Below are 54,465 nucleotides of genomic sequence, written 5' to 3'. Positions count from 1 at the left end.
AAGGGGGGAAGGGGGGAAGCGGCGGCGGGCGAACGCGGGTGCGGGCATCGGTGCATGCCCGCGTGCGGCCGGAAAGACCGACCTGACTGGCCGCGACCGCGTTCAGATCACACGTTCGCGCAGCCAGGCGGAGAAGAGGTCGATGACCGTGACCACGGCGATCACCATGATGAGCACCGTGCAGGTCTGTGCATAGTCGAACGAACGGATTTTCTCGTACAGCACGACGCCGATGCCGCCCGCGCCGACCATGCCCACCACCATCGCCGAGCGCACGTTCGATTCGAAGCGGTAGAGCGCGTACGAGATCCACAGCGGCGTCACCTGCGGCAGCACGCCGTAGATGATTTCGTCGAGCGGATTCGCGCCCGTCGCGCGCACGCCTTCGACCGGACGCGAGTCGCTGGCTTCGACGGCCTCCGCGAAGAGCTTGGCCAGCACGCCGGTCGTGTGGACCCACAGCGCCAGCACGCCCGCGAACGGGCCGAGCCCCACCGCGACGATGAACAGCATCGCGAACACCATCTCGTTGATCGCGCGGCTTGCGTCCATCGCGCGGCGCACCGGATGGCGGATCCACCCGGGCGCAATATTTCGCGCCGACATGAGCCCGAACGGCACCGCGCAGACGACTGCGAGCACCGTGCCCCACAGCGCAATCGCGAGCGTCACGCACATCTCGTGGACATAGAAACGCCACTCGGAGAAGTTCGGCGGGAAGAAGTCGCGGGCGAACTCGCCCATGCTCGCGGTGTCGCTGAACAGGTCCAGCGGGCGCATGTCCGCGCCGCGCCAGGTTGCGCCGAGCAGCACGAACACGAGCGCCCAGCCGATGAGCGAGCGCCAGCTGCGCTTCTCGGACTGCGCTGCCAGGGCGTACCGCGCCCGCACGGCAGCAGGCACGGCGCCTGCCGTGGCTGCTGCGCGCGCACCGTCGGGGTGCGCGAAGCTCATTGCTTCGATTCAGCGGCGAGCGCGCTGATCTTCGCGTCGATGGCGGCGATCTGGCTCTTGCGGTCGTCGTCGGCCAGGGTCGCGTTGGACTCGATCTTCCGTTTCTCCTGGAACAGCGAGATCTGGCGGACCGGGATCAGCTGCGCGTCCGTCGACGGTGCGAAGCCCGCAAAGCCCGTGATGGCGGCCATGATCTTTTTCTCGTTCGGATCGGTCTTCGCATAGCCGTAGAAGAAGTCGCGCAGTTTCTGCTTCGTCGCTTCAGGCAGATCCTTGCGGTACACGAGCGGGTCCGACGGGATAACCGGCGAGGTCCACAGCACGCGCACCTTCTTGAAGCGATCCGGATGCGTCTGCTCCAGCGTGTCCAGCGTGATCGTATTGTTGGTGGCGATATCGATCTTGTTGTTGACCACGGCGAGCAGGTTCGACTCGTGGTTCGCCGGCAGCACGGCCTTGAAGGTCTTCGCGTTGACCGCCACGTTGCGCTGCGCGAACAGGTAGTAACCCGGGACCAGCGTGCCCGAGGTCGAGTTCGGATCGCCGTAGCCGAGCGTCACGTCCTTCGTATTCTTGAAGACATCGTCAATCGTCTTGAACCGGCTGTTGACGTTGGTGATCACGACCGACTTATAGCCCGCGTCGCCGTTGGCGGAGCGCAACTTCGCGAAGACTTCGCCATTCGAGCGGTCGACGGCCTGCATCGCCGATGCGTTGCCGAAGTAGCCGAGCTGGACTTTGTTGAAGCGCATCGCTTCGATGATGCCGGCGTAGTCGGTGGCGAAGAACGGCTTGACCTGCAGGCCGGTCTTGCGGTTGAGGTCGTCGATGAACGGCTGCCAGGCCTTCTTGAGCACCGCCGACGAATCCGTCGAAATGATGCCGAAGTTCAGGTCTTCGGCGTGCGCTGCGGTGCCGGTAAAGGCGAGACACGCGGCGCTCGCCGCGAGCAGGGAGCGGAACAGTTTCATGGCTTGAAGTCCACGTTGAGGGAAATCGGTTCAGGCTGCTTCGGATTGTTCCGATCGTTCGGGCTGTTTGCCGAAGCGGTGCGCGCCCACGGGGGCTGCGGGAGCGGGGGGCGCGGCAGGATCGACAGGGTCCAGCAGTTCGCGCGCGGCGCTGCCGTAAAGCTGTTGCAGCAGTGCGGGCGTGAGCGCCGCGCTCGGGCCGTCGTAGACGACGCGGCCGTCGCGCAGCGCGACCGTGCGCGTGCAGTAATGCATGGCGATATCGACCTGATGCAGCGAGACGACCACGGTCAGCCGGTGCTGGCGGTTGAGCATCGTGAGCAGGTCCATGACGCGGCGCGACGATTCGGGGTCGAGCGAGGCGATCGGTTCGTCGGCGAGGATGAGGCGCGCGTGCTGCACGAGCACGCGCGCGATTGCCGCGCGCTGCTGCTGGCCGCCGGAGAGATCCGCGGCGCGTTCGTGCGCCTTGTCGCTGATGCCGACTTCCTCGAGCGCGGCGAACGCCCGCTCGCGCTCGCCGCGCGGAAAGCATCCGGTCAAGCGGCACCACAGCGGCAGCCGCGCGAGTGCGCCGATCAGCACGTTCTTTTCCACCGTGAGCCGGTGCACGAGATTGAACTGCTGGAACACGAAGCCGACGTCGCGGCGGATGTTGCGCACCTCGCGCACGATGCGGCCGTTTTTCTGAATGGGGCGGCCGAATATTTCGATATGCGAAGGTTGCTGGTCGGCGGCGATGAAACCGGAGACATGCCGCAGGAGCGTGGATTTGCCCGATCCCGAAGCGCCGATCAGGGCCACCATTTCGCCGGTGCCGATACGCAGGTCGATATCGTCGAGCGCTTTGCGGCCGTTCGCAAAGGTCTTTGAGAGTCGTTCGATTCGTATGGCGTCCATATTAATCAGGAGAGTCGCGTGTGAGTCGCTGAGTCGGGCCATTCTAGAAAAGGACTATGACGGCTGGGTGAAAGATTTGTAATGTCTAGACGACTTCATGAACCTGACGGAGGCTGCGCGCGTCGCAGTGATGTCGCGTGCGTGTCGTGCGCTTTCCGCTTTTCGCGACACTCGACCCGCGACCCGCGACCGGTCGCCGAAAGCGCAGGGTCGGCGACTCCGGACGCATAGTCGGATCCCGGTGCACCAGCCAGCATTTCCGATGCACGACAGTCATATGGAGGGACTATATTGGCGGGAAGCGTGGCCCACTGTCACCGCAAACGCGGCCCTTCCTTTGACCGAGCAACGTTCCATGCAGGCTCTTGGTTTTCTGCCCGATAGCTTCGAGGAATACGAGGACCTGAAGACGCTACTTGACGAAGGGGCGAGGTGGTTCGACACGCGCAGCCTGGCCACGGTCGAGGTGCGCGGGCGCAGGTTCGAGATCCTCGTTGCATCGGTCGGCTCGACCGACCCGCAGGCCCCCGCGGTTGCGTTATTCGGCGGCATTCACGGACTGGAGCGTATCGGCTCGCAGCTTGTGCTCGACTACATGCGGGCGCTCATCGAGCGGCTCGCATGGGACGAGGTTCTCGCCTACACCCTTGAATCAATCCGGATTTACTGCTGCCCGATCGTCAACCCCGGCGGCATGTGGCTTGCCACGCGGGCGAATCCGAACGGCATCGACCTGATGCGCAACGCGCCGCAGAACGCCGACGGACACGTGCCGTTTCTCGCGGGCGGCCAGCGCGTCGGCCCGTGGCTGCCGTGGTATCGCGGGCGGCGCGGCGCGCCGCTGGAGATCGAGGCGGCGGCGCTGCTGAAGATCGTCGAAGAGGAACTGGCGAGCCGCCCGCTCAGCTTCGCACTCGACTGCCATTCGGGCTACGGGTGGCGGGACAGCATCTGGTTTCCCTACGCGCGCACGCGCCAGCTCATGCGTAATTTGCCGGAGATGTACGTGCTCAAGCGGATGTTCGAGCACGCGCATCCGCACCACGGCTACACGTTCGAGCCGCAGAGCCATCAATATCTGCTGCATGGCGATCTGTGGGACTTCGCTTACGATCACGCGCCCGAGCAAAACGTGTTCTTGCCGCTCACGCTCGAACTCGGCTCGTGGCTGTGGATCAAGAAGAATCCGAGGCAGATTTTTTCGCGCCAGGGCATGTTCAATCCCGTGAAGGCGCACCGCACCGCGCGCGTGCTGCGGCGTCATGCAAACCTGATGGAGTTCCTCACGCGCGCCGCGTATTCCGCGCAGCGCTGGCTACCGCAGGGGCACGACCGACAGCAGTTGCTGCACCGTGCAATCGAACACTGGTATCACCGGGACAGGGGCCAGGCCCGCGTATGAGCACTTGGATCCTGCTGCGCGGGCTGACACGGGAAAGCCGGCACTGGGGGCGCTTGCCGGAATTGCTAGGCGACGCGGTGCCCGCAGGGCGGATGCTGACGCTCGACCTGCCGGGCAACGGTGTTTATGCAACGTTGCACGCGCCGCTTTCGGCGGAGGAGATGGTGACGTTCGTGCGGGCCGCAGCCCTGCAACAGGGGGCGCCGCCGCCGTACCGCATCCTGGCCATGTCGCTCGGCGGCATGGTGGCGACGGCCTGGGCGCAGACGTATCCGCGTGAGGTCGCACAGCTTGTGTTGATCAATACGAGCATGCGGCCTTTCAGTTACGCGTGGGAGCGGCTGCGCCCGCAGCGCTGGCCCGATCTGATCCGGCTGGCCGCGTGCTGGCGCGATGCGCGTGCCGCGGAAACCGTGATTCACCGCATCACCTGCAACCGCCGCACGTCGCTCGATGCCGATCTCGCCGCCTGGACGGCAATCCGCGAAAGCGCGCCGGTCAGCCGTGGCAATGCGCTTCGCCAACTCGTTGCGGCGGCACGATTTCGCGCGGCGCCGCGCGCGCCCGCGTGCCCGTTGCTGTTGTTGTCGTCGCAACAGGACCGGCTCGTGAACCCCGCATGCTCGGCGAGCCTTGCCGCCGCGTGGCAGGCGCGCCACCACCAGCATCCGTCGGCCGGACACGATCTGCCGCATGACGATCCGCACTGGACCAGCACCATGGTCGGCAACTGGCAGGCCGAACTGGCGGGCGAGCGCCAGCGCCACGTTCGATAACCGCTTTTCTCCGATACCAAGATTAATCGCGCAACTGGTTATTAAACATTTCCTCGTAATTATATTTGCAATTATTGTGTGCGTACGTACGTAATGAATTGACGTTAGCTGTCACGTTTGTGTTAAATTTAATAGCATGAAGAATGAGCTGGAATCGAGGTTTGGTTACGTACTTTCTTCAGTCGGATTATGGATTCTCGATGGATGGCAGAAATCGCAGGAGATACGTTTTAGGCTCGCCCGCCTGGTCGGCTGGACGGCCCTGTTTATGTGACTTCCGGGCTGTATTGCCTGTTGCGTAAAGGGCATTCTGTTATATAACAATTATAATCAGACAAGATTGACGCGGAATTGCCTGGGCGAATGATAAAAAAGCGAAACGTTTTTTATGAAGCTATTTTCACTTCATATGAAAAAGATAATTAATTGAATTTAAAGAATTTTGTGAATGCACACCTACTGCGCAGCAGTGCGGCATTGATATATTTGTTTCAGTCCTGAAACATAAAGGCCTGTAAGGCATCCCGCGCGCTTTCCGGAATCCGCCGGAAACGCCGCTTTCCTTTGTAAATTCAAGTACGTAAGTGCATGGCATGTCCTGTGCGTGAAGCGAGCCGGATTGGCGCAATCTGGCCAAGCCGCCCCTTCATCAACAGGAGGATCCCATGCGAATGACAATACTGGCGACCGCTGCAGCCCTGGCCCTGGGGTTCAGTGGGTACGCAATGGCAAATCCATGCAGTGACAACTCCAAGGCTTGTGATCAGTCGTCTACGTCGGGGGCGAACTCCCTGACTAGCTCGGCAACCTCCACCCAGACGGCAGGCGGCAGCAACGCCAATGAAATCGCGTCGGGTGCGAGCGTCTGGCAAGACTCCAACAACAGTACGAGGGTCGTGGCGTTGAGCAAGCTCGACGGCTACGTCGCCAACGTTGGTGTTTCCGGTATCGGCAATTACGCGACCAACTACGGTAGCGCGAGAGGCGGTAGGGGTGGCGCTGGCGGTGCGGGCTATGGCGGCATCGGCATCGGCGGTGACGGCGGCAATGGCGGCGCTGGTGGTGCGGGCGGTTCGGGCGGCAACGCGACGAACGGCAGCGCGAGGGCTGGCAACTCCACCAATGGCAGCGCGACGGCCGGTTCGGGTTACGCGGGCAACGGCGGAAGCGGCGGCGACGCGCATGCAGGCGGCACGCAGGGCGGCAACGGCAGCGGTCACGGCGGATGGGCCGCGGGTGTTGGCGTAGCGCTGGGCGGCTTCGCTGCTGCGGGTGGCGGCCACAACGGCGGCAACGGCGGCAGCGGCGGAGCAGGTGGAGCCGGTGGCGCAGGCGGCGGCGCGAGTGCCGGCAACAGCTCGATTGCAACGTCGACTTCGGCTGGCGGCGCGGGCGGCGCAGGCAATGCCGGCGCGGCCGGTGGCGGTGCGGGTGGCGCGGCCAGCGGTACGGGCGGCGCGGCGACGACCGGTTCGACTTCCGGCACGGGCGGCACGGGCACGGGCAGCGGCGGTGCAGGCGGCGCGGCGACGGCCTTGGCCGGCGGCGGCGGGGCTGGCGGCACGGGCACGGGCGGCAGCGCGACCAACGGCGGCGCGGCGAGCATGGCCTCGAACGGCAGCGCGACGGCAGGTGTCGGTGCTGGCGGTGCAGTGGGCGGTGCAGGCGGCGCGGGCGGCGTGGGCAACGGTGGCGTGGGCAACGGCGCGGTCGGTGGCGCTGGCGGCGCTGGCGGAACCAACTCGGTCAACGCGGGCACGTTCGACATGGCCAACGCCATGACGGGCGCTGCGCAGTCGGCAGCGGGCATCGTCGTCATGAGCCAGAACAGCGGCGCGGCTTCGCTCGTGCAACAGGCCGTTACGGTGCAGGCGAACCTGACTGTGGGTCACTAGTCATCAGGAGGTCTTATGCAACGAACTCTAATGGCGGCCGCTGCGGTGCTGGCATTAGGCTTCAGCAGCATGGCGATGGCTAACCCCTGCAGCGACAACAAGGGTTCCTGCGACCAGAACTCGAAGAGCGGGGCCAATTCGCTCACGGCCAGCGCGTCGAATACCCAGACCGCTACTTCCGGCAGCAATGCCAACGAAGTGGCCTCGTGGGCGACTCTGGAACAGGACTCCTTCAATCACAGCAAGGCTGTCGCATTGAGCACGCTGAACGGCTCGGTCAGTCACCTTGGCGTGACGAACATCGGCAACGTCGCGACGAACTTCGGTAGTGCTTCAGGCGGTTCGGCTGGCGCGGCCGGTGCTGGCTACGGTGGCGCTGGTGTCGGTGGCAACGGCGGCAACGCCGGTGCCAGCGGCAACGGCGGCAACGGCGGTAACGCCACGAACGGCAACGCTTCGGCCGGTAGCGTCAAGAACGGCAGCGCCACGGCTGGCAACGGCTTTGGTGGTGCCGGTGGCGACGGCGGCACCGCATCTGCAGGCGGTACGCAGGGCGGTAACGGTCATGGCTCTGGCGGCGTGGCAGTGGCGGGCAACGGGGCTGCAGGCGGCCTCGCGATCGGCTTCGGCGGCAACAACAGCGGCAACGGCGGAGGCGGCGGCAACGGCGGGCACGGCGGTAATGGTGGCGGCGCATTGGCCGGCGCATCGTCCAATGTGTCCGCAACCTCTGCTGGCGGCGCGGGCGGTGGCGGCGGGGCAGGCGGCTCGGGTGCCGGGGCAGGCGGTGCTGCCACGGCAGCGGGCGGCGCGGCGACGACCGGCACGACCACGGCCGCTGGCGGTAACGGTAGCGGCACGGGCGGCGCGGGCGGCACAGCCATCGCCACGGGCGGCGCTGGCGGTGCTGGCGGATCGGGCACCGGCGGCAGCGGCGGCAACGGCAGCGCAACGACGACTGCGACAAACGGCAACGCAACCGGAAACACGGGTGGAGCTGGGGCAGCAGGCGTAGCGGGCGCGGCAGGTGCAACTGGCAATGGCGGTACGGGCACGGGCGGAGTCGGTGGCGCTGGCGGAGCAGGCGGCACCAACACGGTGAACGCTGGCACGTTCGATATGAGCAACACGATGACGGCTGCGGCGCAGTCGGCAGCGGGCATCTCGATCATGAGCCAGAACAGCGGTGCAGCTTCGCTTGCGCAACAGGCCGTCACCGTTCAGGCCAACCTGACCGTAGGCCACTGAGTCGGATTTGTCATGCATGAATGCCGGGGGATCCACCGCGGGGCGTACGCCAGTGCGCCTCGCGGCTACCGCACCGAGGTCCGGTGGACAGTGACGTTTCAGCCATCCACTTCCGCGAGACCGAGGTCCTGAACGTGCCTTTTTTGCGCCCCGACGACCCGTGGCGCACTCAGGCAAAGGAGAGGCCCATGCAAGCGCGAAGGAGAATTTCGCTGCTCCTGGTTTCAACCGCGTTGGCACTGCCCGGTGTCTGCGCGCATGCGGACGATGCGGTGCAGGCGCCGTCCGCGCAGGTTGGTTCGCAGGCTGGTGCGCTGGTTGGTGTGCAGGCTGCCGCGCCCCTGTTCACGCTGCCGTCGGTCGTGCCTGCGGGCGCGCCTGCGGGTATGCCTGAAACGAGCGCCGCGGCAACGCCGCCCGCGAGCGGGACAACAGCCGCAGCGCCGCCGAAGCAAGACGCGTTCGGCGTGGCGATGACGACGGATCAACTCGACGAGCACCGCGGCGGCGACGTATTGATCGGCCAGAATTATCTGACCGGCGCGGTCGTGAACAACTCCGCGACGCGAGTCGAGACCGGTTCCAACACGATCTCCGAAGGCTCGTTCGCGAGTTCGAGCGGCCTGCCGACCGTGATCCAGAATACCGGCGCCAATGTGCTGATCCAGAACGCGACTGTGCTCAACGTACGCTTCGGGAACTGAAGCCATGAAGCGATTCGCCGTGGCTGCTGCACTTGCGTGCGGTCTCGCGTGCGCTCTCGCCGCGTCGGCGGCGCGGGCCGATCCCATCGACGTGACCGATCCGGCCGGCGGGTACTACGCCCTGCACGTGACGAGCCTGAAAGAAGCCCGCTTCAAGTGGACCGTCAAGCAGCAGTACGACTTCAGCTGCGGCTCGGCGGCGGTGGCGACGCTGCTCACTTTTCAGTACGACTATCCAGTCACCGAGCAGCAGGCGTTCGTCACGATGTTCCAGAACGGCGATCAGGAAAAGATCCGCCGCGAAGGGTTTTCGCTGCTCGATATCCGCAACTTTCTGGCGTCGCGCGGCTTTCAGGCGGATGGCTACGAAGTGCCGCTCGACAAGCTCGAGCAGACCCATACTCCGGCGATCGTCCTGATCGTCGAGCATGGCTATCACCACTTCGTGGTCGTCAAGGGCGTGCGCGCCGGACGCGTGCTGATCGGCGATCCGGCGACGGGAACCCGGGCCATGTCGCGCGCGGACTTCGAGCAGAAGTGGCTGGACCGTGTGGTATTCGTCATTCATAACAAGCCCGCACAGGCCAGGTTCAACGATGAGCGCGACTGGCACGTCGCGCCCGATGCGCCGCTTTACACCGCGATACCCCGCGAGGGGCTGTTCAGCGTCGTGGTGCCGAAGCTGGGGCCCGGAGAATTCTGAGGATGACGATGAAACCTCGACCTCTAAGACTTGCTGGAATCGCTGCCGTGCTGTTTGGCCAGATGACGTCGTTCGGCGTGGGCGCGATCGAGCAGGATACGCCCACCGTGACCGAGGGGCGCGTGATGACGGCAGGCGACGCGCCTGCCTCACGGCTGCAAGGCGATCCGATCGCCGCGCCGCAAACCGATGCCGCATATAGCGATCCCAACTGGGCGCCGCTCGCGGCGTCGGCCTTGACGCCCCGGCAACTCGACGACATGCGTGGCGGCTTCGATCTGCCGTCGGGGTTGCAGGTGTCGTTCGGCATCGAGCGTGTCGCGTTCGTCAACGGCAACATGGTGTCGGCGACCAACTTCAACATCCCCAATATCGCCACGATGACGGCGCAGCAGGCGCAGGCGCTCGCGTCGGCCAGCACGGGCGGACTCGTGCAGGTCGGCAGCGGCAATGCGGTGCAAACGGGCGCATTGCCGGGATTGACGGGCGGCGTGATCCAGAACACGCTCAGCAACCAGCTGATCCAGGCGCTCACGACGATCAATACGTCGGTGAACTCGCTTGGTCCGTTCAAGGCGCAGAACGTGGGCGCGACGATCAACAGCGCCCTGCTCAACGCGGTGCGCCCGCGCTAGGTTCAAGACGCGGGCGTGGGTGCGAGGCGCGCTGCCGGTCAGAACGAGATCGGCACGCGCAGTGTGACCGTGAGGTCCGGCGTATCGCGCGTGAGGCCCGCGCCGAGCGAGAAGTTGAGCGTCGTCGAGGGCGACAGCCGGTACGAATAGCCGATCAGCAGCGTGCCGAGTATCGCGCGCACGGACCCGGGCACCCTCTGTCCGTCCTGCGAAGTCGGCAAGACGATGCTCTGGTCGTAGCCGATGCTGACCGAGGCCTTCTCGTTCAGTGCAAGACCCATACCGATGTTGAAGCCCCAGATGTCGCCCGGCTGAACTTTGCCGAGGTTCTCGGTCGCGCCGTTGAGCAGCGTCAGGCTTTCCTTCTTGCCGAAGCTGTGCAGATAGCTGAAGTTGCCGAAGAACACGACGGGGTCGGTCGGGAACAACCAGGTGAGGCCCGGCTGGATCGCGTAAAAGCCAGATCCGGTCGGTTGCTGCAACGGCAGGCCGGTGCCGGTCGTGTTCGAGACGCAGGTCGTCACGCAATCGGTGACGACGTCGAACGGGCTCTTGCCCGTTGCGCTCTTGAAGCGCAGCCAGCCGACGTAGTAGAACTTTTCCGGACCGCCCTGATTGAACTGATAGCGCAACGTCATTTCGACGTCGCCGATGCCATGGCCGTTGCTGCTGATCACGCTGTTGGCCGCCGCGCCGGTGAAGACCTGCCGCTCCACCGTATCGTTGGTCTGATAGACGTACGGCACGCGTACTTCGAGTTCCATCCGGTTCGTGATCCCGTAGCGCACTGCGACGCCGCCCGTGAGCGTGGTGGTTTTCACCTCGCTCACGTTGATGAGGCCGATCAGGAGCGCCGGGATGATCGTGTAGCCGACGAGCGAAAGCTGGTTCTCGGACGAGTACGCGAACTGGAAATACGGTTCGATGACGAACTTGTGTCTTGGCGTGAGCACGCCGGGCTGCTCGAAGATCGGCGCGACTGCGGGCGGACGCGTGTCGACGACGGGCGCCTGGCCCACCGGCGCATTCTGACCGTTTGCCGCTTGGCCGTTTTCCACGGGCGCCGACGTGACGCCGCCGGGCGACGTGCCTTGCACGGGCACGTTCTGATCAGCCGGCGCGTTCGTGGCGGGCGTCGTGGCCTGCGCGCTGGCTGCCTGGTCGGTTGTCGCGGCCTGTGCCGCCGCCGCGTCGCCGGTCGCAGTCGTGCCCACCGGCAAGCCGTTCATATCCGTGCCGCCCGTGCCGCGCTGCAGTTCGAGCTGCTTGCTGTCGAGCGCGTGGCTCAGCCGGCCGATATTCGTCTCCTCTTCGGCGAGCTTGTGCTTGAGCGCTTCGAGTTCCTTGATGCGGGTGTTGAGTTCCTGCCGCAGGGTGGTGATGTTGTCCTGGGCCGCCTGGTTCTCCAGCGACTGAGCCTTGGCGGCGGTGCTAAAGAGCAGGAGTGTCGCGTAACTGATTGCTTGAATCCGACGAAGTGGCACGCGCTTCACGGTGTCTCTCCATGATTGAGCTTGCTGGTTCTCCCCCGAGAGCATCGGCTTATGCGCAGACATCAGCGAGACGACGCATCAGCGAGACAAGACTGTGCGTTGATCGAAACTGCCGTGCTGCACTTTGGGAAGCAATTTATCGAGCGTTCCGTTGTTTGCGAGACCAACAGCGGACTCCAGAAAGACTAGTGCATGTGCCGTTGCCTGCCAAGCTGATGAACCCTGGCTTGTGATCGCTACATAACAGAAAAGCACTGTTTTTCAGGCACATTTCACAGGCTTACGACAATTCGTCCTGCTTGCGCCGCTGCTTGTTTCGATACATGCCGGGATCGCGTTTTTCTTCCGGATGACGTATGTCAAGACCGATCGACGGATGCGCGGTCAATCGTTGTGGAAGAAATCATGTAAGTGAAGAATGAAGACGCGGTCGTGCATTGACTGGACGCGTCGGTCGAATACGCGCAATGGAATTCGCATTGGCTGAGCGGCGATGGTGTGGTCATCGTGCCGACATGGCGCCGACATGGTGACGACATGCCCGCGTCATGTCGAATGGGTAGGCGGCGTTCCGCATCGCGCCAGTCGTGAAACGGCGGGCGCGTGCGGCACGCGTGCAGGGGCTGCCGGAACTGGCCATAATATCGGCTCGAACTATTTCGCCTCGCGCCCATCATGACCGATCCAATCGTTGCTCCTTCTGCCGCTCCGCGTCTCACCAGCCTTTCGCATGGCGGCGGCTGCGGCTGCAAGATCGCCCCTGGCGTGCTTTCCGCGCTGCTCGCGCGCAGCACGCCGATTACTGCAGCCTTTCCGAATCTGCTGGTCGGCACCGAAACCGCCGACGATGCCGCCGTCTACAAGCTCAACGACGAGCAGGCAATTGTCGCGACCACCGACTTCTTCATGCCGATCGTCGACGATCCTTACGACTTCGGCCGCATCGCCGCCACGAATGCGCTTTCGGACATCTATGCGATGGGCGGCAAGCCGCTCCTCGCGCTCGCGCTGGTCGGCATGCCGATCAACGTGCTGCCGCACGACGTGATCGCCGCGGTGCTGCGCGGCGGCGAGGATGTCTGCGCGGCGGCGGGCATTCCGGTCGCGGGCGGCCATTCGATCGACTCGGTCGAGCCGATTTACGGGCTCGCCGCAATCGGCGTCGTGCACCCGGACCGCGTGAAGCGCAACGCATCGGCGCGCGCGGGCGACGTGCTCGTGCTCGGCAAGCCGCTCGGCGTCGGCGTGCTCTCGGCGGCGCTCAAGAAGGAGCGCCTCGACGCCGCCGGCTACCAGGCGATGATCGCCGCCGCCACGAAGCTCAACACGCCGGGCGCGAAGCTCGCTGCCTTCGACGGCGTGCACGCGATGACCGACGTGACCGGCTTCGGCCTGCTCGGCCACACGCTCGAAATCGCGCGCGGCGCGGGTTTGACCGCGCGCGTGCGCTACGCCGACCTGCCGTTCTTGCCCGGCGTCGAGGCGCTGGCCGCGGACGGCGTGTTGACGGGCGCATCGGGCCGCAACTGGGCCTCGTACGGCGACGGTGTGAAGCTTGGCGCGGACCTGCCGGTCGTCGCGCAGGCGCTGCTCACCGACCCGCAAACGTCGGGCGGCTTGTTGGTCGCCTGCGCGCCCGACTGTGTCGCCGACGTGCTCGCGATCATGCATGAGGACGGCTTTGCCGATGCCCGCATCATCGGCGAACTGGACGCGGGCCCGGCACGCGTCGAGGTCGCATGAGCGCGGAGTCGTCGAAGGCCATTTTTTACGCACTCGCCGCGAACGCCGGCATCGCGATCATCAAGTTCGCGGCGACGGCGCTCACCGGCTCCGGCGCGATGTTCGCCGAGGCGATCCATTCGAGCGCCGACTGCGGCAATCAACTGTTGCTGCTGTTCGGCCTGCGCCAGTCGCGCAAGCCGCCTTCGCCGCTGCACCCGATGGGTTCGGGCCGCGCGATCAATTTCTATTCGCTGCTCGTGGCGCTGCTGCTGTTTTTCGTGGGCGGCGCATTTTCGGTGTACGAGGGCATTCACCGGTTGATCGCGCGCGAGCCGCTGCAGCATGCATACGTGGCGATTGCGGTGCTCGGCATTTCGGTGGTGCTGGAGACGCTCTCGCTCATCGGCGCGCTGCGGGCGATCCGTGCGGGTGCGCCGACGAAGTCGCTGTGGCGGTGGTTTCGCGAGACGCGCGAATCGGATCTGCTCGTCGTGGCCGGAGAGGACATCGCGGCGCTGGCCGGTCTTGCCATCGCGTTCGCAGCCGTGCTGCTGACCGTCGTTACCGGCAATCCGGTATGGGACGCGTTAGGCTCGATCGGCGTCGGGCTGCTGCTGATGACGATCGCGGGGCTGATTGCGCGCGAGGTGAAGTCGATGATCGTCGGCGAATCGGCGAGCCCCGAGATGCGCGGCGAAATAGAGACGTTCTTGCGCGCGCGCGGCGAGATCCGCAGCATCATCAATCTGATCACGCTGCAATGGGGCAAGGAGATCGTCGTGGCCGTGCAGGCCGAGATGATCTATTACGCCGAAAGCCGCGCGATGGTTGCCGCGATCAACGTGATCGAAGCGGACCTTCAGGCGAAATTCCCGCAAGTGCGCTGGGTGTTTTTCGAGCCGGATTTCGTGGTCCGCTGAGGATGGCCGAGCGACAATTCAAAGCCCGGTAATCGCACGATTGCCGGGCTTTTTGCGTCTTGCGATCAATGCCGGAACGGCGTCCAGACGGGAGTCGTCCTGTCCCATTGATCGAGTTCGGAAGGTTCTGCGAAATTCATTTTGGATCCTCGATGATTCGTTATCCGGAATAACCGCCGTGGCGACGCGTCATCGCCATGAACCGGCGGGACGCGAATGCCGCGTAACGACATGAGGACTATAGGCGTGCGCGCGCCGGGGATCAACGCGCTGGCCGTGAATTGAATTGTTGAAATTCCGGAATAATCCGCTTTGTCATTGCGGTCCGCAGTTGCGCGCGCCGCGTATCAGCCCCGTGCGGCGCGCATGCCGCGCATCATGCGACCCACTCGGTAACGACCGGCGTTTCGAAGGTCGTGCCCGATTCGCGCTCTTCGGGGGTACGCTTCGTGCAGGTTTTGTCGAGCGACCCGCGTCCGCTCAAGAGCGGGCAGCGGTCGAATACCTCGGCGATCCAGTCGACGAACACGCGCACTTTAGGCGACAGATGGCGGCTGTGCGGATAGACCGCCGAAATCGGCATCGGCAGCGGCTTGAAGTCGGGCAGCACTTCGACGAGTTCGCCCGATTTCAGATACGGCAGCACCTGGTAGCGGGCGGGCTGGATCAGGCCGAAGCCTTCGACGCCGCAGGTGACATAGGCATCGGCGTCGTTCACCGAAACGATGCTGCTGAGCTTGATTTCCACTTCCTTGCCGCCGACGAGGAAGGCCCAGTCGATCACGCGCCCGGTGCGGTTCGAAAAGTAGTTCACGGCGCGGTGGTTTTCGAGGTCTTCGAGCGTCTGCGGCGTGCCGTGCCGCTCAAGATAGGCCGGCGACGCGCACGAGACGCCTTCGAAAAGGCCGATGCGGCGCGCCACGAGTGACGAATCCTGCAGCGCGCCGACGCGCACGACGCAATCGACGCCTTCCTGCAAGAGATCCACAGGCCGGTCGGTGAGTCCGAGCTGCAAATCGATATCCGGGTAGCGCGAGTGAAATTCGCACAGCGACGGGATCACGATGGCGCGGCCGATCGAGCCCGGCATGTCGATGCGCAGCTTGCCGTGCGGCTTGCGGTTGCGGTCCTGGAACGTCATCTCGGTTTCTTCGACGTCCGCGAGGATGCGCACGCAGCGCTCGTAATACGCGGCGCCGTCGGGTGTGAGCGACAGGCGGCGCGTCGTGCGATGCATGAGGCGCACGCCGAGAAACGCTTCGAGATTCTGGATGATCGTCGTGACCGAAGCCCGCGGCATGTCGAGCGTTTCGGCTGCGCGCGTAAAGCTGTTGGTGTCGACGACACGCGTGAACACTTGCATGGCTTGCAGGCGGTCCATTGCCATTCTCCGTAAGAATTCGGCTGCCCTGCGCGTAAAACGAGCGACAGATTGTTCGGGTGCGCTGAATTGTGTTGCCGGATTATAGGCATTTATTTGCAGGTCTGCCGAATTCACAATGCGCTCCATTCGAATCTAATTTCGCGCACTGCGCCGTTTCGACATGGATGCATTCAAGCCTTCGACCTCGCCGGCCTGCGCCGAGGACACGCTTCAGAAAGACCCGGCGTCCGGCGCGCCTCGCCCTGTCGCGCCTGCGGGTTCAGGCGCGACTCCGGCGGGTGTGGCGAGTGTGGCGAGTGCGGCAACAGCGGCGGCGGCAACGGACGACCTGCTGGTGACGGACGTCGAAATCGATGGCTACGCGCAAAAAATCGGCTTGCGCCTTTACCGGCCTGCCGGTGCGAGCGGGCTGCCGATCCTGCTTTATTTTCACGGCGGCGGTTTCGTGCGCGGCACGATCGACGACGGCAGCGAAGCGTCGCGCTATTTCGCGAAGCACCTGCCCGCGCTCGTCGTTTCGGTGGACTATTCGCTCGCACCCCGGTTTCCGTTTCCGGCCGCGCCCGAAGACGCGCATCGCGCCGCGCAGTGGATCATCACACGTGCCCGCGCGTTCGGCGGCAACCCGAAGCGCGTGATGGCAGCCGGTCACGACGCGGGCGGACAGATTGCGAATGTGCTCGCATTCATCGGACGTGATCGCGGCGACGTGCGGCTCGTCGCACAGGCGCTCTTTGCGCCGATGCTCGATCCGAGCCTCACGCGCCTCGGCGACGAACACCGGCTCGGCTCGGACATTACCGCAGGCGAATGCGCCGCGTGCTATCGCGCCTATCTGCCCGAGGCGGCGCAGCGCATGCATCCGTACGCGGCGCCGCTCGAATCGTCGCGGCTGGCGGGTTTGCCGTCGACGCTGATCGTCACCGCACAAAACGACGTACTGCATATCGAGGCCGAAAAGTACGCGAGCCGCCTGATCGAGGCGGGCGTTCGCACGCAGGTGGTGCGCTATCCGAGCATCTCGCACGCGCAGCTTGTCGCGTATGAAGCCGCGCTCAGCGAAGCCGTGGGCTTCTTCAAGTGCTGCTTCGAGGCCTGCGCAAAAAGATAAAGAACATTCAATCAACTCTCGTGGAGCCGGACATGTCACTCAAATCGTTTTCCCGTACGCGTATCGCAATGGCGGCGCTGGCCGTCGTTGCGGTTGCCGGGTTCGGCGCGCTCGTTGCCATGCGCCTCGAAACCCATCCGGCCGCCGCCGCTGAAGCGCCGCGCGCGCCCGAAGTAGACGTCGCCGCCGTGATCCAGCGCACCGTCACCGACTGGCAGAGCTACTCGGGCCGCCTGGAGGCTGTCGAGAAAGTCGATATCCGGCCGCAGGTTTCGGGCACGATCGTTTCCGTGAATTTCCGCGACGGCGCACTCGTCAAGAAGGGCGATACGCTGTTCGTGATCGACCCGCGTCCGTATCAGGCGGCCGTCGATCAGGCCGCTGCGCAGCTCGCCGCCGCGCAGGCGCGCACGGGCTACGCACAGAGCGACTGGGAGCGCGCGCAGCGTCTGATCGGCGACAACGCCATCGCGAAGCGCGACTACGACGAGAAGCAGAACGCCGCCCGCGAAGCGAGCGCGAACCTGAAGGCCGCGCAGGCCGCGCTCGAAGCGGCGCAGATCAACCTGGGCTACACGCGCATCGTCGCGCCGGTGTCGGGGCGCGTGTCGCGCGCGGAGATTACCGTGGGCAACGTGGTGTCGGCGGGGGCGGGCGCGGCGTCCCTTACCACGCTGGTTTCGGTTTCGCCGATTTACGCCGGGTTCGACGCCGACGAGCAGACCTACCTCGACTACATCAGCCACATGAAGGACGGTTCGGCTATGCCGGTGGAGCTTGGGCTCGCGAATGAGTCGGGCTATTCGCGCAAGGGCACGATCGAATCGGTGGACAACCGGCTCAACACGTCGTCGGGCACGATCCGCGTGCGCGCGCGTTTCGACAACGCGGACGGCACGCTCGTGCCGGGCCTCTACGCGCGCATCAAGGTGAGCGGCAGCGCCCCGCATCCGGCGCTGCTCGTGGACGACACCGCTATCGGCACCGACCAGGACAAGAAGTTCGTCTACGTGCTCGACAAGGGCGACCACGTCACGTATCGCCCCGTGCAGATCGGCGGACAGCAGGGCAATTTGCGCGTGATCGTGGGCGGGCTGCAGCAGGGCGAGCGCGTCGTGGTGAACGGCGCGCAGCGTGTGCGGCCCGGCGAGGCCGTGCGCGCGCGCACGGTGCCGATGAATGGCGATCCCGAAGGCGACGCCGCCTCGTCGCTTGCCAGGACGCACGACGCCGATCCGCTCGCCGCCGCGGCGAAAGAAACACCCGCGCAAACACCGGCCCGGACGAAGGACGGCAAGACCTCCTGAGGCATGCGTCCTGGCATCGTGTGTGTTTTACCCTGAACCGATTAGTGGAACCAAGCGTTAACTTAACGAGCAACCCATGAACATATCGAAATTCTTCATCGACCGGCCGATCTTCGCGGGCGTGCTGTCCGTGGTGATCCTGCTGGCCGGTGTGATCGCACTGTTCCAGTTGCCGATCTCCGAATACCCCGAGGTCGTGCCGCCTTCGGTGGTCGTGCATGCGCAGTATCCGGGCGCGAACCCGAAGGTGATTGCCGAAACCGTGGCCGCGCCGCTCGAAGAGCAGATCAACGGCGTCGAGAACATGTTGTACATGCAATCGCAGGCGAACAGCGACGGCAATCTCACGCTCACGGTCACGTTCCGTCTGGGAACCGACCCGGACAAGGCCACGCAGCTCGTGCAGAACCGCGTCAACCAGGCGCTGCCGCGTTTGCCGGAGGACGTGCAGCGCCTCGGCGTCACGACGATCAAAAGCTCGCCGACGCTCACGATGGTCGTGCACCTGATCTCGCCGAATAACGCGTACGACATGACCTATCTGCGCAACTATGCGCTGCTCAACGTGAAGGACCGCCTCGCGCGCATCCAGGGCGTGGGCGAAGTGCAGTTGTGGGGTTCGGGCGACTATGCCATGCGTATCTGGCTCGATCCGCAGAAGGTCGCGCAGCGCAATCTCACGGCCAGCGACGTCGTCAACGCCATTCGCGAGCAGAACGTGCAGGTGGCCGCGGGTGTGATCGGCGCATCGCCGAGCGTGCCGGGCACGCCGCTGCAACTGAACGTGAATGCGCGCGGTCGCCTGCGTACCGAAGGCGAATTCGGCAACATCATCGTCAAGACGAATCCCGATGGTGGCGTGACGTACCTGCGCGATATCGCGCGCATCGAACTCGCGGCATCGGAATACGGCCTGCGTTCCTTGCTCGACAACAAGCCCGCCGTCGCGCTTGCGATCAACCAGGCGCCGGGTGCGAACTCGCTCGCGATTTCCGATCAGGTGCGCGCGGCGATGAAGGAGCTCAAGCAGGATTTTCCTGCCGGTGTGGACTACCGCATCGTCTATGACCCGACGCAGTTCGTGCGTTCGAGCATCGAAGCGGTCGTGCATACGCTGCTCGAAGCGATCGTGCTTGTCGTGATCGTGGTGATCGTGTTCCTGCAGACGTGGCGTGCGTCGATCATTCCGTTGATTGCCGTACCGGTGTCGATTGTCGGGACGTTCTCGCTGCTGCTGGCCTTCGGCTTCTCGATCAACGCGCTATCGCTCTTCGGCATGGTGCTCGCCATCGGGATCGTCGTGGACGATGCGATCGTTGTGGTGGAGAACGTCGAGCGCAACATCGCAAGTGGCCTCTCCGCGCGCGACGCGACCTACAAGGCCATGCAGGAAGTGAGCGGGCCGATCATCGCCATCGCGCTTACGCTCGTCGCCGTGTTCGTGCCGCTCGCGTTCATGAGCGGTCTCACCGGGCAGTTCTACAAGCAGTTCGCCATGACCATCGCCATCTCGACGGTGATCTCGGCCTTCAATTCACTGACGCTTTCGCCCGCGCTTTCCGCGCTGCTGCTGCGCGGTCACGGCGCGAAGGAAGACTGGCTCACGCGCGCGATGAATCGCGTGTTCGGCGGTTTTTTCCGCTGGTTCAACAAGGGGTTTCATCGCGGCTCGGAGGCGTATGGGCGCGGCGTGCACGGCGTGCTGCACCACAAGGGCGCCATGCTGATGATCTATGCCGTGTTGCTTGGCGCAACGGTATTGATGGCGCGCATCGTGCCTGGCGGTTTCGTTCCCGCCCAGGACAAGGAGTATCTGATCGCATTCGCGCAACTGCCTAACGGCGCATCGCTCGATCGCACCGAAAACGTGATCCGCGACATGAGCGCGATTGCGCTGAAGCAGCCTGGTGTCGAAAGCGCGGTGGCATTCCCGGGTCTTTCGGTCAACGGCTTCACGAACAGTTCGAGCGCGGGCATCGTGTTCGTCACGCTCAAGCCGTTCAAGGAGCGCGGCGGCAAGGCGCTTTCGGCCGGGGCGATTGCGGGTGCGCTGAACCAGCAGTACGCGCAGATCAAGGACTCGTTCATCGCCGTGTTTCCACCGCCGCCGGTGCTCGGTCTCGGTACGCTCGGCGGCTTCAAGATGCAGCTGGAAGACCGCGGCGCAGTGGGTTACGCGGCGCTGGATCGCGCGACGCAGGACTTCATGAAGCGCGCGGCGACGACGCCCGAACTCGGGCCGACGTTTTCGAGCTATCAGATCAACGTGCCGCAATTGAACGTCGATCTGGACCGCACGAAGGCGAAGCAGCTTGGCGTACCCGTGACGGACGTGTTCAACACGATGCAGATTTATCTGGGTTCGCTCTACGTGAACGACTTCAACCGCTTCGGCCGCGTGTACCAGGTGCGCGTGCAGGCGGATGCGCCGTTTCGCCAGCGGGCCGACGACATCCTGCAGCTGAAGACGCGCAACGCCGCGGGCGAAATGGTGCCGCTCTCGTCGCTTGTGGCGGTGACACCCACTTACGGGCCTGAGATGGTGGTGCGCTACAACGGCTACACCGCCGCCGACATCAACGGTGGCCCGGCCCCGGGTTATTCGTCGGGCGAGGCGCAGGCAGCGGCGGAACGCATTGCGGCCGAGGTCTTGCCGCACGGCGTGAAGTTCGAATGGACCGATCTCACCTACCAGCAGATTCTCGCGGGGAACGCGGGAATGTGGGTATTTCCGATCAGCGTGTTGCTCGTGTTTCTCGTGCTGGCCGCGCTCTACGAGAGCCTGACGCTGCCGCTCGCGGTGATCCTGATTGTGCCGATGAGCGTGCTGTGCGCGCTAACCGGCGTGTGGCTCACGCGGGGCGACAACAACATCTTCACGCAGATCGGGCTGATGGTGCTGGTGGGACTGGCTTCGAAGAACGCCATCCTGATTGTCGAATTCGCGCGTGAGCTCGAACACGACGGCCACACGCCGTTCTCGGCGGCCATCGAGGCGAGCCGGTTGCGTCTGCGGCCGATTCTGATGACGTCGATCGCATTCATCATGGGCGTCGTGCCGCTCGTGCTGTCGACCGGCGCCGGTTCGGAAATGCGTCACGCGATGGGTATTGCGGTGTTCTTCGGCATGCTCGGCGTGACGGCGTTTGGTCTCTTGCTGACGCCGGTGTTCTATGTCGTGTTGCGCACGATTGCGGGCGGCAAGATCCACGTTGCGCAGAAGGACAGTGCGCGCACGACGGTCGATGCCTGAGGAGAAGAAAAACATGACTCACTATTCCGTTGAAGACCGCTTGCCGGGAAATAGCGTTGCGTGGGGGCGCATCACGCGGATCGCAGCGTCCGTCGCGCTCTTTGCGTGGCTCGCGGCATGCTCGGTCGAGCCGACGTATCGCGTGCCCGATGCAGCCGTTCCGGCCGCATTCAAGGAAGCCCAGCGGACGCCCGCGGGCCCGCACGATGTCGGCACCTGGACGCCTGCGCAACCTGCCGATGCCGCGCATCGCGGCCAGTGGTGGACGATCTTCGGCGATCCGACGCTGGACGCGCTCGAACAACAGGCGCAGGCCGCGAACCAGGATCTGAAGGCGGCCGCAGCGCGCGTGCAGCAGGCGCGTGCGGTGACGAGGGCGGCGCGCGCGTCGTGGTTCCCTTCGTTCGACGCGGGATTCGGGCCGACTTACGAGCATCTTTCACCCGCCTCGCAGTCTCTGCCGCAGAACACCAACGTGCCGACGCAAACGCTCTGGCGCGCGCAAGGAACGGCGTCGTACGAGGCGGATCTGTTTGGCCGCGTGAGTTCGAACGTCAACGCTGCGCGTGCCGATGCGGAGCAGAGCGAGGCGCTGTTCCGCTCGGTGCAGCTGACGTTGCAGGCCGACGTCGCGCAGAATTATTTCCAGTTGCGCCAGTTCGACTCGAATGTCGATCTGTACCGCCGCACCGTGGTGCTGCGTGAGGATGCGCTCAAGCTCGTCGAACGCCGGTTCAAGGAAGGCGATATCAGCGAACTCGACGTCGCTCAGGCGCGCAACGAACTCGCGAGTGCGCGTGCGGATGCAGTAGGTGTCGCGCGTCAGCGCGCAGCGTCGGAACACGGTCTTGCGATTCTGCTCGGCAAGGCGCCGGCGGACTTCACGTTCCCCGAGACGCCGCTTGCGCCCGTTGCCGCGCAGGTGCCGCCCGGCCTGCCTTCGACGCTGCTCGAACGCCGTCCCGATATCGCGGCGGCGGAGCGTGCAATGGCCGCTGCGAACGCGCGCGTGGGCCTCGCGAAGTCGGCGTTCTTCCCGAAACTCGATATCACCGGCGCGTTTGGCTTCGAGTCGGCGTCGCTCGGTGATCTCTTCATGTGGTCGAGCCGTGCGTTCCTGCTCGGGCCGTTCGCGGGCACGGCGCTCACGGTGCCGCTCTTCGACGGCGGCCGTCGTCGGGCGAATCTCGCGCAGTCGCGCGCGAAATACGACGAGGACGTCGCGCAGTATCGCCAGCAGGTGCTCGTGGCGTTCCGCGAAGTCGAGGACAACCTCTCCGATCTGCGCCTGCTCAGAAACCAGATTCGCGAGCAGGACAATGCCGTCGACGCGTCGCAGCGCTCGGCGCATCTGTCGCGCACGCAGTATGAAGAAGGCGAGGTGAGCTATCTGAACGTGATCGATAGCGAACGTTCGGTGCTGGTCGCGCAATTGCAGGCGAGCCAGCTACAGGGTTCGCAGGCGGTTGCGACAGTCAATCTGATTCGCGCGCTGGGCGGCGGCTGGGATGGGATGAAGGCTGACGATCCGCAGCGCGATGGCGGCGCTTCGGCGCCTGCACCGCTCGCCTTGCGCTGAGCTGTTCGCGCGCAGCAGGGAAAAAAGAAAAAAGCGCTTTACCGTCCGGTGCGTTGAACGCACCGGACGGCTTCGCGTCTTGGTCTTGTTTTGGTCCTATGTCCGGGTGGGCCCGGATCTTGTTTCCTCGCTCAAGCAGCCTCGGCGATGCCGCCCGATGTAACCGGGTGGTCGCTTTCGGTCTGCGTGGCGCCCCGTCGCGCCGCAGCCGCCTTTTTCGTCTTGCCCGCGCGCGAAGGCGGCTGGCATGCGCCGCACACGACGTTATGCTGAAGGTCGTGACGGTGCGCGACGAATTTGCCGCCGCAACGGCAGCAAGGCGTCAACTGCAGAATATCGGCATCGAAAAACCGCACCAGGGTCCACGCACGCGTGAGATCGAGCACGGGCTCGGTCTCGCTGTGGCGGCAGTGTTCCAGATACAGACGGAACCCCTTGGTGAGCGCGTCGAGATGCGAGCAACGCGCTTCGTTCTTGAGGAACAGGTACGTGTTGTAGAACAGCGAAGCGTGGATGTTCGCCAGCCACGTCATGTACCAGTCGGCCGAAAACGGCAGCATTCCTTTCGGCGGCGACACGCCGCGGATCTCGCGATAGAGGCGGATCATGCGGTCGCGCGAGAGGGTCAGCTCGCTTTCGAGCACTTGCATTCGCGCGCCCAGCTCGATCAGCGCGATTGCGCGAAATACCTCCTGAGCGTCTTCGGTGAGGCTGCGCCGCGTCATGGACGTGCTCCTCAGGCGAATTGCCCAGCCGGCTGTCCTGCAAGCAGGATGGCTGCGTGAGTGGTTGCCACGTCCGCATGCTTTGCCGTCTGCGTAAGCGCGGACAGCATCGAGTGATCGTCAAAGCGGAAAAAGCAAAGGAGCTGGTCGGAAGCAGCCAGCCTGACGATCTGCGCGAGCGATAGCCCGGCAAGCAGTTCGGCCAGTTCCGACGACAGACCCAGCCGGAACATGCCGACTGGCCTATCCTCGCGCAGCATGCGCTGCGCAAGCATCAGGTACGACAAATTAATCTCGCGGATAGAATCCAGCGTCTCGCTGCTGCGGTCCATTTCTCAGTTTCCGAAGCCCCGAATCATTAACGCCACGGCTTTTGCCGTCGTTGTGCTTTCTGGTCTGTTTGTGCCGACCGTCGCTCTTTTTTGTTTCCCGGCGGGCCTGGCTAATTGATACAAGGTGTTACAACTCGTAACACCTTGGCCGGAATTGTATGAGGTGGTATCCCGAAAATCAATCCCTGTCACAAAAAAATCATTGTTTGGGAACAATGATTTCGGTAAGTTTTTCTGATATTTACGTTTGCTTGTATGACAACGTTGCGACGGCGCGCATCAAACGCTGACATGGCTCACGTGCCCGTCAAATATGGCTTACAGGGAGAATTTCATTGCGAATGCAACTATTCGCACGGGAAGTGTTGGTGAGATAAGACAACCAGGCGTTTTCGAGTATTAACAATGCAAGTAAAAAATGCGCAATGCAACATTAATACATCGGAAAATTTAAATGTAACAAATGTTCGTGCTTTTGATACAACTTCAGAGCGCGCCGCATTCGCCGACTGGTGGCACGCAAGACTACACAGTGTGTGTGACGTTCACGGTTACGGACCACATTTCACGCTGTGACGCATCGTCGCAGGCGACGCGAGTAAGATGCACCGGATGCACCACGGATAAACGAAGTGCGGCGCGTGTGGCCCGCCCTGCCGGATATCGCGGCCTGCGCAATACATGCGCCAACGTTGACGGAAGAGCAGGAGCGCGCTTTATCCGCCAACGTGCGATCGCCTAAAATGAAATGTCAAAGTTCGGCGGCGTGGCGAGGAGAGTGCCATGAGGGAAACCGTAGCTGCTTATCTTCTGGGTCCAGCCGTGATGCTGGCGGTGTGCGCCGCCATGTGGGCAGTGTCGCGTCGCAGCCGGGGGATTCTTGAAGCGCGCCTCGCGCGCTGGCTCGATGCCCATCGCGGCCACGGCCTGCGTCACAAGCATTGAGCGTGTCAGCACTGGCCCATTCAGCGGGAACCCGCATCGCGTGCCGCGCGTGGACAGGGCGCGGGTTGCGTGCGCCGTACGGTGCTTCAAAGGTCGGGAAGCGGTCAAACGGCGCGAAGCAATGCGCCATATACCAGGTAATCCGAATCAATGCTGATGGCAGTGGCTTCAAAGCCTGCTGTGCTCCCGTCGCAATGCGACGGTGGCTGACGCGTGTCGTCGCGGGAACTGTACGCGGGCTGCGAGGTCATTTCGTCATTACATACCGGAGCACGCCATGACGCGAACCGCTGAATCCCTTGTCATCTTCATCGCCCGCATTGCGCTTGCTGTCCTGTTCCTGTGGGGCGGCGCGATGAAGCTGCTCGGTTACGCGGGCTTCATGGGCTACCTTCACACCAAGGGTGTTCCTTACGCGACGATCGCCGCGCCGGTTGCCGTGGCGGTCGAACTGCTCGGCGGCATCGCGCTCGTGATCGGCGTGCGCACGCGGGCCGTGGGTTTTCTGCTGGCCGTGTACACCATTGCCACGGCGGTTTTCGGCCACGATTTCTGGAACATCACCGACGCCGCCCAGCAACAGGACGCGGTCGTTCACTTCTGGAAGAACATTGCGATTGCAGGCGGTTTCCTGCTGCTGATGGTGACCGGCGCGGGGCGAGCCTCCATCGACGCAATGCGTGAGACGCACAGCGGGCGGCGCGGTTAAGGCAGGCGCATTTAAAGCCAGCGCGTTTAAAGTCGGCGCATTTAAAGCCAGAAATCGCCGGGCGGAAAGGGAGTATGCCGTGATACAGCACTTCGATTTCAATGTGGGCGGCAAGACGGAGCAGCTCTGCGCGAGTCTTGCCGAGGACGGCACGCATCGTGTGCTGATCAGCTACGCGGACTCGGCTAAGACCCTGGTGATACTCGATGCGACCGGCCTGATCGGCGCGCTGAAGGTCGAGCTGGAAGAGCCGGACCGTTTGATTGCCCACGCCGTGCAGCGCGCACGCAGCGAAGGGCTCATCGAACGCGCGATCGCCACCGGGACGATTCAGGAAGCGTCGCTTTAACAGGCAGATAGTCAGGCGCCGTGCAGCGCGTGCAACGCATGCACGGCACTCAGTGCGAGCCGTCGAGCCGCGCTGCGCGAGGCGCGCGTCCCGGCGCGGGAACGGCGTCCTGGCGTACGAACCACGCGAACCCCGCTGCGGCGAGTAACAGCGCTGTCGAGATGGCGGTATCCGCGTGCAGGCCCGCCACCACCTGGGTTGCGGCGCCGGTGCCGCTCAGCGCGCCGAATGCGGCGACGCCCACGGCGCCGCCCGCCTGCCGCGCCGTGTTGAGCAACGCCGATGCCGTGCCCGCGCGAGCCGGTTCGACTGAGGCGAGCACGGCGGTGGTCATGGCAGGCACGGCGAGTCCCATTCCCAACGGAATCAGCAGGCACGGCGCGAGCACGGCGGCGAGCGGTGTGGCCGCATCGATCACGCTTAGCAGCGCATAGCCCGACGCCGCGACGAGCGCACCCACGATCATCGGCAAGCGCGCTCCGTAGCGCGCAACAGCGTGACCGCTCGCGATATTCGAAAGCAGAAAACCGCCGGTGAGCGGCATGAACGCGAGGCCCGCCTGTAACGGCGATTCGCCGCGCGCGTGCTGAAGATAGAGCGCGAGCACGAAGACCGTGCCGTAGTACGTGAGGTTCACGCAGACACCGAACAGCACGGCTGCGCCGAATGTCGGGTGGCGCAGCATGGCGAGCGGCAGCATGGGATCGGCGAGGCGCGTTTCGAACCGGACGAACATGCACAACGCGACGAGCGCCAGCACGAAGCCGCCGATTACGGCAGGGTGCGCGAAGCCGAGTGGACGCCATTCGATCACGGCGCCCGTGAATGCCGTGAGCGCGACGATGGCGAGCAACTGGCCGCGCACGTCGAGGCTGCGCACAGCGGGCCGTTGTGGCTCGCCTGCCTGGTTGCAGGGGGTGCCGTGGCTGGCGGTGCGGTGCGACGCGGGAACCCAGGCGAGCGTTGCCGCGAGTCCTGCCGCGCACAGCGGCAGATTGACAAGAAAAATGCTGCGCCAGCCGAACGCTGCGATCAACAGCCCGCCCGCGACGGGACCGGCCGCAATCGAGATCGCCCCCGCCGCAGTCCAGAAGCCCACGGCCCGTGCTCGCAGCGCGCGATCGTGGCGGCATGCGTCGTTGAGCAGCGCGAGCGAGTTCGGCAACATCAAGGCAGCGCCTGCGCCCTGGACGGCGCGCGCGGCGATCAATGCAGCGGGCGCACTCGCGAGACCGCACGCAAGCGAAGCGAGCGCGAACACAGCGAGGCCCGCCGCGTACATCCTGCGTGCGCCGTAACGGTCGCCGAGCACGCCGCTCGAAAGCATCAGCACGGCGAAGGCGAGCGTGTAGGCGTCGACGATCCACTGCAGGCGCGCGACGCTCGCGTTCAGATCGGCGGCGAGCCGCGCGAGCGCGATGTTGACGATGGTTACGTCGAGTTGCGTGACGATGAAGCCCGCACTCACGGTTGCGACGATGCGGATGAGGGCGGGCGTGAAGCGGGCCGGGGGTATGGGTGCGTGTGTCATGCGTCCATGTTAGGGCGAGGCCTGGCCGCGATGTTTCAGTGCGGCGTGAAGTATCGCCGCAACGGCTGCGACGCGTACGACGCGTCGCACGCACGCATGCATGCATGCAATGCGTTGCGCATAGCGTTGCGGAGCGCTCAATCCCGCAGGCGCGAGAGCGTGGTAAACCCTCCTCACGAAATCGGATTGCTCTCATAGCCGAATGACCCGGTTATCCACAGAATGCCGTCGACGAATCACCTCATCGAACAGGCGGTTTTTATGCGTATCGCGGTCCTTCATCGTAACGAGGCGCAACGCGGACAAATCGCGTGTGTGCTTGCTCAGAGCGGGCACACATGTGTGCCGTTCAGCGATTGGCCCGTTCTTTCCAAAGCGCTTGCTGCATCGACGCTCGACATGCTGGTGCTCGACTGGCAAGGCACGCGGCTCTCGGCCCCTGCGGTGCGCAAGGCGGTGCTCAAGGCTGCGCGTGTGCCGGGCGGCAGCCAGATACCGATACTGTTCGCGTCCGAGGACACCTCGGAGGACAGCATCGTGCGCGCGTTCGCCGCGGGCGCCGACGACTACGTGAGCCTGCCGGTGTGTCCGCTGGTGTTCGGCGCGCGCGTCAACGCACTGCTGCGGCGTGCGTTTCCGGAACGCCACAACGACATCACACTCCTTGCCGGTCCATACCGGTTCGACACGCGTCGCCAGATGGTCTTCGTTCGCGACAAGCCGGTTGTGCTTTCGAGCACGCAGTACCGGCTCGCGTTGCTCTTCTTCGCGAACGTCGGGCGGGTGCTGTCGCGTCGCCATATCTACACGATGGTGTGGGGACGCGACTTGTGTACGCCCACACGCACGATCGACAGCCACGTATCGCGGCTGCGCGTGCTGCTGGATATCGACGAACCGAACGGCTTCCAGTTGGAGCCCGTCTATCGGACCGGCTATCGGCTGATGGACCTCGCGCACGATGCGGGAGTAGTCGAAACCGGCGCGCCGTGACGCACGCTTCCATTTCAGGAGCGTAAAAAAACCGGCGGTGCGCTCAATGCGCACCGCCGGTTTTGCTTCCGTTCGCGCGGGTTCGCGCCGGGTTACGCTGGCGTCAGCGTGCGAGACCGAGTCCCTGGAGCACGGCGTTGCCCGCCGAAGTGAGCCGGATTTTCGCGGCGCCCGAAGCGCTGCTCGGCACCTGCTCGACGAGGCCGGCTTCCTGGAGCATCGGAATTTCGGGTTTGGCGGACGCGTCGATGGGCGCGTGCAGCAGCAGCAACAGCGTTGCGAGTTCGTGATGGCTCAGCAGCCGTCGCAGGATCGTGCGCTTTGCCGGCTTCACGGCCGCCTGCTGCGGATTGAATCGTTCCTGGGTCATCGGATCAGAACTCTTCACGGGTTCCTCCTGCTGGGTGTTATTTGGTCCGGCCGATGATGCGGGTCAAGACTTAAACGATTCTTAAGACCGGCAGCCAAAATGTGTCGCGATGCTACACGACGTTACGTCCGTAAAAGTATGTAAGTCGTATTCCGCCCAGGGTATCTGCCGATGCCGGAATCAGGGGGCGCAGATCTTGCTGGCGCCCTCGATCCAGAGATTCGACGCGTGGCGTTTACCCGCGTAGAAGCGGTAGGTGGTGACGCCCTGGTCGGCGCGCACCTTGATGACGTTCGAATCACCGAATTCGAGCATTTCGCCCTGCGGCAGCGCACGCGTGCGAAAACTCGCGCCGTGCTGTCCCGCCTGGGCGGTCAGGCACTCGATCACGTCGTGGGCCGACCGGTGGGTCGTCGTGTCGATCACCGGCTGGCCCGAATCCGGGTTGCTCTGGAACCAGGCGCACGCGCCGAGCGTGAGCGTGAAGACAAGCGGCAGGGCGGAATACTTCATGTTTCTCCTGTGGGGCGCGCGCGGCGTGGCCCGCGCCGGGGCATAGTCGACCATACAGCGGCCGTACATTATGTCGGCATCGTGACGTGTCTGGGGGCCGCGCGGGTCGCGCGGGTATGACTGTTGCGGCGTTGCGACTGTCGGATTGGAGGCCCACATAAGGCCGTACGCGTTCCGACATAGCGAGATAGACTATAAATCAGGTGCCGTTCCGTGATCTGGCGAGACGTCAGGGAGACTACGTATGAACCGCCCGTCGATCCGCTTTCCATTTCGCACCTTCGGTGTGGGTGTGGCCTCACTTTGGCGGTGGGTCAAGTGGGGCTTCGTCGTCACGTTGCTCGCAGCGATCGTCATCATCGCGCGCATCGTGCAGATCGAAATCGACACCTCGCGCCTGCAGGCGCATTACCTCTCCGAACTCACGCGCGACATCGGCTTCGCCGTCGAAAGCGGCCCAAGCCACAACATCCGTTTTCCCACGACGAATGGGCCTTACGACGTGCGGCTCGGCTACGCGGAGCTGCCCGCGTTCGAGCGGCGGCTCACGGCGCACGGCTTTGCCGTTGCAGCGCAGGCGCGCGATTCGGCGCGCATGATGGCGCTTGCGGACGAAGGGCTCTTCGTGCCGTATGAAGAAAAGGATCAGGCCGGCCTCATGCTGCGCGACGCCGACGGCACGATGCTGTTTCATACGCGCTATCCGCAGCGCGCCTACGAGAATTTCAATGCCGTGCCGCCGCTCGTGCGCGACTCGCTGCTCTTCATCGAAGACAAATACCTGCTCGCCGAAGATCAGCCGAATCGCAATCCGGCCATCGACTGGGGCCGTTTTAGCCGCGCGCTCGTCGATCAGGGCGCGCGCGTCCTGAACCGGCATCAGCAGACGCCGGGCGGCAGCACGCTCGCCACGCAGATCGAGAAATTCCGCCATTCGGATGGCGGCCGCACCGCGACGCCGCCCGAAAAGCTGCGGCAGATCGCGTCGGCTTCGGTGCGCGCGTATCTCGACGGCCCGCAGACCATGGCTGCGCGTCAACGCATCCTGGTCCGCTATCTGAATTCCGTGCCGCTTTCGGCGAAGGCGGGCATCGGTGAAGTAAACGGCATCGGCGACGGCCTCGCCGCGTGGTACGGCCGCGACTTCCACGAAGTCAATGCCATCCTGCGCGAACCGGTGTCGTCGGCGACTCTCGCCGAGCAGGCGCTCGCCTTCCGCCAGGTGCTCTCGCTGCTGATCGCGCAGCGCGCGCCGTCTTATTTCCTCGTACACGACAATCCCGCGCTCGCGAAGCTCACCGATAGTTATCTGCGCCTGCTCGCGAGCGGCGGCGTCATCACGCCCGCGCTGCGCGACGCGGCGCTTGGCACGACGCTCACGCTCGACCGCACGAAGCCGCAGCATGTCGCCGCGTCGTATCTGGAGCGCAAGGCGGTGCTGTCGCTGCGCACGCAACTGATGCAGACGCTCGGACTGAAGACGCTTTACGATCTCGACCGCCTCGACGTCAGCGCGACCGCGACGCTCGACGAAAGCGTGCAGCAGGCCGTGAACGGGCGCCTCGCCGACGCCATGACGAAGGATGGCGCGCGAGCGGCGGGGCTGGTGGGCTTCGAGATGCTGAGGCCCGCCGACGATCCGTCGAAGATCGCCTACAGCTTTACGCTTTTCGAGCGGCGCAATGGCGAAAACCTCGTGCGCGTGCAGACGGACAGCGTGAACCAGCCGTTCGACATCAATTCCGGTGCGCGCATGAATCTCGGCTCGACGGCCAAGCTGCGCACGCTCATCACGTACCTGCAGATCGTGAGCGACCTGCATGCGCAATACGGCGCGCTTACCGCGAAGGAGCTGCACGCGATCCAGCCCGATCCGTCCGATGTGTTGACGCGCTGGGCGCTCGACTATCTGTCGAAGACGGATGATCGCTCGCTGCATTCGATGCTCGAAGCGGCGGTCGAGCGCAAATACTCGGCGAATCCGGGCGAAACGTTCTATACCGGCGGCGGCGCGCAGAGCTTCAACAACTTCGATTCGAGCGATAACTCGCAGATCCTCACGGTGCAACGCGCGTTCCAGCATTCGGTGAATCTCGTGTTCGTGCGTTTGATGCGCGATATCGTCCGCTACGAGATGATTCAGACCTCGGGACCACCGCCGCAATGGCTCGACAATCCGCAGGTGCGTACCGCGTACCTCACGCGCTTTGCCGACGGCGAAAGTCAGGTCTATATGAAGCGCTTCTACGCGCGCTATCAAGGCAAGAGCGCCGACGATCAACTGGCGATCCTGTTGCAACATACGCGCAAAGGTCCGGCGCGCATCGCGACGGTGCTGCGCAGTGTGGTGCCGGACGGCTCGCAGACGTGGTTCGACGTCCAGATGCGCGCGCAACTGAAGGGGACGAAGTTCCAGTGGCTCGACGACGAGGATCTGGCGAAGGAATACGACAAATATGCAATCGACCGTTTCAATCTGAACGATCGCGGTTATATCGCGGGTGTGCATCCTCTTGAACTGTGGCTGCTGAATTATCTGCGTGCGCATCCCGATGCGACGCTCGACCAGATTCAGAAGGACAGTAAGGACGTGCGCCTCTATACGTATCGCTGGCTCTTTAAAACGAAATACCACTTGACGCAGGACCGGCGCATTCGCCACATGATCGAACTGCGCGCCTACGATGCGATTGGCCAGTCGTGGCGCGCGCTCGGCTACCCGTTCGAGAACATCACGCCTTCGTATGGCGCGGCGATTGGCGCTTCCGGCGACCGGCCCGCGGCGCTCGCGAACCTGATCGGCCTCATCGCGAGCGACGGCCAGAAGCTGCCGACGCACAGCTTCGAGTCTATCGACTTCGCGCGCGGCACGCCTTACGAAACGCGCTTCGTGCACGGCGATTCGAAGCCTCAACCGCTCGTCTCGCCGGAGATTACGCAGGTGGTGCACGAGTTGCTGACGTCGGTGGTGGCAGGCGGCACGGCGCGGCGCCTTGCCGACGGCATGACCTTCAAGGACGGGCGCACGTTGGAGGTGTACGGCAAGACCGGCACGGGCGATCAGCGCTTCAACGTTTATGCGCGGGGCGCGCGGCTTATCGAATCGCGCAAGGTGAACCGCACCGCGACTTTCGTATTCGTGATCGGCGACCGGTTCTACGGCACGCTCACGGCGTGGGTGCACGAGCCGTATGCGGCGCGCTATACGTTCACGAGTGCGTTGTCGGTGCAACTACTCAAATCGCTGGCTCCTGTGTTGCAGCCGTTGCTCGAGGATCGCGGGTCGCCTGGCGGATTGAAGCCCGAAGTCAAGCGCGGCAAGTTGCAGGTGACGATGTACGATTTGCAGACGGGCACGGCGCGCGACGTCTCATGGCAGCCGTCCACGGATGCGGGGAACGCGATCCGGTAGTCTGATTACTCGCAGCGTCGGGAATATGCATGATTGAAGGGGCACCCGTGGTGCCCCTTCTTGATTGGTGCGCAAAAATTCAGATGACTGTATAAGCGCGCGGAATTCAATCGTGAAGTAGCGAGCGCACGCCGCTTCGCGAGCGCGCATTTCAGACGCGGTCGCGAAGCAGACGGTCTCTCATTACCACCCGCCCGGAGGCGGAGGCGGCATGTAGCGCGGCGCACCCTGCATCGGTGTCGTCATCATGCGGCCCTGAACCGGGATGCGGTTGCCGCTCGCGTACATGCATTGCAGGTACGCGTAGTCGAAGCGGCGCTGGATGTCGAAGGAGGACCCCTGGACGTTGCTCATGCCGACGGCGCTGCCCGTAAGCAGCCCCGCGCCCGCGCCGACCGCCGCCCCGCGGCCGCCGCCAAACGCGGCGCCGGCCGCCGCGCCGAGTGCCGTGCCGACCGCCGCGCTGCCCACGGCGGTATTGGTCGCAGCCTGATTCGTCGTTTGGCCGCCCACCTGCTGGAAGGCGAACGCGCGGCACTGCGCGTCATCGGCGCGGAACTGGTCGAAGGTCTTGCCTGCACCCGGCAGCGCCATCACGCTCGGCCCGGTGGGGACAACGGAGCATGCGCTGACGAGACCTGTGGTGACGAGTAGCGCGAGGTAGGTCGTTTTCATTGGAACCTCGATCTGGTCTAGAAGGTTTAGTTCTCGGGAGCGGGTTGGGCGGGAACCGGGCGCCAGCCCGACGCACACTGCTTCACATACGGGTAGTAGGTCCGCGATGCGTCGCAGTAATACCAGGTGTCGCTGTTATCGGCTTCGGGATCGTTTTCCGCATCCGCCGGACCTTGCGAATACTGCGAATACGCCTGATCGGCGGGGCCGGATGGCGGCTGACCTTGCTCGATCCAGACAGGCGGTTCTGGCGGAGGTGCGACGATGACCGGCCCCGGTGCGTAGTAATAAGGCGCCGGGTAGTACCAGGGCGCGCCGACGCCCACCCCGACGGCCCAACGCGCCGCATGGGCTGCGCCGCTCGCGCATGCGATGGCGGTTGCGATGGCCCCGAGGATCACTTTTGACCTGTTCACAACTTTCTCCAGAACGGATGCCTGGGGCGCGGATGCGTCCACTCGTTAATAATCGAACGCTATGACATCGCGCGTGCCAATGCAATTACGTGGATTGCACTGATTTTTCGAGCTGTTACAAGTGCCTGGCGCGTGGGTGCCGCGAATGCTCGCTTTTGGGCCGTATTGGTTGCGAGTTCGTATGAGCAAGGATAGCGCCGGTAACAGTTCGATGGCGCCTGCGCGGCGATTAGCCGTGTGCATGTGCTGAATGCGGCCTACGCCGCAGTGCGCCGTAGCGAAACCTCGGGCGTTCACGCTTCGAGCGCGAGCGTGGCAAAAGAAGCGAGCCAGTGCTCGCCCATGTAATCTTCCGCGACGTGTTCGAGCGCGCTTTGCAGATGTGTCCGCGCCGCTTCGCGCAATACGGTCGCGCGCGCATCGCCAGGCGGCAACGCGCGCGCGAGCGTGCGCTGGCACCACGTGCGGCTCAGGTTGAGGCCGTCCAGGTGCGCGATTTTTCCATCGGTGCGATCGGTAACCACGGCTGGCGTGAAGAGTGTGCGCGGCTGGCGCGTGGCCAGATCGGGCAGAAAGGCGTCGAACCAGCCGGCGAATTCGGCGGCGGGCAGCACGCGGCTCATCAGCACGGCTTCCATCAGCGCTGGCGAGAGAAACTCGTCGCCTGAAGGCTCCCAGGCCTGGCACCCGGCATCGTTCTGATACCAGCGACGCGCGGTTTGCTCGATTAACCTCGCCAACCCGTCCTGGGCCGTCTGCCGCGCGAATGCCAGCGCGAGTGTCAACGCAAACGCGGTATTGAAGTGCGTGCCCACGCGGATGGGGTACGTCGCCTTCGGCAGAAATTCCTCGAAACGCTCGACGAATGCACGCGTGAGCGGTGCAAGCGTGCGCGCCCAGCGTAGTGCTTGCGGCGTTTTCATCGCATCGAGCTGGGCCGCGAGCGCGAGCAGCCACGCCCAGCCATACGGGCGCTCGAAGCCGCGGTTGTGCGGCAGGTCGAGATAGGCGCGCTCGCCGGCCATTTTCTCGTCCGTGAAGTGTTCGTCGATCACCGCGACGATGTGCGGTGCTTCAGGTAAATCCGGAAAGCGCGTGAGCAGGCGCGCAATCAACCAGTAACCATGCACGCACGAATGCCAGTCGTAGCTGCCATAAAACACCGGATGCAGCGCGCGCGGCCCCTGCACGTCCGCTGGACCGGCAAGCGCATGGGTGAGCTTGTTTGGATACTCGCGCGTGAGATGCGAGAGCGCGAGCGAGGCGAAGCGGGAGGCAATCGGGGCGGTGAGTTGGTCGGTCATGGCTGCGGTGCGCGGCGGCGGGAGGATTGCCGTCAGCGTACGGCAGATTTAGCCGGATGTGGCGTCGCTGCCCGCCTTGCCCGCCGTGCGCTCGCGCTCGAGCCGGCGCATCGCTTCGCCCACGTCCTGGCTGAATTGCGCGAGTGCGGCCAGCTCGATATTGGGCGGCTGCAGCGCGGCCCACAGCACGTCGACGAGCCGCTGTGCAGTGGCTTCGATATCGGTGCGCCGGTTGCCGAGCGTCGCATCCCAGAGAACGTGCTCCATCGGCCCGAAAACCAGCGAACGCAGGAGGCGCAGCGGCATGTCGTTGCGGATCTGGCCGCTATCCTGGCCGCGCGCGAGCACGCGCATGAGCGGCGCGGTGTAGCGGCGCTGCATTTCGGTGAGTGCTTCGCTCAGGTCGTGATGGCGCGTGCGGCCCTCGGAGAGCACCAGTGAGCAGATGCCCGTGCCGCTTTCGAGCATCACGCGCAGATGCATGCGTACGATGAAAGCAAACTGCTGGCGCACGGTGCCGTCGCGCGGCAGTCCCGCCTCGATTGCTTCAATCGATTCGTCATACCAGTCGCCGATGACGCGCGCGCAGAGTTCGCGCTTGCCGCGAAAGTAGCTGAACACGGTGGCTTCGGATACGCCGAGCCGCTGCGCGATCTCGGCCGTGGTCGCGCGCTCGTAGCCCTTTTCGGAGAACACGTCGCGGCCGGCTTGAAGGATCTCCTTCACGCGCTGCTGCGATTTGCGCCCGGCGGGCTGCCGGCGCGAAGCAGGGAGGGCGGTTCTGGTTGCGGCCAGCATGTTGAGTGACGGTCAGTTTATGGCGGGATTGTGGTGAATTATTGATGAATTTTTGCGGATCAGGCAAGTGTTTTGCCGGGATAGATAAATTTGAGCGTTACTCAATTATACCTATTGACGCGTACGTAAATGTGGCGTGAAATGTGCATCCGTGGGGCGATGCTGGATGCCCGATTATGGGGTTGCACCAGGTGCTAAAGCACCTGGTGCAACCGACCGCTTTGCGTGGGGTCGCAGTAAGCGCTAAAGCGCTAACTGCGACCGAGCTTTGCATGGGATGGGAGTAAGCGCCAAAGCGCTAACTCCCATCGACACAGGAGGAGACACTCATGAGCAATGTACCCGGACTGCAGTTCCCCCTCGGCGAAGAAGTCGAAATGCTGCGTGACAGCATCGCTACCTTCGCGGCAAAGGAAATCGCGCCGCGCGCGGCAGAAATCGACCGCACCGACCAGTTCCCGATGGATCTGTGGCGCAAGTTCGGCGATCTGGGCGTGCTCGGCATGACCGTCTCCGAGGAATACGGCGGCGCCAGCATGGGCTACACCGCCCACATGGTTGCGATGGAGGAGATTTCGCGTGCGTCCGCATCGGTCGGTCTTTCATATGGCGCGCACTCGAACCTGTGCGTGAACCAGATCCACCGCAACGGCACCGAAGCGCAAAAGCGCAAATACCTGCCAAAACTCGTCTCGGGCGAACACGTCGGCGCACTCGCCATGAGCGAGCCGAATGCGGGCTCGGACGTCGTCAGCATGAAGCTGCGCGCCGAGAAAAAGGGCGACCGTTACGTGCTCAACGGCACCAAGATGTGGATCACCAACGGCCCCGACTGCGACACACTCGTTGTGTACGCAAAGACCGATCCGCAAGCCGGTCCGCGCGGCATCACGGCCTTCATCGTCGAGAAGGGCATGAAGGGCTTTTCCGTGGCACAGAAGCTCGACAAGCTCGGCATGCGCGGCTCGCACACGGGCGAACTCGTGTTTCAGGACGTCGAAGTGCCCGAAGAAAACATCCTCGGCCAGCTCAACGGCGGCGTGAAGGTACTGATGAGCGGCCTCGATTACGAGCGCGCCGTGCTCGCGGGCGGCCCGACCGGCATCATGGCCGCAGTCATGGATGCGGTCGTGCCGTACATTCACGACCGCAAGCAGTTCGGTCAGGCAATCGGCGAATTCCAGCTTATCCAGGGCAAGGTCGCCGATCTCTACACCACGTTCCAGGCCTGCCGCGCGTATCTCTACGCCGTGGGTCGCCAGCTCGACACGCTCGGCACGGATCACGTGCGCCAGGTGCGCAAGGATTGCGCGGGCGTGATTCTTTATACCGCCGAAAAAGCGACGTGGATGGCCGGCGAAGCGATCCAGATTCTCGGCGGCAACGGCTATATCAACGAGTATCCGGTCGGCCGCCTGTGGCGCGACGCGAAGCTCTATGAAATCGGTGCGGGCACAAGCGAGATCCGCCGCATGCTGATTGGCCGCGAGCTTTTCGCCGAAACGATGTAACCCCGCTGCACGTCACGAAAGGAAGTACGCGATGCCGATCATCGAATCGAAGCTCAATCCGCGCTCGGATGATTTCAAGGCGAATGCCGCCGCGCTCGAAGCAGTCGTCGCGGATCTGCGCGAGAAGATCCACAAGCTGTCGCTCGGCGGCGGCGAGGCGGCGCGCGACAAGCACCTCTCGCGCGGCAAGCTGCTGCCGCGCGACCGCATTGCGCAACTGCTCGATCCGGGCACGCCGTTCCTCGAGTTCTCGCAACTCGCCGCGTACGGCATGTACCACGACGCAGCGCCCGGCGCGGGCATCATCACCGGTATCGGCCGCATTGCGGGCCAGGAATGCGTGATCGTCTGCAACGATGCCACGGTGAAGGGCGGAACCTACTATCCCGTGACCGTGAAGAAACACGTCCGGGCGCAGGAAATCGCGCAGGAAAACCGCTTGCCGTGCGTGTATCTCGTCGATTCGGGCGGCGCGAATCTGCCGAATCAGGACGACGTGTTTCCCGATCGCGACCACTTCGGCCGCATTTTTTATAACCAGGCGAATCTCTCTGCGCAGGGCATCGAGCAGATCGCGGTCGTAATGGGCTCGTGCACGGCGGGCGGCGCATACGTGCCCGCCATGAGCGACGAGTCGATCATCGTGAAGAACCAGGGGACGATTTTCCTGGGCGGCCCGCCGCTCGTGAAGGCGGCAACCGGCGAAGAAGTCAGCGCCGAAGACCTCGGCGGCGGCGATGTACATACACGCCTTTCCGGCGTGGCCGATCATCTCGCGCAGAACGATGCGCATGCGCTCGCGATTGCGCGCAGCATCGTCGGCAATCTGAACCGCACGAAGACGCCGCCTCTCGCGCTGCGCGATCCGCTGCCGCCGCGCTACGACGCGAAGAGCCTGTACGGCGTGATTCCCGTCGATACGCGCAAGCCGTTCGACGTACGCGAAGTGATCGCGCGCATCGTCGACGATTCCGCATTCGACGAATTCAAGGCGCGCTACGGCACGACGCTCGTGACCGGTTTCGCGCACATCTGGGGCCATCCGGTGGGGATTGTCGCGAACAACGGCATCCTGTTTTCGGAGTCGGCGCTCAAGGGCACGCACTTCATCGAACTGTGCTGCCAGCGCAAGATCCCGCTCGTGTTTCTGCAGAACATCACGGGTTTCATGGTGGGCCGCAAGTACGAGAACGAAGGCATCGCACGCAACGGTGCGAAGATGGTGACGGCCGTCGCGACCGCGAAGGTGCCGAAGTTCACGGTGATCATCGGCGGGTCGTTCGGCGCAGGCAATTACGGCATGTGCGGCCGTGCGTATTCGCCGCGCTTTCTCTGGATGTGGCCGAATGCGCGCATCTCCGTGATGGGCGGCGAGCAGGCTGCGTCGGTGCTCGCCACGGTGCGTCGTGACGGTATCGAAGCGAAGGGCGGCAGCTGGAGCGCGGAAGAAGAGGAGGCGTTCAAGCAGCCGATTCGCGACCAGTACGAACGCCAGGGGCATCCGTACTATGCGAGCGCGCGGCTGTGGGACGACGGCGTGATCGATCCGGCGCAAACGCGCGACGTGCTCGGTCTCGGGCTTTCCGCGACGATGAACGCGCCTATCGAGGACACGCGCTTTGGCGTGTTCCGCATGTAAGCGTCGCTCGGGAAGGAGAACTTGACGATGCAATACGAAACGCTGCTGGTCGACATCGCTGGCCATGTCGCGACGGTCACGCTGAACCGGCCCGATGTGCGCAACGCCTTCAACGAAACAATGATCGCCGATATTACAGCCGCATTCACGGCGCTCGGCGCGCGCGACGATGTGCGCGCGATCGTGCTGGCGGGCAGTGGCCGTGCGTTCTGTGCGGGCGCGGATCTGAACTGGATGCGCAAGATGGCCGGTTACTCCGACGAGGAGAACCGCGCCGATGCCATGCGTCTCGCGCAAATGCTCTCGGCGCTGTATCGCTGTCCGAAGCCGGTGGTCGCGCGCGTGCACGGCGACGTGTACGCGGGCGGCATGGGGCTCGTCTGCGCGGCCGATATCGTGGTTGCCGTGGAAACCGCCCATTTCTGCCTCTCCGAAGCGCGCCTCGGCCTGATGCCGGCGACCATCGCGCCGTATGTGATTCGCGCGCTGGGCGAGCAGGCGTCACGCCGCTATTTCGTCACGGCCGAGGCATTCGACTGCGCGACGGCACAGCGCCTCAGCCTCGTGAGCGAGGCGGTGAGCGCCGACACGCTCGACGCCACCGTGCAGCGCATCGTCGAGGCGCTCGCGGCGAACAGCCCGAACGCCGTGCGCGAGTGCAAGCAACTGGTGCAGGACGTCGCGGGACGGCCGCTCGACGACGCGTTGATCGAGGACACAGCCATCCGTATCGCGCGCATCCGTGCAAGCGACGAAGGACGCGAAGGCGTCTCATCGTTCCTCGAAAAGCGCACGCCGAACTGGCGCAGCCAGCCCACCGGCTGAGGTTCAGGGTTCACACGAACGACAGCGAGATCACACATGTTCAACAAGATCCTGATCGCCAACCGGGGCGAAATTGCGTGCCGCGTGGCGGCGACCTGCCGGAAACTCGGCATCAAGAGCGTGGCCGTCTATTCCGATGCCGACGCCAACGCGAAGCACGTCACGGCGTGCGACGAAGCCGTGCACATCGGCGAGGCGGCGGCTGCGCAAAGCTATCTGCGCATCGAGCGCATCATCGCCGCAGCGCGCGCAACGGGCGCGCAGGCGATTCATCCGGGCTATGGATTTCTTTCCGAAAACGAAGCCTTTGCGCGCGCATGCGATGAAGCGGGCCTCGTTTTTATCGGACCGCCGGTCGGGGCGATTGCCGCGATGGGCTCGAAGGCGGCCGCCAAGGCGTTGATGCAGGCGGCTTCGGTGCCGCTCGTGCCGGGTTATCACGGCGACGATCAGGATGCGGTGCTGCTCCAGCGCGAAGCCGATGCGATGGGCTATCCGGTGCTGCTCAAGGCGAGTGCGGGCGGCGGCGGCAAGGGCATGCGCGTGGTCGAGCGCAGCGAGGACTTCGCCGCGGCGCTCGCGTCATGCAAGCGCGAGGCCGCAAGCAGCTTCGGCAACGACCGCGTGCTGATCGAGAAATATCTGCTGCGTCCGCGTCACGTCGAAGTGCAGGTGTTCGCCGACAAGCATGGCGGCGCGGTGTATCTGTTCGATCGCGACTGCTCGGTGCAGCGTCGCCATCAGAAAGTGCTTGAAGAAGCGCCTGCGCCGGGGCTCGATGCGAGCGTGCGGCGCGCCATGGGCGAAGCCGCCGTGGCGGCGGCGCGCGCGGTGCACTACGTGGGCGCGGGCACGGTCGAATTCATCATGACCGGCGCCGAATTCTATTTCATGGAGATGAATACGCGCCTCCAGGTCGAGCATCCCGTGACCGAAATGATCACGGGGCTCGATCTCGTCGAATGGCAATTGCGCGTGGCCGCGGGCGAACCGTTGCCGCTCGCACAGTCGCAGCTCGCGGTCCAGGGGCATGCGCTTGAAGCACGTATTTACGCCGAAAATCCTGCACGCGGCTTCTTGCCTTCCACGGGCACGCTCAAGCATCTGCGCATGCCTGAAGGCGTGGAGTTTGCGATTGGGGCGGCCGGGCAGCGCGCCTCGGTGCGTATCGACAGCGGCGTGCGCGAAGGCGACACGATCACGCCGTTCTACGATCCGATGATCGCGAAACTGATCGTGCACGGCACGACGCGCGAAGACGCGCTCGCGCGCATGCAGCGCGCGCTCGAAGCCTGCGAGGTGGTGGGGCCGCATACGAACGTTGAGTTTCTGCACCGGCTCGTGACGTGCGAGCCATTCGCTGCTGCCGATCTCGACACCGGCCTCATCGAACGCCATCACGATGCGCTCTTCGCGGCGCATCGCAAGCCGGTGCGCGAAGCGCTCGCGCTGGCCAGCGCCGCGTTGCTCAGCCGCGAAGACGCATCGACACGGGATGCGTCGCCGTGGGCATCGCTCGTGCACTGGCGGCTGAACGGCGGCTATCAGCAGACGATCGGCTGGCGCGATATCGAAACCAACACGACGTTCCCGGCGACGTTTGCGCAGGACGGCGGCGCGCAAACGCTCGGCTGCGCAGGCAGCGTCGATGCGTATACGTGGTCGCGCGGGCGCGGCGCGGACGAATACGCCGTAACTATCGGCGATACGCGCGTGACGGGCCGCGTGTTTATCGACGGCGATGTCTTTCACGTGTTCTGCCTCGGCACAGCCATGTCGTTCGAATGGCAGAACCTGCTGGCGCATGCCGCTGATGCGGACCACGGAGAAGGGCGCCTCACGGCGCCCATGCCGGGCAAGGTGATTGCGGTGCTTGTCGAGCCGGGCGCGGTGGTGGAGAAAGGCACGCCGCTCGTCGTCATGGAGGCGATGAAGATGGAGCACACGATTGGCGCACCGTTCGGCGGCACGGTGACCGAGGTGCTTTACGCAGTGGGCGATCAGGTTACCGATGGCGCGCAATTGCTGGTGCTCGAAGTGAGCTGACCGCAGCAACAAGCTGTTTTCCCCTGGGCGTCTCGCAATGCGGGGCGCTTTTTTTGCTTTTTCGCGGATTTCAGGGCGCTTCCGTGAACGTTCGGCTCACGCGCTTAATGAGCGGTTTGCTCACGAAGCGCGAGGAGTATGTGCTCTCGCATCCACGCGTGTCCTGGCGCGTCCGCGTGTCGTCTGTGATAAGTGACCTTCAAGGTATACCCGGGAGCTTCGAACGGTGTGGGATAGATGCGCAATTTCAGAAGGGGCGCATATTCTTCCGCGATGCGTCTCGGCATCGTGATGATCAGATCCGAACCGGCCACAACGAACGGAGCGGCCATCAAACTTGGAAGATGAACGGCCGTGTCGCGTCGGTGGCCTGCCCTGAGGAGCGCGGCGTCGATGATGCTTCCCTCGTTGCTCCATGGCGTAACGACAACATGGCGCTCCGCCAGATATTGTTCGAGCGTAAGGGTATGACCGAGCCGGGGATGATGCTCGCGGGCAACCACAACATATTCGTCCGTGAAGCTTTCTAGCGATTCGAGCCCGCGATTGCTATTTCCGGGTTCGGAGAAACCAACCGCGAAATGGATGCGCCCCGTGGCCAGATCATCCGCGGAATCTCGGTGCGTGGAATAGACAACCTTGATCCGCAGATGCGGCGCAGCCTGCTCCAGGATTGCCGCAAGCCTCGGAAGCAACGCGAAGGCCGTGAAGTCCGTGGCGGCGAATAAGAAGGTCATCGTGCTCGTCAACGGCTTGAACGGCCCAGTGGCGGCTAGCGTGGCCGAAAGCGATCTCAATGCGTCTCGTACGCCATCTGCAATCTGGTCTGCCTTGGCAGTGGGTTGCATTCCGGCCCCATACCGGACGAACAATTCATCGGACAGCGCATTGCGCAGACGATTGAGGGCGTGACTAAACGCAGACGGGCTCAATGCCAATTCGTCGGATGCGGCTACGACCGTCCGGTGGCGATAAAGCGCGTCGAACACTACGAGCAGGTTGAGATCGACGCGTCTGAGCTGATCATGCATGGCATACAGTTTAAAGTGCCGAAAATGCAGTATATGCAACTCACTGGCGTCCTACAATCCGGTTCTCAGAAAGTCATCGCAAATGGCTGAAACGAGCAGATACCTGATGAACACGCCAACACCGACCTTCCGTAGTGCAGTTCCTTCGGACATCACCCGCTGCTATGAAATCGAATCCTCGGCCTACGAGGGCGACGAAGCAGCGACCGAAGAAAAGATCGCTACCCGCATCCGGCAGTACGCGCAAGGGTTCCTTGTGATGGAACTGGATGGGCGGGTGACCGGATTCATCAACAGCGGTTGCGCGTACAACGTCGTGATGTCCGATGAGCAGTTCAAGGAGCTTGTCGGTCACGATCCCGATGCGCCGAACGTCGTGATCATGTCGGTCGTGATCGACCCGGCTTATCAGGGGAGAGGCCTTGCGTCCTTGCTGATGCGTAAATTCGTCAGCCGCATGCGTGAGCAGGGCAAGAAAACCATCCACTTGATGTGTAAGGAGCGCCACGTCGAGCTTTATCGACGGCTTGGCTATGACTACGTCAAGCCGTCCGAGTCGGATCACGGCGGAATGTCGTGGCACGAAATGGTGATGATTCTGTAGGTGACTGGCGACGCCGCCAGCGTGCCGTTCTACTGAGACAAGGATCGAGTGTGAAAGCTTATTCCGCAATGGGGAGACAGGACGCTTCTTTCGATGACAGCGCCAGCGTTTTCGATGAAGTGATCGATCGCAAACACTCCAATTCGATGAAATGGGCGGTCGCAGGCAAACTGCTCGCCGCCGACGAATCTGCGGCGCAACCGCTGCCGATGTGGGTCGCGGATATGGACTTCAAGTCTCCACTCCCCGTAATCGATGCGCTGCATGAGGCAGTCGAGCACGGTGTGTTCGGCTATCCCGGCGGAGCGCCGGACAGCTATGTCGATGCCGTTGTCGGCTGGCAGGCGAGGCGCTTCGGATGGGAGGTCCCCAGGGAATGGGTGGTTCAGACCTCCGGCGTTATCACGACGCTGAAGACTGTCGTACAGGCGTTTTCCGCGCCTGGCGACACCGTCCTGATTCAGCCGCCCGTCTACGCCCATTTTCATAACGATGTCCTCATGAACGGCCGCCATCTGGCCTTCGCGCCGCTTGAGCGCAGCGAGACGGGTTACCGCTTCAATGCACGGACTTTCGAGGCGGCGATCCGGGACAACACCAGATTATTTATTCTCAGTAATCCGCACAATCCGACCGGCAATGTGTGGACCGAGGACGAGCTTCGCACCATCGGCGAGATCTGTGTGCGGCGCGGCGTTCTCGTGATTTCCGATGAGATCCATCAGGACCTGATCATCAACCCCGCCAGGCAGCACATCCCGTTCGCATCGCTGGGCGAGCAGTTTGCGCAGAACAGCATTACGTGTACGGCCCCGAGCAAGACGTTCAACCTGCCCGGACTGCAGAGCGCGAATGTGTTCGTGCCCAACCGGCGTCTGCGCGAAGCATTGCTGCGACAGTACGATAGAAACATGTTCCCGCTGGTGAACACGCTCGGGATGGTCGCGGCAGAGGCTGCCTATACGCATGGCGAGCCGTGGCTCGAAGCGATGCTGGTCTATCTCCGCGAGAACCACGCCCATTTCGCGAGCGCGATCAATAGCGCCACTTCGAAGATCGAAGTATTGCCAGCCGATTCGCTCTACCTTGCCTGGATGGATTGCCGCGGACTTGGCATGGATGCAGAAACACTGGATAAATTCATGTTGACCACGGCCCGGCTGTGGCTCGACAAGGGGCAGAAGTTTGGCATCGAGGGGCACGGCTATATGCGGATCAATCTCGGGTGCCCGCGCTCGACTGTCGATGAAGCGATTCGCCGGTTGACTGCTGCGCTCGCCGGGTGCTGATCGGACGATTCATGCAACAAACATAAACCGAGGTGAAGCGACCGTTCGTGTGCCCGAGCGATACGATGTGTTAGGCATTTTGTCCTGCTTAATGGAAGAAAATGGCCGGTTGGCGATTACAATCCCCGACAAACAATGATCGGGGGAGCCACATGTCGAGAACCGTATTCCAGGGGCGTTTTTCGCATAGGGCACGCAGCCTCGCCTCGATCCTCGCAATTTCGGTCAAGGTGCTGTTTCGGCGCATGATCGGAAAACCGCTGGTTCGCGAGTGGCCAATTTCTTTCGAAATCGGAACATTATTCTGGAGAGCACAATTTAATCGGGCTTTCGCGCTGAAAGACATTGCGGACGGCAGAGCGTATCTGGATAGTTTGATTACCCGTACCGACATGCGCCCGGCTGTCGAAATCCGTCCAGCCGGTGAAGGCGAGCCCCGCGGCGACTGGTTTATTCCGAGCGAGCAAACCAGCGATATCACGATGCTTTACTTTCACGGCGGCGGCTATACCTTCTACGCGGGCGTGACACGCGAATTCATCGCCTTGCTCGCTCACTGGCTTGGCGTGCGCATCTTTGCCCCGGACTATCGGCTTACGCCCGAGCATCCCCATCCCGCGCAACTCGATGATGGCCTGGAGGCGTATCGGTTTCTGCTTCGGCAAGGCGTCGATCCTTCGCGCCTGGTGGTATGCGGCGACTCGGCTGGCGGGCATCTGACCTTGATGACCCTGTCGAAGCTGCGCGATGCAGCGCTTCCGCAGCCCGCGCTGGCGATTGGCATCAGTCCGTGGACGGATACGGGTCTGCGCGGCGCAAGCCAGTTCGGCAACGATCATTACGATCTGGTGCAGGGGTACATGACGCTTCAATTTTCTGCGTGGCTCAAAGGCGAAGGCCAATACGAGAACGCGGACCTTTCTCCGATCAACCAGTCTTTTGAGGGTGTCGCGCCGATCTATATCCAGGCGGGTGGGAAAGAGATTCTTGTTGACATGATCCGAGAGTTCGCACAGACCGTTCAGGATCAGGGAGGAAGGATTCGGCTGGATGTCTGGGAACACATGATTCACGAATTTCATGGCTACGGGCATGAGGTTGCCGAGAGTAGCAACGCGCTGGAACGTATTCGTGAAGCGATTGCGTGGGCAACGGAATCGGACACCCGCGAGCCTTTCCCGGCAGCCGCGCAAACGGAAATCGACCAACTCATTGTGTAACGCAAGCGGTTACCCGGAGCGGCCTTGCGCAGCGATGTGCGCGCGCATTCTCCGGGTACGTAATACCCGCCAGAACCTACTCCGGATAGAAGCCCGACCCCACCAGACCTGGAACGCCGTCAATCGTGACTGCCTTCACATAGGTCCATTTATGCGATGGCTGACTCTGCCCGGGTCGCAGGAACATGTAATCGACCCAGCCGGACCCCGTTGATTCAGCCGCCTCGATCATCGCGTCATGAAATAGCTTGCCGTTGGCATCTTTCTGGCCGTGAACATTCGTTCCCTCCCGGGATGGGAATGCCGGGTTCAGCAAGACATTTGCGTTCCGGTCGTACACGAACAGATAAGTATCGTCGTGGAACCACTCGCTTCCTTTAACTCTGAACTTTGAAAATGCAGCTTTGCCTTCGCTGTCGATCAACCCGGCGGCCTTGTCGACCAGCGCTTTCGTTTGTTTTGCTGCTTCGGACATCGGAGGCGAGGACTGAGAAAACGCCGGTGACGCGGAGCAAAACAATCCGGCCAGTAACAGGATGCCCGTAAAGAGGGTTTTGCCGATCATCGCACGATCTCCAGTCATTGAGTTCAGCGCTGTTTCGTCCATCTCTTGAAGCGATCGGAAGAGCGGTTCGTTGGCGAGAGGCCCTGACCTGCATGAAAAAGGCTAGTCCATGAAACTCAGCTCGCCGAGAATCGTTTTCCCGCATGTTTACTGCAACAATGTATTGCCGTTGCAGTGCATCACCTGCCTGCGACAATCTGCCATACTGCATCTCAGGAAAGCGGCTTACGGTGATCGCTTTCGACGGCCCGCCTGTTTCGGCGGGCCTTTTTAATCTGGCCATTCACGCCAGAAGCAAAACGTAAGGTATGAGTAGATGAACATTTCGATCGACACCCTGTTTTCGGAAGATGAACTTGCCGAAGACGCCGTTGTTACGGCACTCAATCATCAGGACATCGTGGTCGCGCTGTCCGCCGCGCTCGCGAAAGAGCGCGTCGCCGTGCTGCATATGCTCTATCCGCGCACCGACGCGCGCACGCACCGCAGCCTCGACGAGCTTATCGCCGCGCTGCATGGTCACGGCCTGCATCAAGTCGCGCGCCTCGTTTCCGAGGAAGCGCATTACCTCGTGTTCAAGGACCCCGTGAAGGCGTGGAAGACCTTCCACGAAATCCGCAACGATTCGCTCGCCGTCGGCGTGCATCTGTACTACGCGGGCCTCGTGGGCGAAGCTGCCGAACGCAGCCTCGATGCGCACGTACACGGCCGCGATTAACGCCGCTCACCGTCGCTCTTTCCAGAATGCCGCGCTCCATCTTTGGTCGCGCATTCTCCACACGCAGGCGGACCCGCTCCATCCGTTCCTCGGTCACCGGCTTCGTACCCGCGCCAACAAGCGCGCCGTTGCGATCCGCCTGCATTCAGTTAAAACCGTCTGGCGCGTCGCGCCCAAATTGGCCGATACCGCCGCCAGACTCTGGCCTGACTTCACCAGCCGTACTTCCTCCAGCTTGAATTCCCGGGTGTATCGCGCACGCTTCAGATTTGCTCATCTTCGTTTATCCTCGCTGTAGTTCAAGCCTCAGCAAGAGATGCGCTTTTGGGGTGCAAGCTCACGGCCCGTGTCGCTGCTACAGCACGTTCCTGTCCGCACCCCGACCCTCTGGGAGGAAGTGGCATGACCGACTCGAATCGTCGCGAGTCCCGGCACGGAGCCTGGCCGGTACTGACCGGCGCCGCGTTGCGGGTAGCCTTCGGCATCGTCTGGATCGTGGGCGCGGCGCTCACCTGGGCGCCGGGTTTCGCAAGCCACTATGTGGGCTACCTGCACAACGCCGCCAATGGGCAGCCCCGCTGGTCGGCGTGGTGGTTCGGGATGTGGCTTGCGCTGGTCACGCCGCATGCCGGGCTGTTCGTGTGGCTGACGCGCCTTGCAGTGACGGCGCTGGCCTTCGCCCTGCTGCTGGGGTTCGCGCGCAAGTACACCTACGTGCTCGGCGCCCTGTTCAGCCTGCTGATCTGGTCCACCGCCGAGGGCTTCGGCGGCCCGTACACGGTGGGCGCCACCAACATGGGCACGGCGATCAGCTACGTGCTGGTCTTCATCGCACTGATCCTCATCGACCACCGGGCCAGCCCCAATCCGTATAGCGTCGACTACCTGATCGAACGGCGCTGGCCGGGTTGGCGGCGGGTCGCCGAGTGGGGTCCCGCTGTCGAAGCACCGCCCGTGACGACGCTGCCATGGCAGGTGCAGGCGCCGGTGCTGGCGGGCATCGCACTGCTCGTGGCGTTGCTGTTGGCGGGCCTGCACAGCGCGCTGCATGTCCAGTCACCTTCGCAGACGGCCGCGGCCGCCGCGGTGGCGCCGTTGTCGCTGGCGTCGAGCCAGCCCGTCGCGCAGGCGCGCGACGCGCACCTGCCGCCGCTCACGCCTGGCGACAGCATGGGCGTGTCCATCGACGTCTCCGACCAGACCGTGGAAATCGCCAGCGGCGTGCAGTACCAGGCGTGGACCTTCGGCAAGAGCGTACCCGGACCGGTCATCCATGTGCGCCAGGGGCAGACTGTGAATGTGGTGCTCACCAATCACGGCACCATGCAGCACTCGATCGATTTTCATGCCGCAATCACGCCCCCCAGCCTGCATTACGTGGACATCATGCCAGGCGAGTCGATCAAGTTCTCGTTCGTGGCCAGGGTGCCGGGCGCGTTCCTCTACCACTGCGGCACGCCACCTGTGCTGCTGCACATCGCCAACGGTATGTACGGCGCGATCATCGTCGATCCGGCGACGCCGCTGCCGCCAGCCGCACAGAGCTACGTGCTGGTGCAGGGCGAGTGGTACACCCAGCAGGTGAGCGGCAAGCTGATGGCCGGCGACTACGCGAAGATGCAGGAGATGCGCCCCGACGAGGTCGTGTTCAACGGCACCGCGTTCCAGTACCGCGATCATCCGCTCACGGCCAGGCCGGGCGACCTTGTGCGTATCTATATGGTGAACGCCGGCCCCAGTCTGTGGAGCGCGTTCCACGTGATCGGCGCGATCTTCGACAAGGTCTATCCCGGTGGTAATCCGGCCCAGGCCATCGACGGCGTCTCCACCTACAGCGTGGGGCCGGGCGAGGGCGCGATCTTCGACCTGACCGTTAATGAACCGGGCAAGTATCCGTTCGTGGATCACGCGATGGCGCACATGGTGATGGGCGCGCAGGGCGTGCTGAAAGTGTCGGCGCCGGGTGAGACGTCCGTGGCCGCGCCGCCGATCACCAAGGCACCCGTGGCGGAAACAGCCCCCACGACTCCCGCCTCGCCCGCAGGCCCGTACAAGTTCGACCCGGCGCGCGGTGCATCCCTGTACGCAGCCAGCTGCACGGCCTGCCACCAGGCCACCGGCATGGGCCTGCCCGGTGCGTTCCCGCCGCTCAAGGACAACCCCGCGGTGCTAAACGACGATCCCGCCAAGCAGATCAGCGTGATCCTCAACGGCCTGCATGGCGAGGCTATCAACGGCATCAGCTACCCCAGCGTGATGCCGCCGTTTGCCGCGACGTTGAACGATGCGGACATTGCCGACATCGCGAACCACGAGCGCAGTTCGTGGGGCAACCAGGCCAGGCTGATCACTGCCGACCAGGTGAAGGCGGCCAGGGGCAAATGAGTCATACCTGAGCGCGAGCTTTAGCAGGCCAAACGGGACTTTTCCTTCCTGCGTTGCCGCCCAAGCTTTTGCAATCCGCTAATACATCACCTGGCCCATACTCGATCACATGAAGAACCACACGGAAATCAAGGCCCTCGTGTTCGATGTCTTCGGAACGATCGTCGACTGGAGAAGCGGTGTCGCGAGAGAAGCGCAATCCTTTCTGAATCGCCACGCACCGGGGCTGAACGCATTCGATTTCGCCGATGCGTGGCGACGCGAGTATTCGCCCTCCATGGAGGAAGTGCGCAGCGGACGCAGACCGTACGTCCGGCTCGACGTCCTGAATCGCGAGAATCTCGTGAGCGTCCTGACTCATTACGGCATCGTCGATGTTCCCGACCCGGAGATCGACGAACTCAACCTCGCCTGGCATCGCCTCGATCCCTGGCCGGATGCCGTCGCGGCGCTGTGCAGCCTGAAGCGGAAATTCATCATCGCGCCGCTGTCGAATGGGAACATTCGTCTGATGGTGGACATTGCCAAACGTGTTGGCTTGCCGTGGGACGCGATCCTCGGCGCCGAGGTTGCGCGCGCTTATAAACCCTCGCCGCAGGTCTACAGCGAGACCGTGGACATCCTCGGTCTCGCCCCACCCGAACTGTGCCTCGTCGCGGCTCATAACAGCGATCTCGCTGCGGCTCGCCAGCTCGGCTTGACGACGGCCTTCGTCGCGCGGCCGACTGAACACGGACCTCATCAGAGAACCGACCTGAAAGCGGAAGCGGCGTGGGATTTCGTTGTCGACGATCTGAACGAACTCGCGCAACAGCTCGGCTGTGCGGATTGATTTCAGGTGCGCCGCATCTGATTCGGCCAGCGTGTGCATCGCGTGATTTCAAACCTTGATGCTATTTATCGGAAGTAAAGCGGTTTGGCGACGCCTTCGCGTGGATTATGTGCGGTTCCGCGCACGCATCGGAAGATCACCGAATCTCGCGCTGGACTACACTTCAAATTGCTTTCGTAAACAGACGAGACGTGACTGGATCAGAAGGAGGGCGAAAATGCACCGGACGATCAAGCAAGTGACAGTTGGGGTACTCGCAATCTGGGTGGCTACGATTTCCAATGCCGAGCCGCAATTCGAATCGCTTGGACACATCGTCGACGGAAACACGTATCGGGGTTTTTCATCCGCGGCGAAAGTGACCTATGTGGCGGGCGTTTTCGACGGGGTGCTGGCTGCAGGTGCTTTGGGTGGTACCGGTGACACCCTCCTGGCGCTCAAACAATGCACGATGCACATGACGCTGGGCCAACTGGATACGATCGTCGACACGTACATCGAGAAAAACCCGTCGCAATGGGGGAACTCGATGAGCAAAATCGTGCTGCACGCGATTGACGACACCTGCAAGGGCCGTGGCATAACGATCTGGCCGGAAGACGGGTAGTTTCAACACCGGTGACGCGCTCGATCGGTCCCGGCTTTAGCGCGCCTGTTTTGTCTGTTCTTGTTTCGTCTGTTCTAATAGGCGCCGCCGGTATCGATCGTCAGATAGAGCATGTCACGCTCCAGTAGCTGGATGAAATGCTCGTCCTCCTGAAAGAGTTCTTCCAGGAGATCGCTGTTGGAAAGCACGCCGATGACGCGCCCGGATTCGATAACGGGTAGATGCCGGATCCGTTTTGTATGCATCAACCTCAGGCATTCGTCGCAGGTATGCTCGGGCGTCACATAGAACACCTGCGTCGTCATGATTTCGCCCACCCTGGTATTGGCGGCGTCGCGGCCGAGCACTTCGACTTTGCGCGCGTAATCGCGCTGAGACAAAACACCAACAAGATTGCTGCCCTGCAGCACCAGTACGGTCGTGACATCCTTGTCGGCCATCAGGTGCAGTGCGGCAAGCACTGTGTCATCGGGGCCGACCGAAATAACCTCCCTGGCGTTCACGGACAAAATCTGCCGTGCTGTTTTCCTTTCCTTTTTCATGACCGCCTCCATACAGAAAGGGCAGTACGTACGGGCTCAGCCTGAGCAAAGCTGGATCGGAATAGAATCACCAGGTCCGCGAAAGCTGGCCGATTTTTTTGTCTTCGTTGTTTTGCAGTGTAGATCGCCTGGCTACGGCGGAACCAACAATTTCCCTTCGTTCTTTTTTCGGAAAGTGCCCCTATTGCGGCACCAGATTTCCGCCCTTTTCCCAGGGAGCAGACGATGCGAAAGATGCAGGTAGTGCAAGTGGCAAAACCCGGTGGGCCGCTGGAACTGGTCGAGCGCGACGTGCCCGAGCCGCCCGAGGGACATGTCCTCGTCAAGGTGCAGGCCTGCGGGATCTGCCACAGCGATTCGCTCACGAAGGAAGGCCATTGGCCGGGGCTGCAATTTCCGCGCGTGCCGGGACACGAGATTGCAGGCGTAATCGAAAAGCTGGGCACGCGTGTCGATGAATGGCAGGTCGGACAGCGTATCGGCGTGGGCTGGCATGGCGGACACTGCGGCCATTGCGAATACTGCCGGCGCGGCGACTTCGTGCTGTGCAAGAGCGGGCGCATTCCAGGCATCAGCTACGACGGCGGTTACGCCGACTACATGATCGCGCCGCAGGAAGCGCTCGCGCGCATGCCCGACGATCTCTCGGACGTCGATGCCGCACCGCTCCTGTGCGCGGGCATCACTACCTTCAACGCGCTGCGCCATAGCGGCGCGCGTGCGGGCGATGTCGTGGCGATCCTCGGCATCGGCGGCCTCGGCCATCTCGGCGTGCAGTACGCGCGAAAGATGGGCTTCCTCACCGTGGCCATCGCGCGCGGGCAAGACAAAGCGCCGCTCGCCACGCAGCTCGGCGCGCATCACTACATCGACAGCGCCTCGCAGAATGTGGCCGAAGCGTTGCAGGCGCTTGGCGGCGCGCGCGTGATCCTCGCCACGGCCACGAGCGGCAAGGCCATGACCGCGGCGTTGGGCGGCCTGGGTCTGAACGGCAAGATGATCATGGTCGGCGTGTCGGAGGAGCCCGTGGAAGTGTCGATCACACAGTTCATCATGGGGCGCCATTCGGTGCAGGGCTGGCCCTCGGGCACCGCCGCCGATTCGCAGGACACGCTGGCTTTCAGCGCGCTCTCGGGCGTGAAGCCGATGATCGAGGAATATCCGCTTTCCCGCGCGGCCGAAGCCTATGACCGGATGATGAGCGGGAAAGCGCGCTTTCGCGTGGTGCTCAAGCCGGGAAGTTGAGTCGCGTGTCTGGCGAGCATCGCGCGCGCCGGTTTCCGCTTCGTTGAGTCCGCAACATAGTCGACCGGATCGATTGCCAACTACAGAGCGGCTACGCGCGTGAACCGTGCATCAGTGCGCGCGTGCGACGCTGCATGCGTGATCGAGCAGACCCTCTGCGTTGCCGGTTCCGCCTTCCATGTCGCGCCCGCTGTTGACGATCAGCCAGCCGTCGCGGGCGGCGTCGGGACCGGCGCCGGTCACGAGGATCGTCTGCGCGCCCATCGTCTGCTGCGCGCCGAGGTCTCGCGCCACGACGCGGAACGGATTGTTGCGGTCGTAGAGGCTCGTGACGCGCGTGATGCGATAGCGCGCGCCGTCGAGCGTGATCCAGGTCCATGTGCCGGGTGCGTCGGCGCGGTGCGGTGCGAGCGCTTCGGCGATATCGGTTCGCATGCAATCGACGTGAATGTGCAGCTGGTTTTGCGAACGCCGTGTCGATGAATTAATTTCGAGGCCGAGCTGGTAGGCGGCGAGCTGCATATCGAGCTTCGCATCGACATGGCGACCGGCGTTCCATGCGGCGACCCAATATTCAGGCGAGCCAGCATAGACAATTTCGGGGCTTTCGATGCCCGATACGCGGTCGGTCGGAATCAGCAGATATTGCGCGCGGCCCCGCAGGTCCTTGAGCACCGCATAGCGCTTGTTGAAATTGACGCTCGTGCAGGGGGCGGGCGTGCCGGTGTCGCGTGCGTTCGGGACGCACTGGCCGCCGACGACTTTCCAGAGTCCGTTCGAGTCGAGCGTGGACACTCGCGCGCAGCCGCTGGCAGCCACGAGCGCAGCGGCGCTGGCCGCGAGAAAGACGGACTTCAGAAGGGCGGTGTATTGCATGGGCGCGGCGCAGTCGTGACGGGAGAACAGGTCAGGCCGCGCTTTGCTGTGTCGCGATGGCGAGCGGCCCGGTGCAGCCGCGAGTGTAGCGGAATGCCTGTGTCAGGCCGGTTTCAGACCGCCGTTTTAAGGCCGCCGCATTTGCGCCGGATTAGCACTGGACTAGCGCCGGAGTTAAGCCGGGTTTGGGGCGCTTATTTGCGCGGCGGATGAAACGTGAGCGGATGCTCGTCGTCTTCGTTGTCGTCGGAGGGCTTCGGGCCACACGAGCCGCACGTCCCGCAACCGTCGGCGCAATTGCCGGTCGCGCCGCGCGGCTGCAGTGCGCGGCCGATGCGTTGCGCGAATGTGCCGCGTCCCGCCTTGAGCAGGCTGGCGGCGAGGGCGGCCTGGCGGCGCGCCACCAGCGTCGGTGCGAGCTTGCGCAGCGTGTAGAGCGCGCTCAGGCCGACGAGCACGACGATTACCGCGTATTGAGCGATCAGTCCGGCGCTCATA

50 protein-coding genes and 1 pseudogene (1 of these 51 only partly in view) are annotated in these 54,465 nt (G+C 63.5%); 30 read left to right on the top strand and 21 right to left on the bottom strand.

Annotated features, from left to right (window positions below):
• Positions 1-102: 102 nt before the first annotated feature.
• The 3 genes from phnE to phnC are packed head-to-tail and all read right to left on the bottom strand — an operon-like array spanning position 103 to position 2,825.
• Positions 103-954, bottom strand: a complete 852-nt coding sequence (gene phnE / locus ACFPTO_RS09210) for a phosphonate ABC transporter, permease protein PhnE (RefSeq protein ID WP_377710992.1) — start codon at positions 952-954, stop codon at positions 103-105.
• Positions 951-1,925 (bottom strand): phosphonate ABC transporter substrate-binding protein, encoded by a 975-nt coding sequence (gene phnD, locus ACFPTO_RS09205; protein ID WP_377710990.1) that lies wholly within the window; start codon positions 1,923-1,925, stop codon positions 951-953. The genes phnE and phnD overlap by 4 nt, the downstream gene beginning before the upstream one ends.
• Positions 1,926-1,955: 30 nt before the next feature.
• On the bottom strand, positions 1,956-2,825 hold the full coding sequence (gene phnC / locus ACFPTO_RS09200; protein ID WP_377710988.1) for a phosphonate ABC transporter ATP-binding protein: 870 nt from the start codon (positions 2,823-2,825) through the stop codon (positions 1,956-1,958).
• A 355-nt stretch (positions 2,826-3,180) separates the two neighbouring features.
• Between phnC and ACFPTO_RS09195 the strand changes: the two genes are divergently transcribed.
• The 7 genes from ACFPTO_RS09195 (at position 3,181) to ACFPTO_RS09165 (ending at position 10,188) form a co-directional block, all read left to right on the top strand.
• Positions 3,181-4,227: a M14 family zinc carboxypeptidase gene (locus ACFPTO_RS09195; RefSeq protein ID WP_377710986.1), complete on the top strand. Its 1,047-nt coding sequence runs from the start codon at positions 3,181-3,183 to the stop codon at positions 4,225-4,227.
• On the top strand, positions 4,224-5,003 hold the full coding sequence (locus ACFPTO_RS09190) for an alpha/beta fold hydrolase (RefSeq protein ID WP_377710985.1): 780 nt from the start codon (positions 4,224-4,226) through the stop codon (positions 5,001-5,003). Before ACFPTO_RS09195 ends, ACFPTO_RS09190 begins: the two co-directional genes overlap by 4 nt.
• Positions 5,004-5,668: 665 nt before the next feature.
• Positions 5,669-6,898, top strand: coding sequence for a hypothetical protein (locus ACFPTO_RS09185; RefSeq protein ID WP_377710984.1), 1,230 nt, complete (start codon positions 5,669-5,671; stop codon positions 6,896-6,898).
• Positions 6,899-6,913: 15 nt separating this feature from the next.
• Positions 6,914-8,146, top strand: coding sequence for a hypothetical protein (locus tag ACFPTO_RS09180; RefSeq protein WP_377710982.1), 1,233 nt, complete (start codon positions 6,914-6,916; stop codon positions 8,144-8,146).
• 188 nt (positions 8,147-8,334) lie between these two features.
• On the top strand, positions 8,335-8,850 hold the full coding sequence (locus ACFPTO_RS09175) for a hypothetical protein (RefSeq protein ID WP_377710981.1): 516 nt from the start codon (positions 8,335-8,337) through the stop codon (positions 8,848-8,850).
• A 4-nt stretch (positions 8,851-8,854) separates the two neighbouring features.
• Positions 8,855-9,553, top strand: coding sequence for a C39 family peptidase (locus tag ACFPTO_RS09170; protein ID WP_377710980.1), 699 nt, complete (start codon positions 8,855-8,857; stop codon positions 9,551-9,553).
• 8 nt (positions 9,554-9,561) lie between these two features.
• Complete coding sequence (locus ACFPTO_RS09165; protein ID WP_377710979.1) at positions 9,562-10,188, top strand: hypothetical protein; 627 nt, start codon at positions 9,562-9,564, stop codon at positions 10,186-10,188.
• A 38-nt stretch (positions 10,189-10,226) separates the two neighbouring features.
• Here the strand turns inward: ACFPTO_RS09165 and ACFPTO_RS09160 are convergent, their stop codons facing one another.
• Positions 10,227-11,681 (bottom strand): acetate kinase, encoded by a 1,455-nt coding sequence (locus tag ACFPTO_RS09160; protein ID WP_377710978.1) that lies wholly within the window; start codon positions 11,679-11,681, stop codon positions 10,227-10,229.
• Positions 11,682-12,356: 675 nt separating this feature from the next.
• On the opposite strand from ACFPTO_RS09160, the gene selD reads away from it, so the two are divergent.
• Both selD and ACFPTO_RS09150 read left to right on the top strand, forming a co-directional pair.
• Entirely contained in the window at positions 12,357-13,424 is a 1,068-nt protein-coding gene (selD, locus tag ACFPTO_RS09155; protein ID WP_377710977.1) for a selenide, water dikinase SelD, read from the top strand.
• Entirely contained in the window at positions 13,421-14,326 is a 906-nt protein-coding gene (locus ACFPTO_RS09150; RefSeq protein ID WP_377710975.1) for a cation diffusion facilitator family transporter, read from the top strand. Before selD ends, ACFPTO_RS09150 begins: the two co-directional genes overlap by 4 nt.
• A gap of 376 nt (positions 14,327-14,702) precedes the next feature.
• On the opposite strand, the gene ACFPTO_RS09145 is transcribed toward ACFPTO_RS09150, so the two are convergent.
• Positions 14,703-15,707, bottom strand: coding sequence for a LysR family transcriptional regulator (locus ACFPTO_RS09145; protein WP_377710973.1), 1,005 nt, complete (start codon positions 15,705-15,707; stop codon positions 14,703-14,705).
• A 163-nt stretch (positions 15,708-15,870) separates the two neighbouring features.
• Between ACFPTO_RS09145 and ACFPTO_RS09140 the strand changes: the two genes are divergently transcribed.
• From ACFPTO_RS09140 to ACFPTO_RS09125, 4 genes are all read left to right on the top strand, one after another.
• On the top strand, positions 15,871-16,821 hold the full coding sequence (locus ACFPTO_RS09140) for an alpha/beta hydrolase (protein WP_377710971.1): 951 nt from the start codon (positions 15,871-15,873) through the stop codon (positions 16,819-16,821).
• Positions 16,822-16,853: 32 nt separating this feature from the next.
• Entirely contained in the window at positions 16,854-18,128 is a 1,275-nt protein-coding gene (locus ACFPTO_RS09135; protein ID WP_377710970.1) for an efflux RND transporter periplasmic adaptor subunit, read from the top strand.
• A gap of 76 nt (positions 18,129-18,204) precedes the next feature.
• A complete protein-coding gene (locus ACFPTO_RS09130; RefSeq protein WP_377710968.1) occupies positions 18,205-21,381 on the top strand; it encodes an efflux RND transporter permease subunit in 3,177 nt (1,058 codons plus the stop codon).
• A 13-nt stretch (positions 21,382-21,394) separates the two neighbouring features.
• Entirely contained in the window at positions 21,395-22,960 is a 1,566-nt protein-coding gene (locus ACFPTO_RS09125) for an efflux transporter outer membrane subunit (protein WP_377710966.1), read from the top strand.
• A gap of 131 nt (positions 22,961-23,091) precedes the next feature.
• Here the strand turns inward: ACFPTO_RS09125 and flhC are convergent, their stop codons facing one another.
• A complete protein-coding gene (gene flhC, locus ACFPTO_RS09120; protein ID WP_296654091.1) occupies positions 23,092-23,685 on the bottom strand; it encodes a flagellar transcriptional regulator FlhC in 594 nt (197 codons plus the stop codon).
• An 11-nt stretch (positions 23,686-23,696) separates the two neighbouring features.
• On the bottom strand, positions 23,697-24,017 hold the full coding sequence (gene flhD, locus ACFPTO_RS09115) for a flagellar transcriptional regulator FlhD (protein WP_377710964.1): 321 nt from the start codon (positions 24,015-24,017) through the stop codon (positions 23,697-23,699).
• Between the two features lie 783 nt (positions 24,018-24,800).
• Between flhD and ACFPTO_RS09110 the strand changes: the two genes are divergently transcribed.
• The 3 genes from ACFPTO_RS09110 (at position 24,801) to ACFPTO_RS09100 (ending at position 26,020) form a co-directional block, all read left to right on the top strand.
• A complete protein-coding gene (locus ACFPTO_RS09110) occupies positions 24,801-24,962 on the top strand; it encodes a hypothetical protein (RefSeq protein ID WP_377710962.1) in 162 nt (53 codons plus the stop codon).
• A 277-nt stretch (positions 24,963-25,239) separates the two neighbouring features.
• Positions 25,240-25,671, top strand: a complete 432-nt coding sequence (locus tag ACFPTO_RS09105) for a DoxX family protein (protein WP_377710961.1) — start codon at positions 25,240-25,242, stop codon at positions 25,669-25,671.
• A gap of 79 nt (positions 25,672-25,750) precedes the next feature.
• Positions 25,751-26,020 carry a hypothetical protein gene (locus ACFPTO_RS09100; protein WP_377711022.1) on the top strand — a complete coding sequence of 90 codons (270 nt, stop codon included), beginning with the start codon at positions 25,751-25,753 and terminating at the stop codon, positions 26,018-26,020.
• A 49-nt stretch (positions 26,021-26,069) separates the two neighbouring features.
• On the opposite strand, the gene ACFPTO_RS09095 is transcribed toward ACFPTO_RS09100, so the two are convergent.
• Entirely contained in the window at positions 26,070-27,551 is a 1,482-nt protein-coding gene (locus ACFPTO_RS09095) for an MFS transporter (RefSeq protein WP_377710959.1), read from the bottom strand.
• 261 nt (positions 27,552-27,812) lie between these two features.
• On the opposite strand from ACFPTO_RS09095, the gene ACFPTO_RS09090 reads away from it, so the two are divergent.
• Positions 27,813-28,544 carry a response regulator transcription factor gene (locus tag ACFPTO_RS09090; protein WP_377710957.1) on the top strand — a complete coding sequence of 244 codons (732 nt, stop codon included), beginning with the start codon at positions 27,813-27,815 and terminating at the stop codon, positions 28,542-28,544.
• A 103-nt stretch (positions 28,545-28,647) separates the two neighbouring features.
• Here the strand turns inward: ACFPTO_RS09090 and ACFPTO_RS09085 are convergent, their stop codons facing one another.
• Positions 28,648-28,914 (bottom strand): hypothetical protein, encoded by a 267-nt coding sequence (locus ACFPTO_RS09085; RefSeq protein ID WP_296654143.1) that lies wholly within the window; start codon positions 28,912-28,914, stop codon positions 28,648-28,650.
• Positions 28,915-29,094: 180 nt separating this feature from the next.
• Entirely contained in the window at positions 29,095-29,427 is a 333-nt protein-coding gene (locus ACFPTO_RS09080) for a hypothetical protein (protein ID WP_377710955.1), read from the bottom strand.
• A gap of 244 nt (positions 29,428-29,671) precedes the next feature.
• Here ACFPTO_RS09080 and ACFPTO_RS09075 point away from each other — a divergent pair, with 244 nt between their 5' ends.
• Positions 29,672-32,839: a transglycosylase domain-containing protein gene (locus ACFPTO_RS09075; protein WP_377710954.1), complete on the top strand. Its 3,168-nt coding sequence runs from the start codon at positions 29,672-29,674 to the stop codon at positions 32,837-32,839.
• Between the two features lie 183 nt (positions 32,840-33,022).
• Here ACFPTO_RS09075 and ACFPTO_RS09070 read toward each other — a convergent pair whose 3' ends face one another.
• The 4 genes from ACFPTO_RS09070 to ACFPTO_RS09055 all read right to left on the bottom strand — a co-directional run bounded on the left by ACFPTO_RS09070 (position 33,023) and on the right by ACFPTO_RS09055 (position 36,032).
• On the bottom strand, positions 33,023-33,514 hold the full coding sequence (locus ACFPTO_RS09070; protein ID WP_377710952.1) for a YMGG-like glycine zipper-containing protein: 492 nt from the start codon (positions 33,512-33,514) through the stop codon (positions 33,023-33,025).
• Positions 33,515-33,540: 26 nt separating this feature from the next.
• Positions 33,541-33,930 carry a hypothetical protein gene (locus ACFPTO_RS09065; RefSeq protein WP_377710950.1) on the bottom strand — a complete coding sequence of 130 codons (390 nt, stop codon included), beginning with the start codon at positions 33,928-33,930 and terminating at the stop codon, positions 33,541-33,543.
• 293 nt (positions 33,931-34,223) lie between these two features.
• Complete coding sequence (locus tag ACFPTO_RS09060) at positions 34,224-35,234, bottom strand: DUF2891 domain-containing protein (RefSeq protein WP_377710949.1); 1,011 nt, start codon at positions 35,232-35,234, stop codon at positions 34,224-34,226.
• 48 nt (positions 35,235-35,282) lie between these two features.
• Positions 35,283-36,032: a TetR/AcrR family transcriptional regulator gene (locus ACFPTO_RS09055; protein WP_377710947.1), complete on the bottom strand. Its 750-nt coding sequence runs from the start codon at positions 36,030-36,032 to the stop codon at positions 35,283-35,285.
• Between the two features lie 329 nt (positions 36,033-36,361).
• On the opposite strand from ACFPTO_RS09055, the gene ACFPTO_RS09050 reads away from it, so the two are divergent.
• The 4 genes from ACFPTO_RS09050 to ACFPTO_RS09035 are packed head-to-tail and all read left to right on the top strand — an operon-like array spanning position 36,362 to position 42,053.
• The gene (locus ACFPTO_RS09050; protein ID WP_377710946.1) at positions 36,362-37,543 is read left to right on the top strand and encodes an isovaleryl-CoA dehydrogenase; all 1,182 of its coding nucleotides are present in this window, start codon (positions 36,362-36,364) and stop codon (positions 37,541-37,543) included.
• A gap of 31 nt (positions 37,544-37,574) precedes the next feature.
• Positions 37,575-39,182 carry a carboxyl transferase domain-containing protein gene (locus tag ACFPTO_RS09045; RefSeq protein WP_377710945.1) on the top strand — a complete coding sequence of 536 codons (1,608 nt, stop codon included), beginning with the start codon at positions 37,575-37,577 and terminating at the stop codon, positions 39,180-39,182.
• 27 nt (positions 39,183-39,209) lie between these two features.
• Complete coding sequence (locus ACFPTO_RS09040) at positions 39,210-40,007, top strand: enoyl-CoA hydratase/isomerase family protein (RefSeq protein WP_377710943.1); 798 nt, start codon at positions 39,210-39,212, stop codon at positions 40,005-40,007.
• Between the two features lie 36 nt (positions 40,008-40,043).
• Complete coding sequence (locus tag ACFPTO_RS09035) at positions 40,044-42,053, top strand: acetyl-CoA carboxylase biotin carboxylase subunit (RefSeq protein ID WP_377710942.1); 2,010 nt, start codon at positions 40,044-40,046, stop codon at positions 42,051-42,053.
• Between the two features lie 104 nt (positions 42,054-42,157).
• On the opposite strand, the gene ACFPTO_RS09030 is transcribed toward ACFPTO_RS09035, so the two are convergent.
• Complete coding sequence (locus tag ACFPTO_RS09030; RefSeq protein ID WP_377710941.1) at positions 42,158-43,084, bottom strand: LysR family transcriptional regulator; 927 nt, start codon at positions 43,082-43,084, stop codon at positions 42,158-42,160.
• Positions 43,085-43,190: 106 nt separating this feature from the next.
• On the opposite strand from ACFPTO_RS09030, the gene ACFPTO_RS09025 reads away from it, so the two are divergent.
• From ACFPTO_RS09025 to ACFPTO_RS09015, 3 genes are all read left to right on the top strand, one after another.
• The gene (locus ACFPTO_RS09025) at positions 43,191-43,688 is read left to right on the top strand and encodes a GNAT family N-acetyltransferase (protein ID WP_377710939.1); all 498 of its coding nucleotides are present in this window, start codon (positions 43,191-43,193) and stop codon (positions 43,686-43,688) included.
• Between the two features lie 68 nt (positions 43,689-43,756).
• Positions 43,757-44,977: a MalY/PatB family protein gene (locus ACFPTO_RS09020; RefSeq protein ID WP_377711020.1), complete on the top strand. Its 1,221-nt coding sequence runs from the start codon at positions 43,757-43,759 to the stop codon at positions 44,975-44,977.
• Positions 44,978-45,129: 152 nt separating this feature from the next.
• A complete protein-coding gene (locus ACFPTO_RS09015; protein ID WP_377710937.1) occupies positions 45,130-46,197 on the top strand; it encodes an alpha/beta hydrolase in 1,068 nt (355 codons plus the stop codon).
• Positions 46,198-46,273: 76 nt separating this feature from the next.
• On the opposite strand, the gene ACFPTO_RS09010 is transcribed toward ACFPTO_RS09015, so the two are convergent.
• Positions 46,274-46,762, bottom strand: coding sequence for a cache domain-containing protein (locus ACFPTO_RS09010; protein WP_377710936.1), 489 nt, complete (start codon positions 46,760-46,762; stop codon positions 46,274-46,276).
• Between the two features lie 316 nt (positions 46,763-47,078).
• On the opposite strand from ACFPTO_RS09010, the gene ACFPTO_RS09005 reads away from it, so the two are divergent.
• A complete protein-coding gene (locus tag ACFPTO_RS09005; RefSeq protein ID WP_377710935.1) occupies positions 47,079-47,480 on the top strand; it encodes a hypothetical protein in 402 nt (133 codons plus the stop codon).
• Positions 47,481-47,493: 13 nt separating this feature from the next.
• Here ACFPTO_RS09005 and ACFPTO_RS09000 read toward each other — a convergent pair.
• A pseudogene (locus tag ACFPTO_RS09000) lies at positions 47,494-47,747 on the bottom strand (transposase); the annotation flags it as partial.
• 135 nt (positions 47,748-47,882) lie between these two features.
• Between ACFPTO_RS09000 and ACFPTO_RS08995 the strand changes: the two are divergent.
• The 3 genes from ACFPTO_RS08995 to ACFPTO_RS08985 all read left to right on the top strand — a co-directional run bounded on the left by ACFPTO_RS08995 (position 47,883) and on the right by ACFPTO_RS08985 (position 51,304).
• Positions 47,883-49,865 (top strand): multicopper oxidase domain-containing protein, encoded by a 1,983-nt coding sequence (locus tag ACFPTO_RS08995; RefSeq protein WP_377710933.1) that lies wholly within the window; start codon positions 47,883-47,885, stop codon positions 49,863-49,865.
• A gap of 109 nt (positions 49,866-49,974) precedes the next feature.
• Positions 49,975-50,697, top strand: coding sequence for a haloacid dehalogenase type II (locus tag ACFPTO_RS08990; protein ID WP_377710932.1), 723 nt, complete (start codon positions 49,975-49,977; stop codon positions 50,695-50,697).
• A gap of 217 nt (positions 50,698-50,914) precedes the next feature.
• Positions 50,915-51,304 (top strand): Rap1a family protein, encoded by a 390-nt coding sequence (locus ACFPTO_RS08985; RefSeq protein ID WP_377710931.1) that lies wholly within the window; start codon positions 50,915-50,917, stop codon positions 51,302-51,304.
• Positions 51,305-51,378: 74 nt separating this feature from the next.
• Here ACFPTO_RS08985 and ACFPTO_RS08980 read toward each other — a convergent pair whose 3' ends face one another.
• Positions 51,379-51,846, bottom strand: a complete 468-nt coding sequence (locus ACFPTO_RS08980) for a CBS domain-containing protein (protein WP_377710929.1) — start codon at positions 51,844-51,846, stop codon at positions 51,379-51,381.
• A gap of 225 nt (positions 51,847-52,071) precedes the next feature.
• Between ACFPTO_RS08980 and ACFPTO_RS08975 the strand changes: the two genes are divergently transcribed.
• The gene (locus ACFPTO_RS08975; RefSeq protein WP_377710928.1) at positions 52,072-53,091 is read left to right on the top strand and encodes an alcohol dehydrogenase; all 1,020 of its coding nucleotides are present in this window, start codon (positions 52,072-52,074) and stop codon (positions 53,089-53,091) included.
• A 111-nt stretch (positions 53,092-53,202) separates the two neighbouring features.
• Here the strand turns inward: ACFPTO_RS08975 and ACFPTO_RS08970 are convergent, their stop codons facing one another.
• The 3 genes from ACFPTO_RS08970 to feoB all read right to left on the bottom strand — a co-directional run.
• Complete coding sequence (locus ACFPTO_RS08970; RefSeq protein ID WP_377710927.1) at positions 53,203-53,967, bottom strand: CDP-diacylglycerol diphosphatase; 765 nt, start codon at positions 53,965-53,967, stop codon at positions 53,203-53,205.
• Positions 53,968-54,161: 194 nt separating this feature from the next.
• On the bottom strand, positions 54,162-54,464 hold the full coding sequence (locus ACFPTO_RS08965) for a DUF6587 family protein (RefSeq protein ID WP_377710926.1): 303 nt from the start codon (positions 54,462-54,464) through the stop codon (positions 54,162-54,164).
• Positions 54,461-54,465 carry the 3' end of a ferrous iron transporter B gene (gene feoB / locus ACFPTO_RS08960; protein WP_377710925.1) on the bottom strand. Its footprint extends 1,837 nt past the window's final position, so only the last 5 of its 1,842 coding nucleotides appear in the window; the start codon falls outside the window, past its right edge; the stop codon is at positions 54,461-54,463. Before feoB ends, ACFPTO_RS08965 begins: the two co-directional genes overlap by 4 nt.

It is taken from the genome of Paraburkholderia denitrificans, from assembly GCF_042655705.1.
GTDB lineage: Bacteria > Pseudomonadota > Gammaproteobacteria > Burkholderiales > Burkholderiaceae > Paraburkholderia > Paraburkholderia denitrificans.
This window is presented reverse-complemented; position numbering and strand designations above follow the sequence as displayed.

Coding starts and splice junctions, on each gene's coding strand:
- phnE (WP_377710992.1), bottom strand. CDS start 954: ATGAGCTTCGCGCACCCCGACGGTGCGCGCGCAGCAGCCACGGCAGGC.
- phnD (WP_377710990.1), bottom strand. CDS start 1,925: ATGAAACTGTTCCGCTCCCTGCTCGCGGCGAGCGCCGCGTGTCTCGCC.
- phnC (WP_377710988.1), bottom strand. CDS start 2,825: ATGGACGCCATACGAATCGAACGACTCTCAAAGACCTTTGCGAACGGC.
- ACFPTO_RS09195 (WP_377710986.1), top strand. CDS start 3,181: ATGCAGGCTCTTGGTTTTCTGCCCGATAGCTTCGAGGAATACGAGGAC.
- ACFPTO_RS09190 (WP_377710985.1), top strand. CDS start 4,224: ATGAGCACTTGGATCCTGCTGCGCGGGCTGACACGGGAAAGCCGGCAC.
- ACFPTO_RS09185 (WP_377710984.1), top strand. CDS start 5,669: ATGCGAATGACAATACTGGCGACCGCTGCAGCCCTGGCCCTGGGGTTC.
- ACFPTO_RS09180 (WP_377710982.1), top strand. CDS start 6,914: ATGCAACGAACTCTAATGGCGGCCGCTGCGGTGCTGGCATTAGGCTTC.
- ACFPTO_RS09175 (WP_377710981.1), top strand. CDS start 8,335: ATGCAAGCGCGAAGGAGAATTTCGCTGCTCCTGGTTTCAACCGCGTTG.
- ACFPTO_RS09170 (WP_377710980.1), top strand. CDS start 8,855: ATGAAGCGATTCGCCGTGGCTGCTGCACTTGCGTGCGGTCTCGCGTGC.
- ACFPTO_RS09165 (WP_377710979.1), top strand. CDS start 9,562: ATGAAACCTCGACCTCTAAGACTTGCTGGAATCGCTGCCGTGCTGTTT.
- selD (WP_377710977.1), top strand. CDS start 12,357: ATGACCGATCCAATCGTTGCTCCTTCTGCCGCTCCGCGTCTCACCAGC.
- ACFPTO_RS09150 (WP_377710975.1), top strand. CDS start 13,421: ATGAGCGCGGAGTCGTCGAAGGCCATTTTTTACGCACTCGCCGCGAAC.
- ACFPTO_RS09145 (WP_377710973.1), bottom strand. CDS start 15,707: ATGGACCGCCTGCAAGCCATGCAAGTGTTCACGCGTGTCGTCGACACC.
- ACFPTO_RS09140 (WP_377710971.1), top strand. CDS start 15,871: ATGGATGCATTCAAGCCTTCGACCTCGCCGGCCTGCGCCGAGGACACG.
- ACFPTO_RS09135 (WP_377710970.1), top strand. CDS start 16,854: ATGTCACTCAAATCGTTTTCCCGTACGCGTATCGCAATGGCGGCGCTG.
- ACFPTO_RS09130 (WP_377710968.1), top strand. CDS start 18,205: ATGAACATATCGAAATTCTTCATCGACCGGCCGATCTTCGCGGGCGTG.
- ACFPTO_RS09125 (WP_377710966.1), top strand. CDS start 21,395: ATGACTCACTATTCCGTTGAAGACCGCTTGCCGGGAAATAGCGTTGCG.
- flhC (WP_296654091.1), bottom strand. CDS start 23,685: ATGACGCGGCGCAGCCTCACCGAAGACGCTCAGGAGGTATTTCGCGCA.
- flhD (WP_377710964.1), bottom strand. CDS start 24,017: ATGGACCGCAGCAGCGAGACGCTGGATTCTATCCGCGAGATTAATTTG.
- ACFPTO_RS09110 (WP_377710962.1), top strand. CDS start 24,801: ATGAGGGAAACCGTAGCTGCTTATCTTCTGGGTCCAGCCGTGATGCTG.
- ACFPTO_RS09105 (WP_377710961.1), top strand. CDS start 25,240: ATGACGCGAACCGCTGAATCCCTTGTCATCTTCATCGCCCGCATTGCG.
- ACFPTO_RS09095 (WP_377710959.1), bottom strand. CDS start 27,551: ATGACACACGCACCCATACCCCCGGCCCGCTTCACGCCCGCCCTCATC.
- ACFPTO_RS09090 (WP_377710957.1), top strand. CDS start 27,813: ATGCGTATCGCGGTCCTTCATCGTAACGAGGCGCAACGCGGACAAATC.
- ACFPTO_RS09085 (WP_296654143.1), bottom strand. CDS start 28,914: ATGACCCAGGAACGATTCAATCCGCAGCAGGCGGCCGTGAAGCCGGCA.
- ACFPTO_RS09080 (WP_377710955.1), bottom strand. CDS start 29,427: ATGAAGTATTCCGCCCTGCCGCTTGTCTTCACGCTCACGCTCGGCGCG.
- ACFPTO_RS09075 (WP_377710954.1), top strand. CDS start 29,672: ATGAACCGCCCGTCGATCCGCTTTCCATTTCGCACCTTCGGTGTGGGT.
- ACFPTO_RS09070 (WP_377710952.1), bottom strand. CDS start 33,514: ATGAAAACGACCTACCTCGCGCTACTCGTCACCACAGGTCTCGTCAGC.
- ACFPTO_RS09060 (WP_377710949.1), bottom strand. CDS start 35,234: ATGACCGACCAACTCACCGCCCCGATTGCCTCCCGCTTCGCCTCGCTC.
- ACFPTO_RS09055 (WP_377710947.1), bottom strand. CDS start 36,032: ATGCTGGCCGCAACCAGAACCGCCCTCCCTGCTTCGCGCCGGCAGCCC.
- ACFPTO_RS09050 (WP_377710946.1), top strand. CDS start 36,362: ATGAGCAATGTACCCGGACTGCAGTTCCCCCTCGGCGAAGAAGTCGAA.
- ACFPTO_RS09045 (WP_377710945.1), top strand. CDS start 37,575: ATGCCGATCATCGAATCGAAGCTCAATCCGCGCTCGGATGATTTCAAG.
- ACFPTO_RS09040 (WP_377710943.1), top strand. CDS start 39,210: ATGCAATACGAAACGCTGCTGGTCGACATCGCTGGCCATGTCGCGACG.
- ACFPTO_RS09035 (WP_377710942.1), top strand. CDS start 40,044: ATGTTCAACAAGATCCTGATCGCCAACCGGGGCGAAATTGCGTGCCGC.
- ACFPTO_RS09030 (WP_377710941.1), bottom strand. CDS start 43,084: ATGCATGATCAGCTCAGACGCGTCGATCTCAACCTGCTCGTAGTGTTC.
- ACFPTO_RS09025 (WP_377710939.1), top strand. CDS start 43,191: ATGAACACGCCAACACCGACCTTCCGTAGTGCAGTTCCTTCGGACATC.
- ACFPTO_RS09020 (WP_377711020.1), top strand. CDS start 43,757: ATGGGGAGACAGGACGCTTCTTTCGATGACAGCGCCAGCGTTTTCGAT.
- ACFPTO_RS09015 (WP_377710937.1), top strand. CDS start 45,130: ATGTCGAGAACCGTATTCCAGGGGCGTTTTTCGCATAGGGCACGCAGC.
- ACFPTO_RS09010 (WP_377710936.1), bottom strand. CDS start 46,762: ATGATCGGCAAAACCCTCTTTACGGGCATCCTGTTACTGGCCGGATTG.
- ACFPTO_RS09005 (WP_377710935.1), top strand. CDS start 47,079: ATGAACATTTCGATCGACACCCTGTTTTCGGAAGATGAACTTGCCGAA.
- ACFPTO_RS08995 (WP_377710933.1), top strand. CDS start 47,883: ATGACCGACTCGAATCGTCGCGAGTCCCGGCACGGAGCCTGGCCGGTA.
- ACFPTO_RS08990 (WP_377710932.1), top strand. CDS start 49,975: ATGAAGAACCACACGGAAATCAAGGCCCTCGTGTTCGATGTCTTCGGA.
- ACFPTO_RS08985 (WP_377710931.1), top strand. CDS start 50,915: ATGCACCGGACGATCAAGCAAGTGACAGTTGGGGTACTCGCAATCTGG.
- ACFPTO_RS08980 (WP_377710929.1), bottom strand. CDS start 51,846: ATGAAAAAGGAAAGGAAAACAGCACGGCAGATTTTGTCCGTGAACGCC.
- ACFPTO_RS08975 (WP_377710928.1), top strand. CDS start 52,072: ATGCGAAAGATGCAGGTAGTGCAAGTGGCAAAACCCGGTGGGCCGCTG.
- ACFPTO_RS08970 (WP_377710927.1), bottom strand. CDS start 53,967: ATGCAATACACCGCCCTTCTGAAGTCCGTCTTTCTCGCGGCCAGCGCC.
- ACFPTO_RS08965 (WP_377710926.1), bottom strand. CDS start 54,464: ATGAGCGCCGGACTGATCGCTCAATACGCGGTAATCGTCGTGCTCGTC.